The following is a 57,671-nucleotide window of genomic DNA, read 5'->3' as shown; positions in this document are numbered from 1 at the left end:
TTGATATCCGGTTCGTGATGTGCTTTCCAGATGTTTACGAGATAGGAATGTCACACCTTGGTATCCAGATCTTATATGATATGTTAAATAAAAGGGAGGATGTCTGGTGTGAGCGTGTATATTCTCCGTGGCCGGATCTGCATAAAATTTTAAAGGATGAGAAGATTCCACTGTTTTCCTTAGAATCACAGCAGCCGGTTAAAAATGCAGATTTCTTAGGAATCACGATCCAGTATGAAATGTGCTATACCAATATTTTACAGATCTTAGATTTAAGTCAGATCCCGATTGAGGCGGCAGACCGTACAGAGGATGATCCGATCGTGATCGGTGGAGGTCCATGTACTTATAATCCTGAACCGATCGCAGAATTTTTTGATCTGTTTTATATGGGAGAAGGAGAGGTTTCCTATGACACACTGCTTGATCTGTACAAAAAAAAGAAACAGAGCGGTGCTTCGCGCAAAGAGTTTTTACATGAGGCGGCAAAGATTCCTGGTATTTATGTACCATCTTTATATGAAGTAAGTTATAAGGAAGATGGCACGATCGCAGAATTTGAACCGATTTTTGAGGATATACCGCATACAGTCACAAAGCAGATCGTTACCGATATGACACAGGCTGTTTACCCGGAAAAACCGATCGTACCGTTTATCAAGGCAACACAGGATCGTGTTGTTCTTGAAATCCAAAGGGGATGTATCCGTGGCTGCCGTTTCTGTCAGGCTGGTATGGTTTACCGTCCGACACGTGAAAAGGATGTGGAACGTTTAAAGAAACTTGCGTACAAGATGTTAAAGTCAACCGGACATGAAGAGATTTCTTTAAGTTCTTTAAGTTCCTCTGATTATTCACAGCTGCAGGAACTTGTTACATTTCTGATTGAAGAATTTAAAGGAAAGGGAGTTAATATTTCACTTCCATCTTTGCGTATCGACGCATTTTCATTAGATGTTATGGGAAAAGTACAGGATATCAAAAAAAGCAGCCTGACATTTGCCCCGGAAGCTGGTTCCCAGCGGCTTAGAGATGTTATCAATAAAGGACTTACAAAAGAGGTTATCTTAGAAGGTGCCGGTATGGCATTCGAGGGTGGCTGGAATAAGGTAAAACTTTACTTTATGTTAGGACTTCCGACAGAAACAGAAGAAGACATGAAAGCAATACCGGAACTGGCAAATGATATTGCGGTGCGGTATTATGAGATCCCGAAGGACAGGCGGAATGGTAAATGCCAGATCACAATTTCAACATCATTTTTCGTGCCAAAGCCTTTTACGCCGTTCCAGTGGGCATCCATGCATGATCCGGAAGATTATATTGCACGTGCGAAGGTTGTAAATGATACGGTAAAGGAACAGTTAAACCGTAAAAGTATCAAATATAACTGGCATGAAGCAGACGTGACAGTATTAGAGGGTGTATTAGCACGTGGTGACCGTAAAGTTGGAAGTGTGATCCGTACTGTTTATGAGCATGACGGCATATTTGACGCGTGGTCCGAATATTTTGATTATCAGAGATGGTTAGATGCATTTGATGAATGCGGTGTAGATATGGACTTTTACACCAAGAGAGAACGTTCCCTCGACGAAGTATTTCCATGGGATTTTATTGATACGGGTGTGACAAAAGAATTCTTAAAACGTGAATGGCAAAATGCTATGGGAGAGAATGTAACTCCAAACTGCAGGATGCGCTGTTCCGGATGTGGTGCAGCCCGGTTTAAAACTGGAGTTTGTATGGCAGAGCGTTAAGAACAGATACTTAATGTTTTACATGAGATACTTAATGTAAAAGAAGAAAGGGTTAATGTAAGGTTGACATTATGATAAAAATAAGGATTAAATTCCGTAAATACGGAGTAATGCGTTTTATCGGACATCTGGATATTATGCGTTATTTTCAGAAAGCAATGCGCAGGGCAGAAATTGATATCTGTTATTCAGAAGGTTTTTCCCCGCACCAGATCATGTCTTTTGCGGCACCGCTTGGTGTCGGAATCACCAGTGATGGGGAGTATCTTGATATTGAAGTAAATTCTACCAGATCAAGTGAAGCATCGATCAAGGCGCTGAACGATACTATGGTGGAAGGTGTGGAAGTTACTGAATATGTAAAACTGCCGGACAACGCCAAAACAGCAATGTCCATGGTAGCTGCTGCAGATTATGACCTTTACTTTAAAGATGGTTATGAACCGGCTGCAGATGTTCCTGCTTTTGCAGATGGTATCCGCAGATATTTTACAGAAAAAGAAGAATTTCTGGTCACGAAACAGACAAAAAAGAGCGAGAAAGTCATGGACTTAAAGCAGCTTGTATATGCATTTGACGTATCAGAAAGAGAAGGCAGACCAGTGTTTTATTTAAAGGTATCCACCGGAAGTACTGATAACTTAAAACCGGAACTTGTACTTGAAGCAATGTTTCAGGCGATGGGTTATACTTATGACCAGAATGCGATCCAGATTCACCGCAGGGATGTGTATGCAATAGATCCTGCAGGTGATGGATTTATCTCCCTTGGAAAAATGGGTGAAGTGATCCGATGAACCGTTTTATCATTACAACGACAGAAATAGAAAAAAAAGAATACCGCATTGCAGCTCTCTGTGATGACAGGAAAAAATTAATAGAAGTGGTGCCGGAATCTCTGACAGGGACGTCTTTACTTGGAAATATTTATATCGGCAGGGTGGAAAATGTTGTAAAGAATCTGAATGCCGCATTTGTCCGTATTGCTCCGGGACAAAACTGTTATCTTCCGTTACAGGAATTGAAAAATCCGGTTTTTACCAAGAAGCAGTCCGAAAAAAAGGCGATATGTGCAGGAGATGAACTTCTTGTCCAGGTAGTAAAAGAAGCGTTAAAGACAAAGGATCCTTCCGTAAGCACAAACCTTACTTTCACTGGAAAATATGTGATCCTTACGACTGGAAAACGAAAGATCGGTGTCTCTTCTAAACTTGGAAATGAAAAAAGAGAAGAACTGTTAAACACTGTGAAAAGTTTTCTGCCAAAGGAAGATCAGTTAAAATGTGGTGTGATCATCCGTACGAATGCAGCGCAGGCATCAAAAGATGAACTGCTTTTTGAATTAATTCAGCTTGAAAAAGAGGTCGAAAGAAGTATTTCAGGTTCAAAACATTTAAACTGCTATTCTCTTGTTCATAAAGAGGATCAGCCGTGGAAGAAGATGTTAAACGGGCTTTATGAAACAGATCTGGAAGAAGTTGTGACAGATGACCGGACAATTTATGAATCAATCTGTGGCATGTATGGCATTGGCACAGAGCAGCTTGTGACCGGAGGCAGTATTAAATCGAGAGTAGATGAAGTACTTACCGGGCATGGATTAAAAATCCGTTATTATAATGACGAAATGATTTCGTTAGCTGCCCTTAGTGGAATTGCTTCGCAGCTTCATGATGCATTGAGGGAGCGGGTATGGCTAAAGTCTGGAGCGTACCTTGTCATCCAGCCGACAGAAGCATTGACGGTGATCGATGTAAACACCGGAAAGAATATTGCAAAAAAAGAAATGCAGGAAAATTTCCTTAAAGTGAATATAGAAGCTGCAGAAGAAATTGCACGGCAGATAAGGCTCCGCAATATTTCGGGAATTGTGATCGTTGATTTTATTAATCTGGAATCAAAGAAGGCAGAAATGGAACTTTTGAATGCTTTTGGAGCGGCATTGAAAAAAGATCCGGTACCAACGCAGATTGTCGAGATGACAAAACTCGGTCTGGTAGAGGTTACCAGAAAAAAAATAAAAAAATCATTGCGGGAGAGTTTATCCTGACAGGAATGGAGTGTAAAATGGATTTTAGTTTTATTGAGATTTTAAAAGTAATTTTTCTTGGAATCGTGGAGGGAATTACAGAATGGCTGCCGATCAGCAGCACCGGACATATGCTTTTAGTTGATGAATTTCTGCAGTTAAACGCAAGCGATTCTTTCAAAGAAATGTTTTTTATTATTATCCAGCTCGGTGCGATCCTTGCAGTCGTTGTTCTTTATTGGAACCGGATGTTTCCGTTTCAGTTTAAAGATAAAACAAAGCCGGTAATAAGAAAAGATATATTTTCTTTATGGTTTAAGGTAGTTGTAGCATGCATTCCGGGAGCGGCTGTTACGATTTTATTTGATGATTATATTGAAGCACATCTTTATACTCCGGTCGTAATTGCCATTGCACTGATCTTTTATGGTGTAGCTTTTATTCTGATCGAAAACTGGAATAAGACAAGAGAACCGAAGATCAGGACACTGGCTGATATTTCTTATCAGACAGCGTTTATGATCGGATTATTTCAGGTGCTTTCCATAATTCCGGGAACTTCTCGTTCCGGTGCAACGATCATCGGTGGACTGATCATCGGTGTTTCACGTGTTGCCGTTGCAGAATTTACATTTTATCTTGCAGTTCCGGTTATGCTTGGCATGAGTCTGTTAAAACTCTTAAAGTTCGGATTCGCATTTACTGGAGCAGAGTTTATCATTTTAGGAGTTGGAACAGTGGTGGCATTCCTTGTTTCAATTATTGTGATCCGTTTCCTGATGTCCTATATCAGAAAACATGACTTTAAAGTATTTGGCTGGTACAGGATTGTGCTTGGAGCATTAGTTTTAATATATTTTGCTTTTATTTAAAAATATTTTTGAAATATGAAAAAAACAGTTGACGTAATAAAAAAAATATGCTAAAGTAACGAAGTATGCCGCACAGTGAGGTCTAAAAGTCCGTCTATTCTGTATTAAAACCAGATAGAAGGCACCATAACTGGCGAGTAATGATAATAGGAGGTGCCATATGTACGCAATTATAGCAACAGGTGGTAAACAGTACAAAGTATCCGAAGGCGATATCATTACCATTGAAAAGCTCGGAAAAGAAGCTGGTGAGAAAGTAACTTTTGATCAGGTTTTAGCTGTATCTGACAACGGTATCAAAGTTGGCTCTGATGTAGCAAACGCTTCTGTTGAGGCTTCTGTCGTAAAAGAGGGCAGAGGTAAAAAAGTTATCGTTTACAAGTACAAGAGAAAGACTGGCTATCACAAGAAAAACGGTCACAGACAGGCGTTTACACAGGTTAAGATTGAAAAGATCAACGCGTAATCGACAGGGAAAGTTGTTATGACAAAGATAACGATTTTCAGAAACCGTGACAACGAGTTTTTAGGCTTTGAATGTCTTGGACATGCCGGATATGCAGAGGAAGGCGAAGATATTGTGTGTGCAGGGATTTCCGCATTGGTCATCAATACGGTAAACAGTCTCGGCTTATATACGAAAGATGCCTTTTCTACTGATTCGGATGAGGAGACAGGAAAGATAAGCTTATCGTTTTCTTCCCCGGCAGGACATGATGCCGATCTACTTATGAGGTCATTGGTTTTAGGTTTGCAGGGAATACAAAACACTTATGGAAATGATTATATCATTCTAAAATTCAGGGAGGTGTAAGACATGTTAAATATGAACCTTCAGTTTTTTGCTCATAAAAAGGGAGTTGGTTCTACAAAGAACGGTCGTGATTCCGAATCTAAGAGATTAGGAGCAAAAAGAGCAGACGGACAGTTTGTAAAAGCTGGAAACATTTTATACAGACAGCGTGGAACAAAGATTCATCCAGGCGTTAATGTAGGTATCGGTGGAGATGATACATTATTTGCTTTAACAGATGGTATCTTAAGATTCGAAAGAAAAGGAAGAGATAAAAAACAGGCTTCCGTTTATCCAGTAGCTGAATAAGATGTACTGTGGACCCGACTATGAACACCCATCACAGATGGCACATCCATCGCAGATGGATGTAATAGCCGGGTTCTATTTGTATTAAGAATGTGACAGATAATTTACATGTACCAGAGGTTATGATGATAACGGCTTTATGTACATGTTTTTGTTAAATTTGAGGTAGAAAAATATGTTTGCAGACAGAGCAACAATTATTATAAAATCAGGAAAAGGCGGAGACGGTCATGTTAGTTTCCGCAGGGAAAAATATGTACCGGATGGTGGTCCGGATGGCGGAGACGGCGGACGCGGCGGTGATATTGTATTCGTGGTTGACGACGGATTAAATACACTTACTGATTACCGTCACAGAAGAAAATTTGCCGCACAGCCTGGAGAAGAGGGCGGAAAACGTAACTGCCATGGTAAGAATGGTGAGGATCTGATCTTAAAAGTTCCTGCTGGAACGGTAATTAAAGATGCAGAATCCGGAAAAGTGATCGCTGATATGTCCGGCGATAACCGCAGGCAGGTAATTTTAAAAGGTGGCCGTGGCGGTCTTGGAAACCAGCATTTTGCAACATCTACCATGCAGGCACCGAAGTATGCGCAGCCTGGTGGAGATGCGATCGAACTTGAAGTAAAGCTGGAGTTAAAGGTAATCGCAGATGTCGGGCTGGTCGGATTTCCAAATGTCGGAAAATCAACGTTATTATCAAGGGTGACAAATGCACAGCCAAAGATTGCCAATTATCATTTTACGACATTGCAGCCAAATCTTGGAGTTGTAGATTTAGATGGTGCAAAGGGCTTTGTGATTGCAGATATTCCTGGACTGATTGAGGGTGCATCGGAAGGTATCGGACTTGGACTTGAGTTTTTACGCCATATTGAGCGTACAAAAGTTATGATCCATGTGGTTGATGCAGCCGGAACGGAAGGACGTGACCCGATTGCAGATATCCGTGCCATCATGAAAGAGTTAGAGGCATATGATCCAAAACTTTTAGACAAGCCACAGGTAATTGCAGCAAACAAGATGGATGCCGTGTACGGTGATGAGAATGAGATCGTCCAGTCTTTAAGACAGGAGTTTGAAAAAGACGGAATCCGTGTGTTCCCAATCTCGGCAGTCAGTGGAAAGGGCTTAAAAGAGTTACTGTATCACGTACAGGAATTGCTTGATCACTGCAGCAGTGAACCGGTGATCTATGAACCTGAGTTTGATCCGGCATTACGATTCTTTAAGGATGAGCCTTACACGATTTCACAGGCGGCAGACGGAGCATTTGAGATTGAGGGACCAAAGATTGAAAAAATGCTTGGTTATACCAATATCGATTCCGAAAAAGGATTTTTATTCTTCCAGAAATTTATGAAAGAACAGGGAATCTTAAAGGAGTTAGAAACCCAGGGAATCGAGGACGGTGATACTGTCCGGATGTATGGATTTGAATTTGATTATTATAAATAATAAGTGACTGATGTTATATTAATTGCACCGGAAAGAGGTGCGGAAATGAGGAACGTTATGGCATTAACAAGTAAACAGCGCGCATACCTTGGTGGGTGTGCAAGTACAATGGATCCGATTTTTCATATCGGAAAAGCAAGCCTTACGCCGGAGATCATCACGGCGTTGGATGAAGCCTTAGAAAAGAGAGAACTCATCAAAGTAGCTGTATTAAAAAACTGTATCGATGATCCGAGGGAAATCGCTGCAATGACAGCAGAACGAACACATTCTGATGTTGTAAAAGTAATTGGAAAGAAAATCATTTTATTCCGTCAGGCAAAGAAAAATACCAAGTACGAGCTGCCAGGCTGATATGTTAGAAGCAGAGTGCAGGGTCGGACAAAAGCACTTAAAGAAAATTGGTATCTTAGGCGGTTCTTTTGATCCGATTCATAAGGGACATTTAAATATTGCACAGAGTGCATATGAGGAATTTGCATTAGATGAGGTATGGTTTATTCCGGCAGGTCATTCACCAAATAAAGATGAAAATAAAATGACAGCCGCAGACATCCGGGCAGAAATGACAGAGCTGGCTATCTGCGATATCCCATATTTTAAACTTTCGCGAATTGAAGTCGATGCGGAAGGGACAAGTTATACTTATCTGACGCTCACAAAATTAGAAGAAATATATCCGGATATGAAATTTTTCTTTATTATGGGTGCAGATTCACTTGATTATCTTGAAAAATGGTATCATCCAGAGATTATTTGCGAAAAGGCAGTTATTCTGGCTGCGGTACGTGATGATATGAATTTGTCGGAAGTTGAGGAAAAGATTTCTGCCCTGAAAAAATTGTTTCCGGCTGAAATTTATCCAATTACAGGTGGAAAAACAGATATTTCATCGAGTGAGATCCGGGCAGCTTTAAAATGTGGAAAGACAGATATATCCCTGATTCCTTCTAAAGTAATGACATATATTAAGAAACGCCATTTATATGAAGAAAAATAGAGGATAAGGCACACAGGATTTATGCCATGTCACAGACCTGTGATGAAAATGGTATTTTCATTGTGAAACGGGCAGGAATGGAGGGCATCATGGAACTTATTGAAATTCGAAAAAAACTAAAAAAAGAACTGGATAAAGGACGTTACGAACATACAAAAGGTGTTATGTATACGGCAGGATGTCTTGCCATGGCACATGAGTATTCCATGGAAAAGGCAATGCTTGCAGGGTTACTTCATGATTGTGCAAAATGCATCCCGAATGACCAGAAAATAGAAATGTGTGAGCAAAATCATATTCTGATCAATCCGGTAGAATACAAAAGCCCATATCTGTTACATGCAAAATTAGGAGCCTTTTTGGCTGAAACTGTGTACGAGGTGTCTGATCCGCAGATTTTGCATGCGATCAAAGTTCATACGACAGGTGAGCCAGATATGAGCCTTTTAGATAAGATCATCTATATTGCAGATTATATTGAGCCTGGGCGCGATAAGGCTGAGAATCTTCCTTATATAAGAAAGATTGCCTTCGAGGATTTAGATGCCTGTATGGCGGAAATACTGCATGACACGCTTGCTTATTTGTCCAGCCGGGGTGGAAGCATTGATGCAACGACAAAGATGACGTATGATTTTTACCGGCAGTACAGGAAAAATCATAATTAATATTTTGAAACTTAAATCTATTCCTGGCTGTGAATGAACAGTACCGGAAAATCTACAGAATAATAGGAGAGTAAATTTATGACTTCAGCAGAATATTGTAAAATAGCAGTAAAAGCACTGGAAGATAAAAAAGCAGAGGATGTCAAAGTAATTGATATCCGTGAGATTTCACCGATCGCAGATTTTTTTATCATTGCAGATGGAATGAATCAGAACCAGATCCAGGCAATGCGCGATGCAGTCGATGAGGCTTTGTATAAAGCAGATCTTAAAGTACGACAGGTAGAAGGTAACCAGTCATCTACATGGATTCTGATGGATTATAATGATATCATTATTCATATTTTTTCAAAGGAAGACAGACTGTTTTATGATCTGGAACGTATCTGGAAAGATGGTAAAGAAATCAGTGTGGATGAACTGTAAGGGATAAAATTTTATAAAGGTAATCAGATATTATAAATAGAAACTATTTTTGCATATATAAATCTCATATGAAGAAAAAATCACCAGATCATAATGAAAAGCTGGTGATTTTTTCTTTTTCTCTTTAATTTAAAAATCGCATAATACCGAATACTTTTCCAAGGATCGAACATTCGTTTACAATAATTGGATCCATGGTGTCATTTTCCGGCTGCAGGCGATAGTGACCACTTTCTTTATAAAAAGTCTTTACTGTTGCAGAATCATCTACAAGAGCAACAACAATATCTCCATTCTGTGCGTCAGACTGTTTCTGTACAAGAATCTTATCACCATTAAATATTCCTGCATTGATCATACTGTCACCTTTTACCTTTAGCATAAATGTCTCTGCATTCGGCATAAACTCAGTAGGAATCGGAAAGTAATTTTCGATATTTTCAACAGCAAGTAACGGCTGACCGGCAGCTACCTGACCGAGGATAGGAACATTAACAACTTCACGTCTGGTTAAATTAAAATTGTCATCAATAATCTCGATTGCACGTGGTTTTGTAGGGTCTCTTCGGATATAGCCATTCTTCTCAAGTGTCTCAAGGTGTGAATGAACAGAAGAGGTTGACTTCAGATGAACTGCTTCACAGATCTCGCGAACAGCAGGAGGATAACCCTTGTTTAAAATTTCCTGCTTGATATATTCTAATATTTCTTGCTGCTTACTGCTGATTTTGCCATATGCCATAAAGTGCCTCCTGTTATACGATAAAATATATTTCATCAATTTGTAAAGGGATTATTCTGCCCTGTGTTTATTATTTATTCTATCATATTACAAACAGAAATGCAAACATATATTCCGAAAATTTGTTCGATTTTATTATTGACAAACAAATGTTCGCGTATTATGATACAGATATACAAACAGTTGTTCGCAACAGATGTTCGCATTAGATGGAGGTTATTTATGAGAAGCATAAGAGAGAATAGGAAGAATCAGAAACCAGTTTTTTTGATCGCATTATCAATGGTATTATTTGGAATTATCTGCTTTACATGTTTTGGTACTATCCGTGCGCAGGCAGCCGGTGAATCGAGTACTACTTATAAATATTACACCAGCATACAGATCATACCGGGACAGACATTGAGTGACATTGCGGGGATATATATGACAGATGATTATAAAGATACTTCAGAGTATATAGAAGAAGTATGTACGATCAATCATGTTTTCCCGGATGACATCCATGAGGGGGAATATCTGACGGTACCATATTATTCAGCAGAATACTTAAAATAGACCTTGACGGAGCCATATGTAAGAATGTTGTATTTTTCTTCAAAATAGGCTATAATAGTTACATTCGGCAAAAAAGCATCACTGGGTAGAATGAATTTTTCAGGATGTTTCTGTGTCAGGTACGGAGGATAGCATTGAAGTTATGTTAAAGTTTATTTATGTAATTCTTATGAATCTTTTCAGGGCACCATATATGATTCCAAAGATGCGAAAGGAAGCGGATCATCCTGAAAAATATTCAGAAGAAGAGCGATATGAGCTTGCGCGCCACGTGATCCGCCTTATGAAAACGACTGGTGGAATTAAAACAAAAGCATATGGATTGGAGAATCTCCCATCTGAGGGGGGTTATATGATGTATCCGAATCATCAGGGAAAATATGATGCACTTGGTATTATCTATACACATAAAAATCCGTGTTCCATTGTTATGGATCGCGCAAAGTCCAATACAATTCTTGTCCGGGAATTTGTTGATCTGCTGCAGGGAAAACGTCTTGATAAAAAAGATGTAAGACAGGCACTTACGATCATCAATGAAGTTTCAGAAGATGTCAAACAGGGCAAACGTTATATTCTTTTCCCGGAAGGGGGATATGATTTTAATAATCGTAATAATGTATGTGATTTTAAAGCAGGAAGTTTTAAAATTGCTTTAAAGACAAAAGCACCGATCATACCGGTTGCTCTGATCGATTCCTATAAGGTTTTTAACAGTTTTAATCTGGGACCTGTTACAACACAGGTACATTATCTGAAACCTATTTTATTTGACGAATACGGTTCTTTGAAAACACATGAGATTGCAGAACTGGTGCAGCACAGGATTCAAGAAAAAATCAACAGTATTCTGTTGCCGGAGATGTAAAATTCTGGACATTGTACAAAAGTGTTATATAGTTCTTGAACGGATAACACTTTTGTATCATATCATTTCAATAATAATCGCGTTACAAAATGTCTTTCGTATTTATTCTCATGATTTATCTATATACTTGTATATTCTATCAGTTAAACTTCCCTTAACTTGACATACTTAGCAGCACTTCTTCGCCTTTCATCATCAAGAGCAGCATAGTGTTTGCGGGTAGTATTGACGTCTTTATGGCCAAGAACATCCGCAACCAGATAAATATCACCGGTTTCCCGATAGAGTGACGTACCATAGGTACTGCGGAGTTTATGCGGTGTAATATGTTTTAAGGTTGTTACCAGTTTGGAGTATTTTTTTACCATATTTTCAACAGTTCGCACACTCATGCGTTTATTCTGAAGCGATAAAAAGAGGGCATTAATACTTCCGTCAGCTGCAGTAACTTTCTGACGTTCCACAAAGTAATCCATAAGTGCTTTGCGAACCTCATCTCCGAAATATACAACAACCTCTGCGCCACCTTTGCGGTGAATCTTAATACCATTATTTTTAAAATCAACATCTTCCATATCAAGACCAACACATTCTGAAACACGGATACCTGTTCCAAGCAGAAGTGTCATCATTGCAAGATCCCGTACTTTTGTTTTTTCGTGATATTGTTGCTGCTTTGCAGTAAGATTTTCACCGGATTCTACTTCATCAAGAAGTTTTGCAACCTCATCAACATCCAGACGGATGATATTCTTTTCATGTATTTTAGGCATGTCTACTTTAACTGTAGGATCATCTTCAATCAGTCCATTTTTATAATAGTAATGATAAAAGGAGCGTAAAGAAGAAAGTTTTCGTTTTAGTCCAACCTCATCATTTGTATGTTCCGTTCCGTCTTTTTCGTAATATTTCAGATAAGAGAGATATTCTTCAATATCCATTGGTGTAATCTCATTTAAAATAGATATGGGAAACTCAGTAATATTCATTTTGGCACAGATCGGATTTGTTGTATGCAGGTAATCAAAGAAACAGCCGATATCGTAAGCATATGCAATTTTTGTCCTGGAGGAGCTGGTTGCTTCGATGCCGATAAAAAATTGTTTGCAAAAAGGGGGTAATGCCTCTAATAGTTTTCGTAATTTTACTTCATTCTTTACATTTATTGTTTCATAATATGCTTTTTCTTTCATAGCAGGTCTCCATTCTACGCACTTTACAGTAAAAATTTTATTTTCATAATAAGTATGAGAGTAAAGAATACAACTTTGTATAAAGTTTAATTTTGTTCGTTGTTTATAATTGACCATCCAGGTATATTTCCGGTTAAGATAGCATGAAAAAGTTTGGTTTTTACACCTGGATTGTCCAAATTAAGCTGTCTTATAAGCTGTTTTACATATTCACGTCTGGTATTACCATCCATTGGACAGGGATTTTTTACGACTGGAAGATGATATTTATTTCGGAATCCTTTTACCTCTGCTTCAGATACATAGATCAGAGGACGGATTATCGTAAGATCAGAATCAGCCATATAAGTTTTTGGAGGAAATACATAAAAACGTCCTTCATAAATCATGGATAAAAATGCTGTTTCGATCACATCATCCATATGATGTGCATATGCCACTTTATTGCAGCCTAGTTCCTTAATAGCCTGATTTAATGCTCCTTTGCGCATTTTCGCACATAAGGAGCAGGAAGGCTTTTCATCACGTTCTTCGAAGATGATTTTAGCTATTTCTGTGTTAACGATATGATATGGAACATCAAGTTCACGACATAGGTCTGATACGGCAGTGAGGTCGAAATCTTCATAACCGAGATTTACTGACACAGCTAACAAGTCAAACTTTTTGGGATAAAATCGGCGCAAACCACTCAATGCATATAAAAGTGTGAGAGAATCTTTACCTCCGGAAATACCAATGGCAATTCTGTCGCCGGATTCGATCATTTGATATTCATCAATTGCTTTTCTGGTATAGCTGTATAATTGCTGTAATTTCATATGTAAGCCTCCTGAACTTTCTTTATTATACAATATTTTTATTAAAAATGCAGATGAGAAATGTTGCCGACACAGCGTACATTGAGTTGACAAACTGTATCATCTGATTCCAAACACAACTATTCGTTAAACTTGTGTTTTGCGAATATATAAAGTTATCAATACATAAAACATTGATACTATGCTACATACGAAATTTGTGTCTGATACAATAAATCTTTATCCAATGATTTCATCAGAATCAAGAATGATTGTAAAAGGTCCATCATTTACAAGAGAAATTTTCATGTCTGCCCCAAAAATTCCCTGTTCTACAATTGGTACCTGTTTCTTACAATTATCAATAATGTAGTTATAAAGTTCCTTTGCCATATCTGGTTTGCCAGCACCTATAAAAGACGGTCTGTTTCCTTTTCTGCAATTTGCATATAAAGTAAACTGTGATATTAATAACAGGCTTCCTGCAACATCCTGCAATGATAAATTTGTCTTTCCTTCAGAATCTTCAAAAATACGAAGTCCAATTAGTTTTTTTATCATTTTATCTGCAATCTCTTTTGTGTCAGAATCAGATATACCAATTAACACCATAAAACCTTTCTGAATAGTTCCTGTTATCCGGTCATCTACCTGACATGTAGCTGTGCTTACACGCTGTATTATGAGTCTCATAATCTGTAGTTACTCCCTTTTCTTCGTTTTTATAAAAAAATTCTATTAAAAATTTAACATATTTCGGATGATCTGCTTACACTTTTCTACATTAAAAAATCAAATATCCTCATCAAAGTAAAAAGGCTTTGATGAGGATAAAATTATATTAAGCATATTCTTTTTCGTATTTTATTTCTGTGCATCCATAATTTCACGGAATTTTAAAATCATATCGACACATCCATCAATACCAAGTTTTCCTGCATCAAGAGTCAAATGATAGCTGTTGGAATCGCCCCAGCGTTTGCTGGAATAATAATTGTAATAGCTGGCACGCTGTTTATCCTTTTTCTGGATCAGATCTTTCGCCTTGTTCTCTGTGATATTCAGACGTTTGCTGACAGCTTTGATACGTTTCTCCATATCTGCATGAATAAAAATGTTGATGCAGTCTGTATAATCTGCCAATGCATAATCCGCACATCTGCCGACAATGACGCAGGATTCACGATCTGCAATCTTTTTGATCGTTTCAAACTGTGCAAGGAATACTTTATGGTTCAATGGCATATCCAAAAATGGTGAAGAATTATAACTTCCAACGGAATATGTATCCATAACCAGTGAATATAAAAAACTGCTGGTTGGTTTTTCATCATGATTTTCAAAAATTTCTTCGCAAAAACCACTGTCTTTTGCCGCCTGCTGTAATAATTCTTTATCGTATAATTCGATACCAAGTCTGTCAGCAAGCGCCTCACCGACTGCTTTACCTCCGCTTCCAAATTCACGTCCAATGGTATATATCTTATTTGACATAAAAATCCCCCACTTTCTTTTGCATCAGATTGTCATTACATATTACGAAAGATTTGTATGATATATACAAAATATTTGAATTTAATATGGAGACATCTGTTTCTTTTGTATAATTATACTACACTTTCTCGAAAAATAAAACAATTTTTCGAAATTTAATGTAAACTTTTCAATATTTTCAAAAAATATTCTGGAAGTGGTGCTGATATCTCCATATATTCCTTAGTACGTGGGTGAATAAAACCAATCGTCATGGCATGTAGTGTCTGTCCTTGTGTTTTAAATGGACTTCTTCCGCTGGAATATACAGTATCGCCAAGTAACGGATGACCGATACTTGCCATATGAACGCGGATCTGATGTGTTCTGCCCGTCTCTAATTTAAATTCCATATAGGTGTAATTGGAAAAGCGTTCCAGTACCTTATAATGCGTAATCGCTGGTTTTCCATTTTTTTCATTGATCGCCATCTTTTTTCGGTTGGTCGGATGTCTGCCGATGGGTGCATTGATGGTTCCTTCATCGTCCTTTACAACGCCATATACAATACCGCGGTATCTGCGGTTAACACTATGCGCTTTGATCTGTTCTGCAATTTTAACGTGGCTTTCATCGTTTTTACATACGATTAAAGAGCCGGTTGTGTCCATATCGATCCGGTGCACGATCCCTGGTCGTATTTCACCGTTAATGCCGGAAAGACTATCCTTGCAGTGAAACATGATCGCATTGACCAAAGTGCCTGAATAATGACCGGCAGATGGATGTACAACCATTCCTTTCGGTTTATTGACAACGAGAAGATCATCATCTTCATATAAAATATCAAGAGGAATATTTTCCGGGAGGATCGGTGTTTCTACAGCATCGGGAATTTCTACACATACAAGATCATCCATATGCAGACGATAATTTGCCTTTTCCTGGGAATCATTTACTGTTACATGTCCATCTTTGATTAATTTTTGAAAAAAAGAACGTGAAGGTGCATTTGAAGTACTCTCAGACTGCTCAAAAATAACGCTTAGATATTTATCTAAGCGTTCTCCTTCATATTCTGCCTCTATTTCGAAAGTTTCCTGTTTCATAAATACTCCATTCTTGTCTGATACGGTATTTCTGGCATGCAGATATTGTTATTTTTTCTTTTTTGCCGGAAGAATACGTTCAAAATCTTCTTCTTTATAAAATAACAGACATAATATTAAAAGTATTGCAGCCACAGTCACGTATATATCTGCAACGTTGAATACAGGGAAATCGATCAGCCTGAAATAGAAAAAATCAACAACATATCCCTGCATGACCCGGTCAATAAAGTTACCGATCGCACCGCCAAAAAACAGAATGGCGATTACATTGAGTAATCCGAAATGCTTTTCGGATGGAATACGCATCAGATATAAATATATGATAATCATTAAAACAATCACTGTGAAAATGATAAGTGGCCACTGTTTTCCCTGAAGGATACCAAAAGCTGCACCACGGTTCTCTAAATAACTGAGTTCAAAAACATTTTTCCATAAAACAACAGGCATCTGATCTTTCAGGTGCTTTACTGCAAGATGTTTTGTAAACTGGTCTAACAATATCAGAATAACTGAACATAAAATACCAATAATAGCTTTTTTTAAAATAGTTTTGGATTGCTGATTCATTGAGTCCTCGTTTCTTTGAAAATAATTTTATTCATGACAGACATAACGGATACCGTCAAGAATCTGTTCATCGCTTAGTTCCCGATAAATATAAGCGTTTCCAATTTCTTTTAACAGAATAAATTTAACCTGGTTTCCAACCATTTTTTTATCAGATTTTGTTGCCAAAAGGACTTCTCTGGCATCAAATCCATCAATCTGCAACGGCAGTTCAAAGAGTGATAACGCATTTTTAATCCGGGCAAAGTCTTCTGCAGAGATATGACCAAGCTGCATGGATAAATAGGATGCAGCAACAATACCAAGTCCTACACATTCTCCGTGATAAAGTGTAAAATCAGAAAGTTTTTCAATGGAATGACCAATCGTGTGTCCCAAATTAAGAAGTGCACGCTCTCCCTGTTCTTTTGGATCACGTTCGACTACATCACGTTTAATATTACAACTTATATAGATCATTTCTTCTAAAATTTGCGGATCTAATGCCCAGATATCCTTTTCATGTGCGATAAGCCATTCAAAATAGGCAGCATCTTTGATCAATCCGTGTTTGATAATCTCTCCCATTCCGGAAACAATCTGTTTCCTTGGAAGAGAATGCAGTACGGAAAGGTTCATATAGACCAGTTTAGGCTGATAAAATGCTCCAACCATATTTTTATACTGCATAAAATCAACACCTGTTTTACCGCCAATACTGCTATCCACCTGCGAAAGCAATGTGGTTGGAATCTGGATAAAATCTATTCCTCGTAAGTAAGTTGCTGCTGTAAAACCGGTCAGATCACCGACTACACCACCACCAAGCGCTAACAGAATATCTTTTCTGTCAAAGTGATTTTCTATCAGAAATTGATATAATGTACCGACTGTATCTGTGTTTTTGCTTGCCTCACCAGCAGGAAAAATATGTACAAATATATTTGAAAATGACGTAGACAGCTGTTTTTTTACTTCTTCTGCATATAGAGGAGCTACGTTAGAATCAGTGACAATACAAAGTTTTCGGTCAGAATCTATTCCAAGCCGGGACAGTTTTTTACAAAGATCCTTAAAATCATTTGTTAATTCGATGGTATAAATCACATTTGTTCCATCTGTAACCGGTATGCTTTTTGACATAATAATCTCCATTTCTGCCCATATCTAATGAGCACATCACAGTAATTCCCATTCCTATACGTTTGTTTATGAGTTTTATTAACTTTGGTATAGCTGATATTTGATTTTCAGACGACCCTTATTAGTTTCTCCTGAGATGGAAATAAAATGGAACCGTCCGTGACCACGCACAGAAATAATATCATCAGGTTTGCAGATATAGGTCGGTGTCTGAATGATTTTTCCATTTGCAAATACACGTTCTGCGTGAATCAATTCCTGGGACTGGCTTCTGGATAAACGGTATACACAGGCAATGACGGCGTCAAGTCTGTTTGAGGTGATAACGCCGTCTTTATCAATTAATTCCTGATGAAAATTGATTTCGTCTGCATCTGCAATACTTAAATGAACAAGTGTGTGGCGAACCTTTGTGAGCTGTTCCATAAAATATGGGGCAACATTTTCCTCACATAAAATATAATAACAGCCATCACCCATAAGGATATCACCAATCTTCGCGCGGTCTATACCGAGTGTCATGATAGATCCCAGCAGATCGCGGTGTCCTAATTCTTCTGCAAATTTTGGATATGCCGGTTCTACTTTTAATACCGCAATCGGATATGTCCACTCATAATAAAGAGCATCAGGAATAAAAGCAATTATCTGACGCTCTGCATAAGGTATACCGCCATAGCTTTCCGTCCTTGTTACAAATTCTGATTGGCACTGGTGGTAAATATTCATTTCATTTAAATTAAGGAAATCGCTGAATAAAACGATTCCCTTCCGATCAGCCTGTCTTGAAAGATCTAACAGGCGTTTTTTACAAAGATCCTGCTCATTCATAATTAAAAATCAGTCTGAATACCCCTTGTCTCAAATGAATCCATTAAACTTAAAAAATCCCCGGAAATATCTACGGATGCCGGTGTGATAATGAAGATATAATTTGAAATCTTCTGCAGATTACCACTGATCGCAAAACATGAACCGGATGTAAAATCAATAATACGCTGTGCAATTTCAACGTCAAGACCTTCTACATTGAGCACGACAGTACGGTTTTCCAGTAAAGTCTCTGTAATCTCCCTTGCATCCTCCACGGAAGTAGGCTTGATCACACATACTTTCATACCGCCAGGACCGGCTTGCTTTTTCGCTGGCCGGATCGGCGTAACCTTTGAGGTGGATTTTGTTGAAGTGTCTTTTGAACGTTCCGAATCATAATCTTTTTCTACAGCATCACGTTTTTTTTCACGATGAAATGTCTGTTTTGGCTCGTCCTCTGTATAATCGTCATCATAATCATAGTCTTCGTTGTAAAAATCGTCATCATCATCCGGATTCAGACGCATTGCATTTAAAAATTTATCAAGAACTCCCATGTTCTCACTCCTGTTTATAATTTCTTTCACCGAAAATTCCGGTTCCAACACGCACCATGGTAGCACCCTCTTCGATTGCAACCATGTAATCGCCTGTCATTCCCATAGACAGAATTTCCATAGATACATTATCTATGTTTTTATTTGTTATGTCAACAGATAATTGTTTTATTTTTCTGAAATATAGGCGATTATCCTCTGGGTTCTCAACATAAGGTGCAATCGTCATAAGTCCTTTGATACGAATGTTTTCAAGCCTGGAAATCTCTTCCACAAGAAGGATGGCATCTTCTGCGGAAATACCAAATTTAGACTCTTCATGCGCGATATTGACTTCGACAAGAATCGGGACGATCACATTCTGTTTTTTTGCCTGAATATTAATCTCTTCTGCAAGGCGGTATGTATCTACGGAATGAATCAGTTCAACTTTTCCGACGATATATTTTACCTTGTTGCGCTGAAGATGCCCAATCATATGCCAGCGGATATCCGATGGAAGCTGTTCCATTTTACTGCAGAGCTCCTGGACTTTATTTTCACCAAAATCACGGATATTTTCATCATAGATTTCCTGTAACATCTCGACAGGCTTTGTTTTGCTTACTGCGATCAGGGTTACTTCATTACGGTTTCGACCGGCATTTTTACAAGCCTGTTCAATATTTTTCTCTACATTTGCAAGATTTTCTTTTAACATTAATTTTTCCTCCATTATTTTAACAAATCATTTTCATTGATCTTCGCTCCGTCTAAGGCTATATGGTCGTAAAGAGAAATTCCATAGGAAGTTCCTGTTTTTACGATGGTATATTCTTTACTCTGATAGAGTATATCAATCTGTTTGAAAACAGCGTAACCTTTATTGACATTATAGACACCTTTTAGTGTTGCAGTGTCTGATCCGACCCGGTAAGTTTCATTTGAATCCGGTTTTACCAGAATGTCTCCGGCAGTGACATTTTCACTGTCTATATAGTAATAATCATCCGTTGTATAATAGACGGTTGGGGAAACAAATTCAGTCGTTGTTTTTCCATTTTTATTTGTGGACGAAACAAGCAGTCCATCGGCATCAGAATCTCCACCTTTCATAAAGTAGCTGATCGGTATGGTGTAGAATTCTTTTTCGGTAATAGCAGAATTTGGAATTTTAAGTCCGGTCTGTTCGGTAAGCAGCAGCTCAATTTCCAGAAAACGATCCTTTGCATAACGTACCAGAGAATTGCGAAGTGTTAAAATCAGATATTTTTCACCACCCTTTTCTGTGATCACATAGGTAGCGTATGCTGTTTTTCCGTCCTTTATAAACTTAAGTTTCAGAGTATTATCATCCTGAAGTTCATTTGCAAGCGTATCTGCAATGGGAACGATAATCTGCCATTCTTCGTTACTGATCAGTTTATATAAAGCATCTCCGGTGGTAACGGATGTATTCTGTTTTAAATTATTTCGCTGATAAGCAGCTTCATCAAACTGTTCTTTTGAAAAATTATCTGTCGTTGTGTTTTCAAATCCGTCCGTATAATAAGCAAGGATTCCGGGGGTATCAGTTGTGACTGTATGAAAGGAAGAACCACCACCGGCAGATGTATAGTCAGCCAATCCGTTTAAAGCCTCCAGACTTAATGCTTCATTCAGTGCAGAATCAATATTTTCTTTAAATGAATAAGTATTATAAAATGTCTGTGACTGATAGGAATTTTCATAATCGGAAATATCATTTTCAATTTCTAAGAGTCCCTCGGCATCCAGATTAGAAGCATCTGTACTGACATCATTGATCTTTTGGGAAACACTTCCACTTTCATCAACGGAACAGATCAGATCGCCGTATCCGACTCTCGAAGATTCCCGTACATAATAATTCAGCGAACCGGTATATTGTGATGTAACAATTGTTTCATCGCGAAGAACCAGACCACGGTAAACATTATTTTCTGCCATGGTTCCCTGTTCCACTTCATAAACGGAAATGTGTGTTGTTGTAATGTAAGAAAAGACATTAAAAACCAGATATATGAAAATAATAATAAAAATGATTACGCCAATATTTATGTTGAACGGTTTGCGATATTTTACTATTTTTTTATGTTCATTCAAAAATTTACTCACCTCTTAAAATTTTCAACATTTCTATTCTAACATTTTATTCAATAGAAAACAACGTGGATCAAAAAGTTTTGTATGAATAAAAATTTTTTTAATGTGCATACTATCTGCAAAAGGAGGCTAAAAAATGAATACAAACTGGCTTGATTACACATTGCTTACATTGGTTATTATCGGTGCAATTAACTGGGGACTGATCGGTTTTTTCAGATTTGATCTGGTGGCATTTCTTTTCGGGGACATGTCATGGCTTACAAGAATAATTTATGCACTTGTGGGAATTGGTGGATTATATCTGATCAGTCTGTTCGGAAGAATCCGTTCTGTAGGTGAATCTTAAACAACAGAATGCATACTATGCAGATATTCTATTGTTATGAAAAATATGCGGCATGGATAAAGAACTTTCCATACCGCATATTCATTCATAACAAAAGATATGTTCATATTGTGCACTACCGATATTACATATTCATTATTATAGGGAAATGACAATTTTTGCTTTTGCAATATCTGTCAGTTTAGATTCATCTTTCGATACGCTTAAGATGAATTTTACATTGTATTTTTCACTGATCACGTCGAGCTTTTGAATCGCATGATTTAAAAGCTCATCAGAATCAATTGATGCAATGGTAAGAAAACTGTCAAGATACATTTCTTCGAGGTCGTGATCCTGTGATATCACACCACAGATAAAACCGAGGAACTCATCACAGTTATCAATCAGAAAGTCATTTACATTGATCAAGCGTATTTTATTATTCAGCTCATACATGTGTTTCTGACTCTTATCCAGATATACAATATTGCCAGTTGCAGATGTGATCGATGTATTGACCTTGTTAAGCAGTTCCTTTGTCTTTCCTTTTCCCTTTTCACCTGAAATAATCTCTATCATGGTCATTTCCCTCCTGATCCTTCGATGCAACGTCCATATTCGTGAAAATGAATAAAAACGGTTCGTTTTATAAATTAATTATAGTATATAAATACAAAAAACACAATGATATTTTCAATTAATTTGCAAAACCGGATAACATTTCATTCATTAACAGATAAAGGTTTGTTTTTGCGTCTGCTTTCAGAACAATAGAAATAATTGGCTGGGATTGTTCATTCATAGAATAAAGGACAAGACAGTATCCTGCATCACCGGTTGTACCTGTTTTTCCACCGATTATGGTAAAACCGTCCGGAGCTTTTGCATGACCGCTCAGATATTGGTTTGTATTTTCCCATGTATGCTCTTCTGTTGTACCATCTGCCGCCTGATAAGTTACATCATAAGATGTTGTGCCTATAATCTGGACAAATGTTTCGTTCTGCAATGCAGCACGGAAAATCAGATACAGATCATATACGGAGGTATAATGATTTTCATCCGGAAGACCGTTTGGATTGACAAAATGAGACTGTGTTGCACCAAGTGCTGCCGCTTCCTGGTTCATCAGCGTTGCAAATTCTTCTACACTGCCTGAAATCGACTCAGCTATCGCAATTGCAGCATCATTACCACTTCGCAGCATCATACCATATAAAAGATCATCCATGCGGATCACATCTCCTGCATGAAGTCCGCAGACAGAGGAATCGGAAGCCTGATTTGCGGCATTTTCGCTGATCGTGACCGTCTGACTTAAATCTGTGCAGTACTTTAAAGCAATGTATGCAGTTAGGATCTTTGTTGTGCTTGCCGGATAAAGTCTCTCATAGATATTTTTGGCATAAACAACTTCATTTGTTGCCAGATTAAAAGTACCGGCTCCTTCTGCAACCTGGGAATCAGTTGTATCCGTTCCAAGAGGAAAATCATCTGCAACACAGAGATCATTTGAAAAGTATTCCTGTGCACCGGCGGAAACTGTTGATCCAAGACCAAGGCTTCCAGTTGTCTCGTAAATATCATAAGGTTGTTCCAAGGTGACTTTTTCTTCCCCGCAGCCTGTGATACTGCCAAGTAAAAGTGTTGTCACACATACAACAGCTAGCAATCGTTTCATGTTAAAAATCCTTTCACAAAATACGCAGGATACACCAGTCAAAGGTATATCCTGCGTACATATTTTTCATTTGTTTTCATTATTTGTACATTTCACGCCACTCTAAATCGCCTCTGTCTAAGGATTTGATCAGAAGCTCGGCTGTAGCAAGATTTGTAGCAAGTGGTATGTTGTGCGTATCACAGATCTTTACGACATTGTTGACATCCGGTTCATGTGACTTTGGTGTTAACGGATCACGAAGAAAAATAACAAGGTCTATTTCGTTATGTTCAATCTGAGCTCCTAACTGCTGAGCACCACCCAAATGCCCTGCCAGATATTTATGAACGTTTAAATTTGTAACTTCTTCAATCAGTCTGCCAGTTGTTCCTGTTGCGTAAAGCTCATTTTTGCAAAGTATACCCCGATAAGCGATACAGAAATTCTGCATCAGTTTCTTTTTTGAATCGTGTGCTATTAATCCAATGTTCATGTTGTAGGACCCCCTGTTGTTAATATTTTTTCGGCTGAAGCCCGACATTTAAGACAAGCCCGATACCTATATACAAAGACCATAATGATGTAAGACCATAACTGACAAACGGAAGAGTTACACCTGTATTTGGCAGAAGTCCGCTTGCCACACTGATATTAACAAAACTTTGAAATCCGACCAGTGCGCCTACACCACAACAGATCAGTCTGCCTGCTGTGTCTTTTGCTTTTCTAGCAATAAATATACACTCAATCGTGATGAAAAGCAAGAGAATTATGATCACTGCACTGCCCACAAATCCAAGTTCCTCCCCTGCAACTGCAAAAATAAAGTCATTTTGTGGTTCCAGAATAAAGTTACCATTTTTAACAGATGTAGGATCTGTATTATTAAGTCCTTTTCCCCATAAAAGACCGGAACCAATAGCCATGATGGAATTCTGCTGCTGGTAAGCAAGATCAGGATAATCATTCGGATAAAGCCATGCCATAATACGTCCAAGCTGATAAGCATGAATAAACGGAATCTTATCCTGGATGATCAGTGTCATACCGATCAGTCCGACCGGAATACAGATAATAAGAACACCGACCACCAGTTTATAATTTAAGCCTGCCATAAACAATAATGCGGCAAAAACTAAAGTAATCACGATCATAGTCGATAGATTTGGCTGTTTATAAATTAAAAACAGAGGGATTGCAAGTAATACAAAGGAAGAAACGATTACCTTTACGGAATTGATCTTTTCTTCGTGTTTCATAAAATAATATGAAAAAAATATGATCAAAAGTATTTTTACAAGCTCAGATGGCTGAAAACGGAAACCGCCGATCTCAAACCAGCGCTGTGCGCCTTTTGAAGAATCACCTGCAACAAGTACCAGCGCTAAAAGTCCGACAGCAGACAGATATATGATCCAGGAAAAACGGAGAATAAAACTGTAATCGATCAGAGATAAAATCACCATGATAATAATACCACTTACCATACCGATGATCTGTTTTTTCTGATCCCCGGGGCTTGCACTTCCAACCAGAAAGACCCCCAGGGTATTTAAAATCAGAACATACATTACCAGTATGAATTTATAATTCTTTAGTTTATAAAGTTTAGACATTATCCTACTCTCTTTTCTTGTAATCCTTTAACATTACTTTGATCTCAATGTTTTCCGGCTCAATGACAACATATTTCGTGATGACACAGCCTATTTCCTGGCGAATAAGTTCCATAGTAGCCTCATCGAGTTTGTGATGATCGGCATTCATCATCAGCTTTAAGCGCTCTTTTGCAACATTTCCGGAATGAGTCTTAAACATTCAATGCTCCTTTCACAGGTTTCTTTTTAAATAATATTTTTGAAAAAATACTGCCCTGTTTTATGTAATTTAACAGAGGCACTTCCTCACCTGTGATCCGCCGTGCAATATTGTTATAGCAGAGTTCAGAAAGTAAAGCATTCTTTTTATTTCCATCCGGATGCAGTAATGGTTCTCCGTGGTTTTGTGCTATGATGATCTGTTCATCTTCTGGAATGACACCGAGTAACGGCACATCTAAAAGTTCGCAGATATCACCGATATTTAACATATCCCCATCTTTTACCATATGTTTCCGGAAACCATTGATCAGAAGTTCTGTTTTTACTGTATAATGTTTTTTTAAAATCTGAAGTACACAGTCAGCATCGTGAATTGCAGCGATCTGAGGTGTTGTGACTACTACAATTCTGTCAGCTCCCGTAATGGCAAGTAAAAAACCCTGATCGATACCTGCGGGACTGTCAACTAATATATAATCAAAATCCTGTCTTAAATCATCAAACAGATGTTTCATCTGTCCGGGATCAGGAAGACATTTTTCTTTTGTACATGATGACGGTATCACAGACAGATTCGGGAATCGTTTATCACGTATGATTGCCTGTTTTACCCGGCATCTGCCAGTTAACACATCCACCAGATTATAAAGTATCCGGTTTTCAAGTCCCATGACAACATCAAGATTTCGTAAGCCAATATCAGTATCTACCAATACAACTTTTTTATCTAACAGTGAAAGTCCTGCGCCAACGTTAGCTGTGGTTGTTGTCTTGCCAACGCCGCCTTTTCCTGAGGTAAAAGTAATCACTTCACCCATAAGGGGAACCTCCTGTTTTGATTTATTAATAAAACCCGTTGAAATAGCGGGAATTATCCATATACTAATCATTTACGCCATTTGAGATGGCATTGATATTTTCAGCCTGTCCACTTAACAGAGAATCAGCATCTTCAACTTTGAAATAGTATGCAAGGATCTTTTTGGAAACTTCTGCTGCATTATGGGAAGTATATCCATTTGCAATACGTGTTGCAATAGATATTTCCGGATTGCTGTATGGAGCATAACCGACAAATAATGCATGGTTTGGTCTGGTCAGATCTTCCTGCGCGGTACCTGTTTTTCCGGCAGCCTCTATTGGAAATCCGTCAAACTCTTTCGTATTTTCCACCACCATGCGCATACCTGTATGAATGGCATCCCAGTCGCCGCTGCTTAAAACATCAATCGTGTTACGGACTGCAGGCTCATATTGTTTTAAAGTATTTCCATCAGAATCTGTTACTTTATTTAAAAGTGTATAATTATATACGGTACCACCATTTGCAACAGCGGTAACATATCTTGCAAGCTGTATCGTGGAGTAGTTGTTATTACTCTGACCAATAGCAGCCATGACAGGGAAGCTGTCTGCAACCTGAGGTTTGCTCTCTTCAATCTCCACTCCCGTCGTTTCGTTTAAACCATAAAGAGAAGCATATTTCTGGATTTTTTCAATACCATTTTCCGCAGCATCGTTGTTATAACTCATAGCGTAATTATTGGTACTGAGACGATAGCCGACTTCATAGAAAAAGTAGTTACAGGAATCCCTGAGTGCCTCGGATACATTAATAAGACCGTGTGATCCATGGGATGAACGGTAGATCCAGCATTCCGGTTCATTACTTACATTTTTATATACACCAAGATCCTGGATCTGTTCGGTTGTGCTGATCACATGTTCTGCAAGGCCGGCTGTAGCAGATACCATTTTAAAGGTGGAACCCGGTGCCGTTCGCTGCTGGGTAGCATAATTATATAAAGGTCTTGCATTATTCTCCTGCAGACTGTTGAAATAATCAGCATCAACTGTATTTGCAAGCCGGTTTCCGTCATATCCAGGATAACTTACCAATGCGAGTACCTCACCTGTCTGTGTGTCTGTGATGACACAGGACCCGGCACATGGATCTAATGCAAGCTGGGCCGGTGTAATATCAAGATTCTGGATTTTTTCCTTGATAAAGGCAGCAGGTGCAAGTGTACCACCTGATAAGCCTGCAATATCATCTTCATCAAATGCAAGAACATTCTGATCAAACAGGATCAGGCAAAGCTGTCTTCCTGTAATTGCATCTGTCTGGATCAGGTATTCATATATGATTTTGGCGAAATCTGAATCTGTACTGATATCATTCAGAATATAATCACACAGCGCATCATATATTTCTGTTGAATCGGAATATTTCTCACTTACAGAAAATTTTGTAATATCGATCCATCCTTTGGCGATCGCATGGTTTAAATATTCCTGTGGGCCGATGGTTCCGTTCTGCCACTGAAGATAAACTTCATCCGTGGTATCAATATTTTTTCTTAACAAAATACCATTTTCACGGAGCATTTTTAAAATATAAGTAAAATAATCCTGATACTCTTCTGTCATGGATGCAAATGGTGTCGGGGCATTTCCCGTCAGTTCGGTATGGATCTGATCTGTTACGGCATTCTGTCTGGCAGAAAAAATCTGCTGTACTTCCTTTTCCGTAGCAGATGCATTTTCTTCGGAAAAATGTGAGAAATCAATCACATTATTGTTGATCAGTGCAAAATAAACATCTGCGATCGGAATGTTGATATCAGATCCCGGATTATCGATGTTAGAATATACGATTCCTGCAATTTCCTGCTCTAAAAGATTGTATACAGCAATCTGCAGATCCCGGTCAATGGACAGATATACATCATTTCCGGCCTGTGGTTCTTCGTGTTCGATAACTTCTACTGCTTTTCCAAGATAATCCACATAGAGCTTTTCATGCCCCTTTTCCCCTTTTAAATCGCTGTCCATATATTGTTCGATACCAAGTTTACCGACAACATCATTTAGTGTATAAGAATTATCTGTTTCTGAAAGTTTATTATATTCATCCGTGGATATTTTTCCGGTATAACCGATGATGGAAGAAAAATATTCACTGTCGTTATATTTTCGAATGGTATCTTCTAATACTTCCACACCCTGTAATTCGGCTGCGTGCTCGCTGATATAAGCGACTGATTCTTCAGATACATTCGTTGCAATCGTGGTTGCAATATATTTCTGATAGGCATTCTGTGCCATGGAAAAACGAACAACAGTAATCTTGTATGTCATTGCCTCATCATATTCGCTTCCAATGGCATAGCGGTTGCCGCTTGTCAGATACTGCATAACCTGTGCAGCAGTTGCTTCCGTTGGTTTAAAATCAAGTTTATTGCGGGAAATGATATCAGACTCATCTTCCTGCATGTTTTCAAAGGAAGTTTCTCCAAATACATCCGCCAAAAAACGTTTCCAGGTTGCACCGGATTCTTCTACATTGTAGCTGTAATTGCCATTGTCATCCATAGATATTTTAAAATCGTTGACAATGGAGTCGCCATTGGCTTCAAGTGCAGTCACAACCTGCGCGATCTCCTCATTGAGGGCAGTGTTTTTTGCTTTATTAGAACTGTAAGTACCATTGTCCTCGATTGTAATGGAATATGCCAGTTCATTGTAGGCAAGCAGATTGCCATTACGGTCATATATATTTCCACGTGTACTGTTTAAGGTACGCTCTTTGACGATTTTTAACGTGTAATTATCCTGATATTCTTTTCCGTTTACGATCTGAAGAGAAAAAACACGCCAGAGAAGAATGGAAAACAACAGGATCATTACAACTGTTGCCACAACAAGCCGTGATTTAAAAAACATACGGCATGCTTCTTTTATATTATCAAACAAATTTGCTTGCACTCCTTTTCTCGATAGCTTCCAGTTTCTGGTTGATCTTTAAAATTACAAAATACAAAAAAATTGTTATAACCATGGTATAAACCAACTCTGGTATCATTAATTGTAAAAAATAGTAGTTAAAGTCGTATCTGTTTCGAAAAAGAAACATAATAAAGTAAATCAGAAGGTTGCAGCTCAAATCACTGCCGGCGATCAGAACGAGTGGCAGTTTGATATCTTCCGGGTAAAAAAGTTTGCGGAACATTCCATTGATATAACCGATATACATATATAGAAGGCTGTAAAATCCAAGAACACCTCCACCGAAAATATCTAAGATCAGTCCGCAGAAAAAGCCGATAAAAAGCCCTTCTTTGCGTCCACGCATAAAACCAAAGGACGATGTCACAATGATCAGAAGATTTGGTGATATGGATGCAAAGGAAAGGGTATCAAAAAGTGTCGTTTGCAGCAGATAGCAGACGGCAATAATAATAAATACGGTAATCTTTCTTCTCATAAATAACCTCTGTTTCTAAGATTCTGCTGTCTGTTTCTTATTTAAAATGACAAGAACTTCTTCGATATGCTCAAAATCGACTGCCGGTGTGATGGTACCCGACTTTGTAAGATTATTAGAATCCATGCTAAGTGTACTGATATAACCGATCAGAATACCCTGCTGATAACGGTTTGATACATAAGAGGTAACGACAGGATCACCGATAGCAACTTCATTATTCTTATCGTTGAGATTGGAAAATTCAATGACCATATTTTCATTCATATCCTGTAAACTGCCATTTACGATCAGATTGTCGGATGTGGTCGACACCATACCACTGACTTTCATGGTATCATTGATGATCGAAGATACTTTTGCATAATTAGGTCCTACATCAGTAACAATTCCCACAAGACCACTTCCTGCAATCACATTCATATCCACTTCAATTCCATCGTTTGATCCCTTGTCGATCGTAAAATTGGTAAACCAGTTGCCACCGTCTTTTCCGATAACATTTGCAGCAACTTTGTCATAACTTGGGTATTTCTGATCCAGATTTAAGAGTTCTCTTAAGTTCTCAAGCTCATATTGTTCTAACTTGATTGTATTTAATTCGGTTGTCAGATCATCTACCTGATGTTTCAGGTCTTCGTTTTCAGCCATGACGTCATTTAATTTTTTTAGATTGTCTGCTTTTTCGCCAATCCAGGTGCCAACGGAATTAATACCGCGCTGCATTGGAATAAATACATATCCGGCGACAGTATTTAATGGTCCGCCGGATATGCCAAGTGTAAAACTGAGTAATATTGCCACAATACATACACCGCTTAAGATAAGCAGTATATATTTTGTGGGAAGAACAAATTTTGGTTTTCGTCTCATACTATCCCCTAAATCAAGATCTTACTTTTCATGCTGAATGCCAGATGTTTGTATTTGCTGTCAGATACAATTTTTACAAGACCACGTACAACACACTCTTCCGGTTCTTCACAGGTATTGATATCAATGCCTGTGATATCTGCAAATAATTTATCCAGATCGTGAATCTGGGAACTTCCGCCTGTGATATAGATTCCGGAATGGATAATGTCTTTTGCAAGTTCCGGTGGTGTTTTCTCTAAGATCATTTTGATGGAATTACAGATACTTTCAAGGTTATCTTTGATGGCTTCATATACTACAGTACCGGACATTTCCATTTCAATCGGAAGACCACTTACGACATCTCTTCCGACAACGATCATCGTGTCTTCATTGCCCGGGATACCGGAACCTAAGCGTTCTTTCATGCTCTGGGCAGTTTTCTGTCCGATGACCAGATTGTAATTGCGTTTTACATAGGTAATGATGGATTCATCAATCTTATTTCCACCAAAATGAAGCAGATCACTAAGTACAAGTCCGCCAAGTGAAATAACGGAGATCTCCGTTGTATCTGCACCGATGTCTACAACCATGATACCGGTCGGTTCATTGACATCTAATCCCAACCCAACGGCATCAGCGATCGGTTTTTCACATAAAAGTACACTCTTTGGTTTCATCTTGCTCTTATAGAACATGTCAAAGAACGCTTTTTTCTCCACTTCCGTGATACTTGTTGGTACTGCGACGATAAATTCTGCACCCTTCAGGCTCCCTTTAACATGCGTTTCTAAGAAGAGCTGTATCATGGACTGAAGATTGTTGAAATCTGCGATGACACCTGTTGTAACAGGGAATGTCACATGGATAGACTCCGGAGCCTTTTCATACATTGCGTATGCCGAGTTACCATAAGCGTAGATCTCATCTTTATTTTTTAATGCGATCGTGTTTTTTTCATTTAAGATCTTGTTGGAAGATTTGCAGTAAATCTTCATATTGCATGTTCCAAGATCAATACCGTATACGTTGTTTGTCATTGTTCTCTCCCTTTGGAACGCGGTTTATACCACGATCCTGTTATTTTCTCTGTAACTAAAGTAAGAATGATCCCCGATAATAACATGGTCGGAAAGCGGAATGCCCATCAGTTGTCCACAGTTTAAAATGCGTTTTGTGACAATATCATCTGCATGGGACGGTTCTGGTATACCACTTGGATGATTATGGACTAAGATAAGATGTGCTGCATGACAATTGATTGCTGTCTCGAAAACTTCGCGTGGTGAAACAATTGTTTCATTTGCGCTGCCGATAGAAAGCAGTTTATCACCTTTCATGTGACATTTATTGTCGAACATACAGATAATCAGATGTTCTTTGCTTTCATGACGCAGATGTTCCATATAGTAATCTGCGATTGTTTTTGGGTTCGTCATACAGATATCAGGAGCTGACCGTGTCTGCGCAATCCGTTTTGATAATTCTGCAATGCATTTTAACTGGATTGCCTTTACCGGGCCAATTCCACGTATTTTCTGCATCTTTTCAAATGGAATATCATAGAGATTTAATAAATTGCGCTGACCATCATTTAGCAGATTCTGCGCGACTTCCACAGACTTTAGACCACTTGTCCCTGAACGGATGATCACTGCTAAAAGCTCCGCATCACTTAGGTATTCCGGTCCATATGTAAGAAACTTTTCATATGGTTTTTCCGAATCCGGCAATTCTTTTACCGTAGTATTTTTGTTCATGAATGCTCCCTTTCTACTCTCCCGGGAAGCATAAAGATCTATTACCATAAACAACAGCCTGTACGCATTGTATGGGCAAACTTGCTGTTATGAATAAATCACATTATATTTTATCATAACAAGTCAAGGTCGACAAGTTTTCGTTCCTTAAGTTTTTGTAAAGATTTCAGAATACCCAGTTTTGCATGGTACCAGGTCAGTCCGCCCTGAAAATAAACGGCATATGGAGGCTTGATCGGACCATCTGCACTCAGCTCAATGGAGGATCCCTGAACAAAAGCACCTGCAGCCATAATAACATCACTGTCATATCCAGGCATTGCCCATGGTTCCGGTGTTACATAGCTGTCAACCGGAGCAGCCGCCTGAATCCCTTCGCAAAAAGCGATCAGTGCATCCGGATTGTGGAATGAAACTGCCTGAATGATATCGTGGCGGCTTTCACTGCCGTTTGGAATAACTTCGAATCCAAGTTTTTCATAGATATTTGCTGCAAAGATCGCTCCCTTTAATGCACCACTTACTACAGTAGGTGCAAGGAAAAATCCCTGATAGAAAGACTGGATAACGCCTAATGATGCACCGACTTCTTTTCCGAGTCCCGGAGAAGTCAGGCGATAAGCCGCATTTTCAACACATTCTTTTTTTCCAACGATATAACCGCCGATCGGTGCAAGACCGCCGCCCGGATTTTTGATCAGGGAACCTACGATCATATCTGCTCCGACCTCAAGAGGCTCACGTTCTTCCACAAATTCACCGTAACAGTTATCTACCATACAGATGACGTCTGGCTTAATTTTTTTGATAAACGAGATCAATTCTCCAATACGTGCCACAGAAAGTGTTGGTCTTGTCGCGTATCCTTTGGATCGCTGGATCGTTACGAGTTTTGTGCGCTCATTAATCGCTTCTTTGATGTGGTCATAATCGAAACTTCCGTCCGGCAGAAGATCTACCTGACGATAGGATACGCCGTATTCTGCCAGCGATCCCTTAGATGGGCGGATACCGATCACTTCCTCTAACGTGTCATATGGTTTTCCGACCGGGGACAACAGTTCGTCTCCCGGACGAAGGTTAGACATTAAAGCAAGTGCCAGTGCATGTGTGCCGCAGGTGATCTGCGGGCGTACTAAAGCATCTTCTCCTTTAAAGCAGGATGCATATACTTTTTCTAATGTATCACGTCCGAGATCATTATAACCGTATCCGGAGGACATGTTAAAGCATTCTGCACTTACACGGTTATCCTGCATAGCTTTGATCACTTTTAACTGATTATATTCAGCCGTTGCATCAATCGCTTCAAAACGCTCTTTTAAGGAGGCTTCGATCTTTTCTCCAAATTCATATACTTCTCTTGAAATACCAAGAGCTTCATACTGTTCTTCCATCCATTTATTCATGACTGATTATTTCCTTTTCCTGTAAAATTGATATCATATCTGTTAAAATTGCTGCATCATCATAGCCAAATGTCTGCTTGTCGAGCCAGATCACATCGCGTTCTCTTTTAAACCACGTTAACTGGCGTTTGGCAAAATGACGGGTTTCCCGTTTGATGATATAGACGGCTTCCTCTAAGGTATATTCGCCGTCTAAATATGCAAGTATCTCCTTATAGCCGAGTCCCTGCATGGAAACCATTTCCCGGCTGCACCCCATATCTTTTAATTTTTGAACTTCATTTACCAGTCCTGCTGCTATCATCGCATCTACACGTTTGTCAATGCGCTCATACAATTTTGCGCGTTCATCGTTAAGAACAAAATAGGCAAAATTATAAGGAGATTGTTTTTGACGCTCCGTTTCATTGTGTTCAGATATTTTCTGACCGGATAAATGATAAAATTCTAAAGCCCGGATCACACGTTTGACATTATTGGCATGAATCGCCTCCGCAGATGCAGGGTCGACTTTGCGCAGCATTTCATGCAGATATCCGGCTCCGTGTTCTTTTGCCTGTTCCTCTAATTGTCTGCGGTATGCCTCATCACACTGCTGCTCTGTAAAATCAATATCGTACAAAAGTGCCTGAATATAAAATCCGGTGCCGCCGGCTATGATCGGGATTTTCCCCGCCGCATAGATTTCTTTTAAATATTCTTTTGCCATCGTTGTAAAACGCACAACATGAAATTCTTCGTCAGGTTCTAATTCATCGATCATATAATGCGTAATTCCCTGCATTTCCTCCGGCATAACCTTGGCAGAGCCGATATCCATATGGCGGTAGACCTGCATGGAGTCTGCAGAGATGACCGCTCCGTTTATTTTTTTCGCAAGTTCTACCGAGAGGGCACTTTTTCCCACCGCGGTAGGACCGGTCAGAATAATCATTGGTTTTTGTTTCATATCAGACAATCCTTTTAAATTTCTTTTCGATTTCATATTTTGTCATGGAAATGATCGTCGGGCGTCCATGTGGGCAGTTATATGGATTTTCCAGTTCTAACAGTTCATCAATGAGCCGCTCCGCCTCTGGTCTGCTGATGTGCTGGTTTCCCTTGATTGCAGCCTTACAGGACATAGAAGCAACTTTCTCCATAATAGCATTGGGAGAATCATTTCCGTTAATATTTGCAAAATCATCTAACATTTCAAGAAACATTGTTTTTGTGTCGATTCCTGTAAAATCAGCCGGAATGGCAGTTATTGCATATTCTTTTCCGCCAAACGGCTCGATCTCATACCCGAATGTATCAATCTGTGCCTTATATTTTTCAAGCATTTCAATTTCTTCAAGGCTTAATGTTAAAATGATCGGCGGACTTAACGTCTGTGATGAAAATGTTTTTTCATGCACTTTTTTCATTGTTTTCTCATAAAGTACTTTTTCATGTGCCGCATGCTGATCAATGATGAACAGCTTATCCTCATATTCCACCATCCAGTAGGTGTCGAAGAGCTGTCCGATGATCTTATGGCGCTTTTTGGCATCTTTAGTCAGAAAACCTTCGGAGACTGCTGCAAGTTCCTGCTGCTCGTAAGTGACTGTTGACTCTGGGGAAGGTGCCGGTGTCTTTTCTGGCAGGCTTTTGGCTGGTTTATCTGTTGGCATTAGCTGCGGTACTGGTTTGGAAACGGTGTATGTATTAGTTTCCGATACCCGGTCTGCGGACTGCCCTGCATCAGTCTCATGCGCAAGGTTATGTTCTGTACTTGCAGAAGGTCGTTTTAGCTGCATATCGGACGAATTATCAGAACCGGCCGGTTCTTTCTTTGGAAGCAGAGAATTAAAAATCGAAAGATTTTCCGGCGGTGCTGATTCCTTCTGAGGTATTGCATTTTGCGCTGAAACTGCTGCCTGCGATCGGACTGGCTCATTCTGCGGCACAGTTCCTTTGCGTGGCATTCCCGCCTGCCCCTGCGCATACACATCCTGCGGCTGGAACCTATGCCCGCTCCGTACTGTCTCAACACCTCGCCGCTCAAATGGCTCCGGCAGTGGTGCTTTGATGTTTTCCCGTTTTTGTACCTTTTCTTCCTGCACCGGCACTTCCGGGATAAAATCTTTGTGTGTCAATGTTCCCCGGATGATTTCAAACAGTGTTTTATAAATCGCTTCATTGTTTGAAAAACGAAGTTCCATCTTTGTCGGGTGTACGTTGACATCCAACAGATCCGTATCCATCGTAAAGTACAGAACACAAAACGGATACTGGTGCTGCATCAGAAATCCCTTATATGCTTCTTCAATCGACTTTGAGAGCAGTGAACTCTTTATATAACGTCCATTGATAAAATAATTTTCAAAATTACGGTTTCCACGGGAAATTATGGGTTTCCCGATAAATCCTTTGAGATGAAAATATTCGTTTTTATGATCGATTTCCAAAAGACCGGAGGTGATATCCCTGCCATAGATATGATAGATCATATCTTTTTCCCTGGAATTGCCGGAAGTATGCATTTTTGTCTGCCCGTTATTGATAAATTTAAAGGAAACATCCGGATGTGACAGAGCAAGCCGTTCCATCAGATCGTTGATGTAATTGCCCTCTGTCTGTGCGGTCTTTAAAAATTTACGTCTTGCCGGGGTATTATAAAAAAGGTTACGTACGATAAAGGTGGTTCCCTCCGGTGCACCGATCTCTTCATTTTCCTTTTCTTTTGATCCCTCAATGACATAGCGGGTACCTGTCAGTTCGCCATAGGTCTTTGTGATTAGTTCGACCTGCGATACTGCGGCGATACTGGAAAGTGCCTCACCGCGGAATCCTAAAGAAGTGATGCTCATTAGATCTTCCACGCTTTTGATCTTACTGGTCGAATGTCGCAAAAACGCAACCGGTACCTGTGCACGCTCAATACCACAGCCATTGTCAGTGATGCGGATAAATGAGATACCGCCCTCTTTGACCTCAACAGTAATGGCAGTCGCTTTTGCATCAATGGCATTTTCTACCAGTTCCTTTACCACAGAGGAAGGGCGTTCTACTACTTCCCCTGCAGCAATCTTATCAATTGTCTCCTGACTGAGCAGTGTAATTTCCGGCATACAGATTCACCTCGTTGTATCAATCGTTTCTGTTGTGTTTTTTGCAGATGTGCTTATGGTCTCGGCATTTTCGGAACACCGGATACCGGTTTGCCGCACGGTCTTGTCTCGGAACAGTATCCGAAATAATCGCATTTTGGCATAAATAAATTCTCGGTGATCCAGCGCCATTCCTCGGAATACTCAGAAAGTGCTTTTATGATATCACCGAACAGCTGACGGAATTCCCAGTATGCGCGGTTACACATTCTCTGATGACTCATCTCCGCTAAACTGCGCAGATTTCTCTTATCTACGATAGATGCTGTCATACCAAGCGGCAGTCCGTTTGCAACATCTTCCTTTGGAATACCGTAATCTTCCTGAAGAGAACGGCATTCTTCATTGATATGAGCCATCAATGCCTGATATTTTTTCAATGCTTCTTCGTTGTTTTTGATTGACGGCGGGATGATGTAGTCAAATCCGCGTCCGGCATAATTGATGTAGCGTGTGCTTGACTGTAAACGTGTTGGTGAACCGCCGATATGTGTATACCATTCACGCTCTACTCTTGCTGAATAACCGGAAATGATCATTTCTACATTTACATATTCCATGACCCTTCCATGTCCGGAAATGATACAGTCCATACCTCTCTTATAATTCTTTGCCGGATCTTCTATATTTCCTCCCCAGCAGACGCCGGCACGCTGTCCCATCAGTGTGATCGGGTTTTTCGTGGTTTCCGGTAAAATTGTAATTGTGCCCATAAATTTTATTCTCCATTTCTACCATCGGTTTTTTATTTTATTCTGTAATTCATAAAGTTTGTTTAACGCCTCGATCGGTGTTAGGTTTCCAACATCGATCGTCTTTAATTCTTCTAAGATATCGTCGTCTTTTACGGTATCAAATAAAGACATCTGTGTCAAATCAACTTCGTCAAGACGCTCTTTTTTCTTTTTATTTCCTGATGCTGCAGGTGTGATGTTTTTCGTGACGGATGTGATATCGTTTGCGCTTAACTCTTCCACGATCTCCTTCGCACGTTCAATGACAGAATCCGGAACACCGGCAAGTTTTGCAACCTGGATACCATAACTCTTGTCTGCACCGCCCTGCACAATCTTACGTAAGAATACAATGTCATCACCTTTTTCTTTTACGGCAATGCAGTAGTTGTGCACATTGTTCAGTTTCCCTTCCAGCTCGGTCAGCTCGTGATAATGTGTTGCAAACAGTGTTTTTGCGCCGAGCAGGCGTGGATTGCTGATATGTTCGACCACGGCCCATGCAATACTTAAACCGTCAAAAGTACTTGTTCCTCGTCCGATCTCATCGAGTACCAGAAGAGAGTTTGATGTCGCATTACGCAGAATATTGGCGACTTCATTCATCTCCACCATAAAAGTGCTCTGGCCGCTCGCTAAGTCGTCTGACGCGCCGACACGTGTAAAGATACGGTCAACAATGCCGATCTTAGCAGATGAAGCAGGAACAAAACTTCCGATCTGTGCCATCAGAACGATCAGTGCTGCCTGTCTCATATAGGTGGATTTACCAGCCATGTTCGGTCCGGTTATGATGGCTATCCGGTTATTTCCGTTGTCTAAATATGTATCGTTATCGATAAACATATCATTGGTGATCATTTTTTCGACAACCGGATGTCTGCCGCCTTTGATATCGATCACACCACTGCCTGTCATCTTTGGTCTGCAGTAATTATTCTGATCGGCAACAACTGCAAGTGAAACAAAAACATCCAGGTTTGCGATCGCTTTTGCTGTGCGCTGGATACGGACAACTTCTTCTGCAATTTTGTTGCGGACCTCACAGAACAGATCATATTCTAAGCTGACAAGTTTGTCCTCCGCACCTAAGATCATATCTTCTAATTCTTTTAATTCCGGTGTAATGTAGCGCTCTGCATTGGCAAGTGTCTGCTTCCTTGTAAAGTAATCCGGTACCAGATCTTTGTAAGAATTGGTTACTTCCAGATAATAACCGAACACTTTGTTGTATTTGATCTTTAAATTTTTGATTCCTGTTTTTTCACGTTCTTTTGCTTCTAATTCTGCAAGCCAGGTCTTGCCTTCTGTTTTTGCATTGCGGTATTTATCGACATCTTCGTTATAGCCTTCTTTGATCAGACCACCCTCACGCACAGATATAGGAGGCTCTTCCATGATCGAATTATCAATGAGTGAACACAGTTCCTCCATGGAATCAATATCATTCTGGATATTTTTTAACAATGCACCGTCAAACTCATCAAGCAGAGATTTGATCGGAGGAAGCATACTGATTGAATTTTTAAATGCGATCAGGTCACGCGGGTTGGCTGTCCGGTAAGTCACACGGGTGATCAGACGTTCGAGATCGTAGATAGGATTTAAGTATTCGCGTAATTCCTCTCTTGTGATCACATGATCATTTAATTCACCGATAGCTTCCTGACGCAGTTCGATCTCTGCCTTATCGATCAGTGGCTGCTCTACATAAGCGCGGAGTGTTCTCGCACCCATTGCAGTTTTGGTCTTGTCTAATACCCATAACAGTGAACCACGTTTTTGTTTCTCCCGCAGCGTCTCTACCAGTTCTAAGTTGCGTCTGGTCGAACTGTCAATGATCATATATTTTCCGGTTGAATACGGATGAATGGAAGAAAGATTACCAAGGTCATTTTTCTGTGTTTCATACAGATAACGGAGCAATGCGCCTGCTGCGATCGTACCGCATGCATAATCAGATAAGCCTAATCCTTCAAGACTCTGTACTTTAAAATGTTCTTTTAAGGTATTCTCTGCTGTCTCATCACTGAAATACCAGGATTCCAGTGAATAAACTGCGATACCGAGACGGTGTTTCATATCAGAAAGATCGACTCCGCTCATGTAAAAACTTTCGTTGCAGATGATTTCTGACGGTGCAAATTTATTGATCTCATCAATGAGCTTGCGTTCGGAATCTACCTCTGTGACGAAATAGTCTCCAGTTGAAATATCAGCCAGAGAAATACCGTATTTATCCGCAAGATAAACGATACACATGATGTAATTATTCTTAGATTCATCGAGAGCCTGCATGTCTGTGTTTGTTCCAGGTGTAACGATGCGGATCACTTCCCGTTTTACTAATCCTTTTGCGAGTTTCGGATCTTCCACCTGCTCACAGATCGCAACTTTATGACCGTTTGCAACCAGTTTATTCAAGTACCCTTCCACTGCATGATAAGGTACTCCACACATCGGCGCACGCTCCTCGGTACCGCAGCTTTTACCGGTCAATGTCAGTTCAAGTTCTTTCGATACAACGATCGCATCATCAAAAAACATCTCATAAAAATCACCGAGTCTGTAAAATAAAATGCAATCTTTATATTCTTCTTTGGTTTTTAAATATTGCTGCATCATAGGTGTATATTCTGCCACGTTCTTAACCTCTGTTCTTCCTTTTATTAAATCATTGTGAATTATTTATTTTATGTTTGAGTCATTGTTTACCGATCGCCTCGGCAACTTTTAATCCGTCCATCGCTGCAGACATGATACCACCCGCATATCCCGCACCTTCCCCACATGGGTAAATGCCACGGATATTTGACTGAAAAGTTTCATCGCGTACGATACGTACCGGTGAGGATGTACGGCTTTCCACCCCGGAAAGAATCGCATCGTCACGGTCAAATTTCGGGATGGCATGGGAAAAATGGTGCATTCCTTCTATGAAAGACTCCTCTAATTCTTCCGGCAGGAGGCCTCTTAAATTATCAAGTACTGCTTCTCCTTTTGTCGTGCTCTCAAATGCGCCATAAGAAACAGAGGCACGGTTTTTACAATAATCTCCAAATAACTGCTGTGGAATTTTTCCATTTCCGATCTGCCATGCACGTGCCTCTAAACGCTCCTGAAAACGTACACCAGATAAGGCATCTTCCATATCAGCCGCATCCTGTGGCAGTTCACCATGGCGTACTGCATCTGCTTTGAAATCTTCCGGTGTGACAGAGACAATGATCGCACTGTTTGCATTGCTGCCGGCACGGTCAGAATAGCTCATACCGTTGACAGCAATGCGGCGTTCTTCTGAGGAAGCGTTTACAACATAGCCTCCAGGACACATGCAAAAGGAATACACACCACGTCCAGATGAAAGATTTGCCGTCACTTTATAAGGTGCCGCCGGAAGTCTGCCGGCATATAAACTTCCATACTGTGTCAGATTAACTTCGCTCTGCGGATGCTCAACACGGAATCCGACTGCAAAAGATTTTGCCTGCATATCAAGCCCTTTTTCATGTAACAATGAAAACGTATCTCTTGCACTGTGCCCGACCGCAAGAACCATACAGCCGGTATTGATCTGTCTGGAGTGATTTAATTCAACGGATTTTAAATTGCCGTCTTTATCGGTGGAAAAACCGGTTACACAGGTTTCAAATAAAAACTCCACACCATTTTCTGACATAAAAGTACGCATCCGTTTTATTACATCCGCAAGAATATCGGTGCCAATATGCGGCTTATTTTCATATAAAATATGTTCCGGTGCGCCAAATTTTACAAATGTTTCAAGGACAAAACGGTTACGCCCGATGGGATCTTTAACTAATGTATTTAATTTTCCATCAGAAAATGTTCCTGCACCGCCTTCACCAAACTGGACATTAGAAGCTGTGTTTAAAATACCGGTTTCCCAGAACTTTTGCACATCAGCAGTCCTTTCATCGATTTTTTTCCCGCGCTCTGCAACAACCGGTCTGAAACCTTCTAACATTAATGCATAGGCACAAAATAGTCCTGCAGGACCAGCCCCCGCGATCACAGGTGTGAGGGAGGGATTTTTTACTTCTGGAAGAACATATTTTTTAACTTTAGTTAACATAATGTTATTATCGTTAACCTTTTTGACGATTTTTTGTTCATTTGGTATTTCAACATCTACAGAGTACACATAAAACAGATCCGGTTTCTTTCGTGCATCGATGGATTTTTTGACAATCTGGTATTTAAATGGCGTATCTGCTGTAAATTTCAGTGCTTTTCTGATCTTTTGCTCTAACTGTGCCGTGTCGTGTGTTACCGGCAGCTTGATCTGGTTAATACGAATCATTACTTCCTCATTTCTTTTTTGTGTACTTTTTTCCCACGTCGTGCATATTCCGCTGCATGGATTCCTGCCACATATCCGCTTGACCATGCCCATTGCAGATTATATCCGCCGCAGGTACCGTCAATATCAACGACTTCTCCTGCGAAAAACAAGCCGGAAACTAATTTTGACATCATACTTTCTGCATCAATTTCATGAGTATCTACTCCACCTGCACATACCTGTGCCTGCGCGATATCTTTGCTTCCGGTAATGTCGACATGAAGTCCTTTTAACAGCTTAGTAAGGCGCGTGAACTGTTTTTCGGATACTTTTTCTGCCGGAATGTGAAGATCAATCCCCGCTTCTTTCAAAAGCACTTCTACGAGTTTTTTATTGCAAAGCCCGATCATTGCCTGGGCGGCATCTTTTCCATGTGCTCGTTTTAAAAATCGCAGTTTTAAAAGACTGGTAATTTCATCAAAAGACCTGTCAGGCATAAAATCAATTATCACATAGACCTGTTTCTTTTGCTTTAATGCTTTGGTTGCAAACCGGCTGATCTGGAAAACCGGAATCCCGGATATCCCATAATCTGTCAACTGTAATTCACCGCGTTCTGTGGTTGTTTCTGCACCGTTTATGTATAATTTTATCAAAGTTTCTGCACGGATTCCTGCAAGCATTTTAAAGAATGACTGTTTGCCCTGCAGCGGAACTAAAGCCGGTACAATATCTATGATATGGTGGCCAAAATGTTCTATATATGGAAGCGCACTGCCATCACTTCCGCTTTTTGGTGAAGCGAAAAGGCCAGTTGCAAAAATGATCGATTTTGCACGAAAATCGCCTCTGCCTGTCTGAATCAGGAAGAAGTCTCCCTGTTTTCTGATGGCTTTGATCTCGCAGGAGACAAATTCCTTTACACCTGTATATGCTGCTTCCATGCGCAGTACGTCTAAAACGGAAGCTGCCTGTTCACTTGCCGGATAATAATAACCGTTTTTTATTTTAGGTTCAATGCCGATCCGGCGAAAAAAAACCACTGTTTTTTTCTGATCAAACTGCTTCATTACCGGCACAGTAAAAGCAGGGTCTTCGCCTCTGTAACACGACAATCCCTGCACTTCGTTTGTATAATTACATTTTCCATTTCCTGTGGCGAGTATTTTTTTTCCTACCCGATCCATATGTTCTAAAATGATCGTATCTGCGCCCGTCGATGCGGACATAATGGAAGCCATCAGCCCGGATGCCCCGCCGCCAATGACTGCAACTTCTGTTTCTGTCATATATTTCAAACCTTTTTTAGATATTTTTCCAAACAAACCATAGCATATTTTAGCATACAAAAAACAAACATTCAATCCGTGAAAATCATTGTTATTGCTGGTAATTCATCAATACTATGATACAAGGGAAATATCAGCTTGAATAACTTTCCAGAAAATCATATAATTCCCGGTCATCCGAAAAAAAGATACCGTTTTCTATTTTTTCTACCATATCTGCATCCAGATCACGTATGCGGATATTTGTTTCAAAAAACTCTGTAACACCATCACTCTGGTATACAACTAACACCCCGTTTTTCTGTTTAATTACATATGTGTATGGTTCACAGATAGCAATAATTTCTGTTGACCGGACAATTTGTTCCGTGTCATTTTCATCTGATATTTTCTCGGTTGAAGCAGTCAGATTTTCTTTTCCTATTCCTGTATTTTGCTGTATAGATAATAAATATACTACCAGGATCAGCAGAAGAAAGATCATGCCGGTAAAAAGGCAAATACCCGTCGTTTTTTTCATTTCATCACCCCATATTACGGTTTTTACGATAAGTATTTGCCATATTTTACTTTTTATTCATTTGTAAGAACTATTTATCTTAATAGATGAAGTTTTTTGGCTATGTCTGCCAACATGCGTCCTTTCGGGAAACGCAGGATCTCCTGTTCATTTAATCCTTTTAATAACAGCAGTAATACAGCATATACTGCTGCTCCGGCTACAATTGACAGAACCGTTGCAATCGCATTGATACGCAGTACATATAAGATACCGTGATAGATGAGCCATACAACGACACCCATTCCAGTCGCCGCAATAGCAGGAACAAAAAACGTTTTCCGGACTTCCTGGCGGTATCCGCTGTATCGCCGGATCGATCTTGCATTTAAGATACACATGATAAGACCGAATGCAGCATTTGCAATAACAACCGCAAAAATATTTAAATCAAACAGGAACATAAGTGCTGCCAACAGTCCCAAATGCAGTACCAGTGCAATAATCGCATTTTTGATCGGTTCTTTCATACGCCCCATTCCCTGTAAAAGCCCATTCGAAAGCGTTGACAGGGAGAAAAATAAAATTGTAACGGCTCCGACCTGCAGCATATGTGCGGCGGTCTCGGATGAATCACGGAACAAAAGCTGTAAGATCGGAGATGCAAGCACACCCATGCCAACTGCACAAGGAAATGCGATCACCATGATAAAACGTGTTGCGACACTAATCTGCCGCTTTGCCTCACCTTTTTTTCCGGCTGCATAGGCAGCGGTAAGTGCAGGAACAGAGGATGCAGCCATTGCTGATGCAATGGAAATCGGGACATTGATCAAAACCGTATATTTTCCTGTATAAATACCATTCCAGGAGCCATACTGGCTTGCTGTATAACCTTGAAATGCTGCGATGTGTTTATACACCGCCTGGTCTATAACTGCATTACAGTTATAAATGGTACTGCTCAGTAAAACAGGAATGATCGTTACGATCAATAAATGAAATATAGATGCATAAGAGTCTACATTATTTCTGCGTTCTCTGTGCAGGCTGCGTTTAAATACACGGAGATATACAACCAGTACGAAGGTACAGAATAATAATGCGACTAATGCACCTATAGCGGTGCCAAGTGTTCCTCCGGCAGCCCCATATGCAGCAGAATAATTATCTGCATCACCAAGCAGTGCACCTGCTTTCGCACCATAATCAGCCAGCACATACGCAGCCCATACGCTGACGATCGCATTTGCGATCTGCTCTAAAATCTGGGAGGTTGCACTTGGCATCATTGTTCCAAGTCCCTGGAAGAAGCCTCGCATAACACCAAGCACGGCAACGATCAAAAGCACCGGAATCAGTACCCGTACTGCAAAAATACTCATCGGTGTTTTCATCAGTGTTCCTGTGATAAACTCTGCTCCAAATAACAGGATCAGTGCCGCGATTGTACCAGTACATGCACCAAAAACCAGCGCACATTTTAGAATGCGGTATACATTGTGTCTTCTGCCCTGTGAATAGTTTGCGGATACCAGCTTTGAAACTGCAAGTGGCAGACTGTAAGATGAAATGATCAATAAAATATTATAAATCTGAAAAGCAGTTCCATAGTAATCATTTCCTGTATCACCAATAATATTTGTCAGTGGGATACGGTAGATCAGACCAATAATACGACTGACAATAGATGCGATGGCAAGAATAGAACCCTGCACAAGGAAACTTGTACTGCTTTTTTTACTTTGTTTGCCCATGTGACTTAATCCTCGTTATCTTAAAATGTTCATTTCGTTTAAGATCTCAGTTTGTTTTCCTTCCATAACGGCAGCTTCTTCCGGCGTCATATGGTCATATCCAAATAAGTGAAGCATACTGTGCAGGATCAGAAACGCATATTCACGTTTTTCACTGTGTCCATAACTTTTCGCCTGTTCTTTTACTTTGTCAACGGAAATAATAATATCCCCAAGCATGATCTCCCCTGTGTCAGGGTTGAAATTATCATCATAATCATCTTCTAACTTCGAAAAATCTCCTGCACTCTCATAAGAAAGCATTGGAAATGACAGAACATCTGTCGGCGCATCTATATCACGGTATTCTTTATTGATGGCGTGGATTCCATCATTATCTGTGAGTGTCAGATTGATCTCCGCTTCAAAGGGAAATCCCTCATGCTCGATCGCATAATCTGTCACTTCTTTTGCAAGTGTCTCCTCATCAAATGAAAAATCTGTTTCCGTTTCTTTTTCTATAAAAAGACTCATAAATTTCCTCATTTCTGTGCCTTACCGGCAATTTTTATATCTTTTGTTTTTCATGTAATTTTTAAAAGAAGAAATTCTCCTCATTTACAAGATATTCCCTGATCTTCAAAAACATATTCATGCCAAGTCCTGACTGGTCGTAAATTCCGCTGGCGGAATACTCGTTTAATGTCTGGTAAATGACCATATCCTGGTTCCATTCGCTTGCCATTGTATAACTGTCAAACACCTCTATCTTTTTTACCAGACCGTTTACCATATGTACGATTGCTGACTCTATGGATGAAGGCGGTGCTGTCTCTCCATCGTACTCACTGATGATACGGATGACATCTTCCGGAAAACAGTGTTCCTGCACAATACGGATCCCGCTCTGTGTCAGAGGTTCTCCCTCCATAATACCGATCCGGTAATAAAATCCTGCTGCTGCGCATGTCTTTTCATCGGCACCGGCAACTTTTGCACATTTTGCGGCAAGTTCTGAAACTCTGCGTGCATGCTGATATTCCTGTTTCGAGAAACTGGAAAGCTCACGGACAAGCGGATACGTATCATCTATGATATCTGTCAGAATATCATTTACCTCCTGCTCTCTTAAACGGGAAAAATGACGAAAGCCAAACTGCATCCATAAAACACTGATGGCACCTTCAAAAAGTCCCCATAATAAAAGTTTAAAATGGACTTCCTGATAAGTCAGATAATAAAAAGTTATTGGAAGCATAATGGAAAGACAGAATAACAGTACTTCATACCATATAAGTGTCTTCTCACGTTTCACTGCCTCTTCAGCCGTTCCAGCAAGTATTGCTCCAAAAATCGTCATCAGACAGTACAGTACTAATTCCTGTGAATGCAGCCCTAACACGAGACATAGCATTGCATCCCAGAAAATTCCGGTAATAAGTGCAAGACGTTCGGAACCAAAGGCAACGATAAGAAGCGGCACAAGCATCAGAGGTTTTACAAATTCAGGAAAATATGCAGCCAAAAAGACTACTATTGCTGCTGATGTGTAACCATATAATATTTTTCTAAAATCTGTTTCACGGTTATGACAGATCAGTCCTTCTGCACGGTCGTGCTCTATGAGAAAAAGAAATAACACAAACCATATCACAGCAATACAGACAATCCCCAAAAACTGATCCAGCAAAATCTGTCGTTTTGCACATAACAAAAGTGTCACCATGATGGTAACGATAAACATACAGACATGGTTCCATACTCTTTTGATTACAAGGCGGTCATTCATCGCTGGCGAGTCTCCTGTCTTCTTTTTGATGTACTCTTATTGCGGTTTTCATAATCTTCGTAAGCCTTGACAATTTTTTGTACGACCGGATGACGAACTACATCTTTACTGGTCAGCTCACAAATTCCAATCTCATCCACTTTTTTTAATACTTTTAATGCGACATCAAGACCGGATGCTGTGCCCGGTGCAAGATCTTTCTGGGTAGCATCACCCGTGATCACTGCTTTAGAACCAAAACCAATTCGGGTAAGGAACATTTTCATCTGCGCCGGTGTCGTATTCTGTGCTTCATCTAATATGATAAATGCATTGTCAAGTGTACGTCCTCGCATGTATGCAAGCGGTGCGACCTCGATCAACCCCTTTTCCATATTTTTCTGGAAGCTTTCTGCCCCCATGATCTGATATAATGCATCATAAAGTGGTCTTAAATAGGGGTCAACTTTGCTTTGCAGATCTCCCGGCAGAAATCCTAATTTTTCTCCGGCTTCGATTGCCGGACGTGTCAGGATGATCCTTCCTACTTCTTCGTTTTTAAATGCAGTAATTGCCATTGCCATCGCAAGATATGTTTTACCGGTCCCGGCAGGACCCATTCCAAACACGATCATTTTCTGGCGGATCGCATCTACATATGCTTTCTGACCAAGTGTCTTTGGTTTTACCGGTTTGCCGTTGATCGTATGACAGATACAATCTTTATCAATTTCAACGATCGCGGATTCTTTTTCCTCCTCCGAAAGCGCAAGAGCATAATTGACATTCTGTTCCGTGATAATATTTCCTCTTTTGGATAACTCGATCAGTTGTAAAAACACCTGTTCTGCTTTTTTTAAATTATGTTCTTCTCCAAGCAGCTTCATATTTTCACCGCGTAACACTACAGTGACATTTAACGTACGCTCAATCTTTTTGATGTACGCATCAAATTGACCAAATACATTTGCGACATGATCAGTTGGTATATTTAATGATAGTTCAGTCAGACTCATCTGTCGGTTGCCTCTCTTCACTCGATTGTTCGATGATTTTTGTCGGCTGATAGGAAACAATGGATTTTAAAGTTTCTATCGTCCCTTTCACCACATATTTTTTCTTTGTTCTTTCTATAATAACATTTTTTTCTGTAATTTGAATACCTTTTTCTTCCAAATCGTCAATATATTTCTTAAGATTCCGGGAAGCTATTTGTTTTGCCTCTTTTTCTGTATATATATTTTTTTCATTTTTATAGCCGGAATAAGTCTGTCTGACCAGATAAACCGGCAGATAAAAGTTGTCTGTGAAATGAAACTGTGACACATCCGATATGACATCATACGGTTCTTCCACCGGTGAAAAGAAGGGATTTTTGAACAGGTGCTCTAAAATCCTGATCTGATACGTTATTTTTTCGTCACCGGTCGGTATTTTTTTTATATATTCAGCAGGTATCTCGTCATGATAGGAATATGTAACTTTTGCCGTAATATCCGCATCTGCAGTACGGTAAAGATATTTTTTTGTATCGCCATCATCATTCAGGATCTCAATACTTCCATTGACCAGTATATCCCCTTTTTTGACTGCCATGCCCGTGGTCACAACAGGAGTACCGCTTCTTGTGATCATATCTGAGATAACGCCATCATCTGATGCAATAATATCACGTGCAGTGTTATCTTTATCATTCTTATAATTTTCTTCGGGAAGCAGATTTTCCTGAATGTCTACCGTCATTTTTGTTCCATAGATCTTAATGGAAGTCCAGATAACTTCCGGATATCGGCTTCTTAACGTTTCTTCTAAAGCTGCACAGTCAATGTTTTTTTTCTTTGCACCAAAAGAAGCATGTTCCCCTGAAAGGAAACAGAGTACGACTTCTTCGGACAGATAAGAATTGCCATTGACCTCAATATTCCAGATAAAACCGGAAAGGTAATAAAGCAGCCCTGCAAAAAGGATCATCCCCATGGCAAACATTTTTCGTTTACGGTAATGATACAATTCAAACGGCATGCCGTATTTTTTTATGATCCGTATATGTGTTCTTGTTTTTTTTAAGATCGGACGTAATTGCTTAAAGCCTGCTACACTGATACAGAATTCATATCCATCTGCAATAGATTTTAAATTCCAGATCAGAATGTCACGGCTTCCACATAAATTAAGGAAACGTTCCGGCGCATAACCGCTTAGACGGACATACACGTACCCCTTAAAATATTTAATTACCGAGAGCAGCATCTGTCAGTTCTCGTATTGGATCGTATCTAAAAAACCGGTAATTTTCATTTCCTCATTCGTATAATAATCGATTGCAAGATGTGAGCCGGAAATCAGTATCCTGCAGTTTTTTGTCTGTATTTTGATAAAGGAATCCTCATATTCCAGGATTCCTTTATAATTAGAAATCAGAACCTCATGCCGCCCGGTTGCAGTCACGATCGCCGCACCAAGCATCAGATCCTTCGGCAGTTCTAAACTGTTTATTATTTTTTCTTTCTGATTTTTCTTCATATATGATTGTATGAAGGAAAAAAAGATCTTATTCTCATTCGTAAATATATTCTTTTACAACTGGCTGCATTTCTTTTGGTTCATTTGAAATTTCATATGCGTGCAGTACTTTTTCGGCAGCAGTATTCATTTTTGCACGGTCATTCGCACAGATAACAGCCAGAGTATCACCGGTATTTACCTGATCGCCATTTTTCTTTTTTAAATAAATACCGACGGAAAGATCTATCTTACTGTCCTTTGTCTCACGTCCGCCACCGAGAGTCATACAGGCAATACCGATATTCTCTGCCAGAATACGGTGCACATATCCGCTGCATTCTGCTTTGACGTCGATCGAATATGCCGTTTCCGGAAATTTTGTGGTATCGTAAACATAAGATACATCACCGCCCTGGGCTTTTACAAACTCAGCCAGTTTATCAAGTGCGGCTCCGCTGTCAATGCTGTCTTGCATGAGTTTTACAGCCTCCTCATGGGAACCGGCACGCTCTGCAAAAAGCAGCATCTGCGCTCCAAGTGCAAAGACTACTTCTTTAAAATCGGAAGGTCCATGGCCTTTTAAAGTATCGATCGCCTCGATCACTTCGATGGCATTTCCGATAGCGTTTCCAAGTGGCTGATCCATATCAGTAATGACTGCTGCTGTCTTTTTTCCTGCCATTGTTCCGATTGATACCATCTCTTTTGCAAGTGCAACGGAATCTTCATATTTCTTCATGAATGCACCATTGCCGGTCTTAACATCAAGTACGATCGCATCACTGCCGGAGGCTAATTTTTTACTCATAATGGAACTTGCGATCAGTGACATCTGATCGACGGTAGCTGTGACATCCCGCAATGCGTACAACTTTTTATCTGCCGGTGCAAGGTTTGCAGTCTGGCCTGCGATCGCAATACCGATCTCACGGACATTTTTAAAAAAAGTTTCTTCCGGGAGCGCAGTCGTAAATCCCGGAAAACTCTCAAGTTTGTCAATCGTTCCGCCGGTATGGCCAAGCCCTCTTCCGGACATTTTTGCAACCGGAACTCCAAGTGATGCAACGATCGGTGTCAGGGCAAGCGATGTTTTATCGCCCACACCGCCGGTACTGTGTTTGTCAACTTTGATACCAGGAATAGAGGAAAGATCAAGTACATCCCCGCTGTCACGCATAGCAAGCGTCAGATCAACTGTTTCACGTTTACTCATTCCCTGAAAACAGATTGCCATTGTCATTGCAGACATCTGATAATCGGGAATTGTACCATCTGTAAATCCCTCTATCATAAAACGGATCTCTTCTGTGGTCAGTTCCATACCAAGTTTTTTCTTTTCAATCAGGTCATACATTCTCATGTGCATAATCCTCCCTTGTATCAATATCAACAAAAAATTCCGGCATTTCAACCGGATAAGTGAAAACATCGTCCGGATGGGAACGGATGATCTTTTTACCACCACATTCTCCGGTCAGCCTAAGCAGCTCTGCACGGTAGTTTTCAGCAAAAAGATTCGGACTTCGTAAAATGCCCTCACAGGATAATGCTCCGATTCCTTTTTTACTTTCTATAAAATCATTTAGAAAATCAAGCAGTATTTCAGCCTTTACATAAGGCTGATCTGCCTGAAAAAACATATCATAAGAAAATGAATCGCCCTCGTTTATCATAGGAGAATCTATCGCTGCCTTTACCCCTTTTCGGATGCTTGAGGCAATCCCATCATTTTCTTCTCCCTGGTTGCGTACAATTATATAATCTTTTGGTATATTCTGACCATGTACAGTATGCTCTTTTTTTGTCAAATGATCCTGTTCGTCTTTAGTATTTTTTCTTCTGTTTCCCAATATTTCCTTACACAGTTCCTCAATCCTGTCATATGCAGTCACAACAATGAGCCTGCATGGATAACTACACATTTTCTGCAGACGAACCAGTTCCGTCAGTCCATGCAAAAACAATGGTTTCCCATGAAATTCCGTGAGCAGTTTATTGCTGCCGAAACGTCTCGCATATCCGGCAGCAAGATAGATCAGATTTATCTGTTCCGTATCAGATCACCTGCATTCCTTTTAAGATTTTCTCCGGAGTGATCGGCAGCTCATTGATCCAGACGCCGGTTGCGTTATAAACTGCATCTGCGATCGCCGGGGCCGGTGTATTGATGACGATCTCACCGATGGATTTTGCACCAAAAGGACCAGTCGGTTCATAGCTGCTGTCAAATTCCACACGGATACGGTCTGTATCCAGACGGCTTGGTACTTTATACTGCATAAAGGAATTGGAAAGATTTTTCCCGCGTTCATCGTACCAGATATCCTCGTACAGTGTCATGCCGATTCCCTGCAAAAGTCCTCCTTCTGTCTGTACCCTTGCAAGATTGGTATTTACGACAGTTCCACAGTCAACACAGGCGGTATAGTCTAACAACTCAATCGCGCCTGTTTCCGGGTCAACCTCGACTTCGGCGCAGGCTGCCATAAATGGTGGCGGTGATACCGGGGAGCTGTGTGAATAAGTAACCTCCATTGATATCTCATTATTGCACATGGACGCGGTTGCAATGTCAAAAAGGCTCATTTTAGAACCGTCTGATTCATCGATGACATTTTCTCCATCAAAAGTAAGTGCAGAAGCATCTTTATTCATACGGGCTGCTGCAAGTGCAATAATGTGTTCTCTCAACTGTTCACATGCCTTTACTGCTGCCATTCCGGTCAGATAAGTTGTACTGGATGCATAAGAACCGGAATCATATGGGGAAATATCAGTATCTACGCCGTAGACAGATATATTATCGATCGTTGTTTCTAACACATCTGCCGCAAACTGGGCAATGATCGTATCACATCCGGTACCCATATCAGTACAGCCGACTGTAATATGATACGTTCCCTCATCGCTTAATTTTACCGTGACAGAACCTACATCACAGTTTGAAATGGAAGATCCCTGCATCGCCATTGCAACTCCGCGTGCCCGGATCTTTCCATCCGGCATCACAGTACGCATGCCTTTTTCTTTCCATCCGATCATATCGGACGCTTTTAACAGACATTCTTCTAAACGGCAGCTATTTGCGGTCTCACCATAATATGCAGGCATTATATCCCCTTCATGGATCATGTTTTTCTGACGAAGTACGATTGGGTCCATAGAAAGTTTATCGGCTAATTTATTGACCGTGGACTCGACTGCAAAAATACCCTGTGTTGCACCGTAACCACGATAAGCTCCTGCAGACATGCGGTTCGTATAGACAACCTCATATTGGAAACGGAATGCTTCTGTATGATACATTGGAATGGATTTATGTCCGCTTAATCCTACGGTAGTCGGACCATGTTCACCAAATGCTCCGGTATTAGACAGTGTATGCATATCAATGGCACGGATCGTTCCATCGGACATTGCACCCAGACGAACTCTTACTTCCATCTCATGACGCGGTGAAGATGCGATCATGGATTCTTCTCTGGTGTAGATCATTTTTGCCGGTTTGCCGGTCTTTAAGGTTACGATCGCCGGATATACTTCTGTGACAACCGTCTGTTTTGCACCAAAACCTCCACCGATACGAGGTTTGATGACACGGACTTTTGCCTTGGAAATATCAAGTGCATTTGCAACGATCCTTCTTACATGGAAAGGAATCTGTGTGGAACTGAGCACGATCAGACGTCCATAGGTATCCATATATGTACAGGTACGGAAAGTTTCCATCATACTCTGCTGCATGGCTTTGACATGATAAGTTTCGTCTAACACAATATCACAGTCTGCAATGACAGCATCCACATCTCCTTCACCATCTACGCCGGATGCGCAGAGATTTCGTTTGTTGTCAGCACCAACCGGACAGAGTGACTTCCAGTCATCCTCCGGATGAACTAAAATAGGATTATCCATTGCCGTATGGAAATCTAAAACAGCATCTAAAACCTCATAGGTCACTTTGATCCGCTTTAATGCCATATCAACCGCTTTTTCTGTTTCTCCGGCAACGATCGCAACCGGATCACCAACAAAACGGACACGTTCTTCTAATATGTATCTGTCATATGGACTTGGTTCCGGATATGTCTGCCCTGCCATGGTAAAACGACGTTTTGGAACATCCTTGTAGGTCAGCACACAGACGATACCGTCTATTTTTTCAGCAAGATCTGTGCGGATTTCTTTGATCAGTGCGTGGGCATGCGGACTTCTGAGTACCTTTACGATCAGACAGTCTTTTGGCGCCACATCATCCATATAAACTGGTTTTCCGGTCACAAGCGCCATTGCATCTTTTTTCATTACGGGAGCATTGACAAATTTTCCCGGTTTTCTTAAATTCGTACTGCTATTCATGCCATTTCCCCCATTTTAAATTTCAGGTATTCTTTAACTGCACGAAGCTGGCTCTCGTATCCGCTGCATCTGCAGAGATTTCCGGCAAGGTATTCTTTCATATCCTCCTCAGTCGGATTGTCTAACTCGTCCTCCATCGCAAGTACATTCATGATAAATCCCGGATTACAGAAACCACACTGTTCTCCACCCTGTTTTGCAAGGTAAGTACCAAATTCTCTTGCGCGTTCTTCCACACCTTCTAAGGTGGTGATATGTGTACCGTCTGCCCTTGCTGCCAATACGGAACAGGAAAGCACCGGTTTGTGGTCAATCCATACGGTACACAGACCACAGTTAGATGTTTCACAGCCTCTTTTTACGCTGTAACAGCCCTCAGACCGGACAAATTCCAAAAGCGGCAGATCTGCTGCGATCTCACGCGTGATCTCACGCTCATTCAACCATACATGTATTTTCATCTTATTATTTGTTCTCCATTTCTGATATTATCTTTTTATCATCAAAGACTTTCATACCTTTTTGACACCAGAGCCTGTCTTTATTTTCCAAAAGAACAGATTGCTCTGCGGATCAGCACACCTGCAACATGTTTCCTGTAATCGGCACCGGCTCTGCGGTTGTTCCCATAGGTAAACTGATCTGCGCACCAGATGGCAAGTTCTTTGACCAGTGTCTCATCTTTTTCAAATCCCTTCGGAAACTGTTTTCCAAAACCATCCGGTTTCGCGGAGCTAAGTGGCAGTTCTATCAATCCGGCATGAACCGGTCTTGCCCCGATACTCACATGCAGACTGTCATCATATTCAGACACCGCACATGCAATCACCGGGAAATCAGTAGCTGTATTACGCTGGCTTAAATAGGCGATACGGATCGGCTTTTTTGCCACATGAAGTGCAATTAAAATATCGTTGTCATATGGCATATCAACAAAATCTTTTAAGGGAACCATACCTGCATGATACAGTTCGACCTGCGTATCCATTGCAAGAAATACAGTCAGCACATCGGAAAAGCCGAAACGCCCGAAAATACTGCCTCCAACCGTTGCACAGTTGCGGAACTGTACGCCGACAATATGGCGGACACTCTCACGAATCGCTCCGTTGGTATATGCGGCAAGTCCCACATGTTTTTCTATTTCACGTAAGGATGTCATGGCACCGATGACAAACTCTGTTTCCGTCTCAGTGATCTTATCAAGTCCAAGTCCCGACAGATCGATCGCTGTTGAAATCCTGCGGTCACCGATCTTCATCCAGACACCACCGGCGATAATCTTATTATTTTTTTTCTGATTCAGCTCATATGCTTCTTCTAAACTTTCTACCTTACGGTATTCATTGATCGTTAACATTGATTCCTCCTATGTGTACGCATAAAAAAGCGCTACCTATATTATACTGTACGGAAGTACCTGCGTCAAACAGGAATACGGGATTACAACAAAATAATGAGGTACTGAAATATCCAGTACCTCATCAATCATTCTTTTAATAAGTAAACAGTTGCGTCCAGTAAGGTGTTCCCTGCCCATTGGTACGGTAGCCGACACCAAGTTTTTTAAAGTTCGGGTTTAAAATATTTGCGCGGTGCCCCTCACTGTTCATCCATGCATTCATAACAGTTTCCGGTGTTTTTTGTCCCCATGCGATATTTTCTCCGGCTCCGCGGTAGGTAATGCCAAGATCTGTGATCGCTGTTCCAAAAGTTCTTCCATCCGGTCTTGTGTGGGAAAATGATTTTTCAATCTCTATGGAACGTGTTGCTGCGGCTGCTGCTACCGTATCATCCCAGATCAGTTCATTTAGTCCGGCTTTTTTCCGCTCTGCATTGACCAGCTTTAAAACCTGTTTTATGTAAGAAATTTCCGCAAGATCCTCTTTTGGCTGTTCATCGCCGGATGTGTTGCCACCCGGCTGATTTTCTTCAGGTTTCTCCGGCGTATCCGGCTTTTCTGGTGTACCAGGTGTCTGATCGTCTTTGTCGTCTTCTGGTATTTCCGGTGTACATTCTCCCGGCAGGACGATTGCCGGAAATCGGTCGCATATTTTTTTTAATAAGTCATTGACAGAATCTGCCTCAAAAGAATTCCACTGATCAGCAGCACAGTCTTTTTCAAAAACCGAGATATTCACACGGTTTGCGGATGCTGCTTCTACCGGTGCAGACACACTCAGTGTAATTCCAAGTGCTGCTGTAAATGCCAATAGTATCTGTTTCTTCATGATAATCCTCCATTTTGCTGTCATTTCATAAATGTAATGTAACAGTTTGATATGTTACGTATTTGTTTTAAAACTATTACATTTTTGTTACAAACAGAAGAATATCATAATTCATAACTGCATCCAACCGGTAACATCTGGCATTTCTGGTAATTTTTACTCGACTCCCGCCTTTTTGCAGATATCATTCAGGCAGCAACGGTCACAAAATGGTTTTGTCCGTGCTGTACATACCTCACGTCCATGATATACAAAGCGGTGGCACAGATCACTGCCCTCCTCCGGCGGAATGATCTTCCAGAGTTCCATCTCTACTTTTTTCGGTTCTTTGATGCCATCCACAAGACCGATGCGGTTTGAAAGACGGATACAGTGCGTGTCAGTTACGATCGCAGGTTTTCCGAATACATCTCCCATGATCAGGTTTGCACTCTTTCTTCCCACACCTGGAAGTTTTAAAAGTGCGTCAAAATCATCTGGTACATTTCCACCATACTGCTCCCATAAAATCTTCATACAGGCACTGATATCTTTTGCCTTGCTCTTTCCGAGACCGCAGGGTCTTACAATTTCTTCGATCTCTTCCACCGGTGCATCGGCAAGTGCTTTTACATCCGGAAATTTTTCATATAATTTTTCCACGACGACATTTACTCTTGCGTCGGTACACTGTGCCGCTAAACGGACACTGACTAAAAGTTTCCACGCCTGATCATAGGTAAGACTGCATCCGGCATCCGGGTATTCTTTTTTCAGACGTTCGATCACTTCTTTGGCAAGTTCTTTTTTTCTCATGATGCTCCTCACTTTTATCGTTAAAACTTCTTTTATTTTACCATAAAACACTGCATTTAAACAACTTTATCCATTCACTTCCTGCGCCCCGTAAATAGACTTATTTCCATTTACCAGATATGCAATCATACACACGATAAAAAATGGAATCATATCATTGCTTCCAAACACTTCGAGTCCGATCAGAACCGGCGCAAAAAGTGTGTTTGTTGCACCCGCAAATACCGCTGCATATCCAAGCGCTGCGCAATGAACCTGAGAAAGTCCAAGGATTTCTCCCAAAACGATACCAAGGGATGCACCGATAGAAAATAAAGGTGTGACTTCCCCTCCCTGAAATCCGATTGCAAGAGTTAAGACCGTGAGAAGCAATTTTAAGATCCAGTCATAAGTATAAATATTCCCATCTGAAAATGCAGCAGAGATCAGATTTGTCCCCAGTCCGCTGTATCTCCCATTGTAAAGCAATAGCAAAATCAATGCTAACGGAATCGATATCACACCGATCCTGACATATGGATTCTTCAGATTTTCTCCAAAAAATTTTTTTAACTGTGCAAGAAGAAACGAAAATAACCTGCCTGTCAGTCCGAAAATAATTCCAAGTACAACAAGCCGGACTGCGATACTGCCATCTGATATTTTAACCGCGTCCTGAAGTGGTACATAAAATTTTTCCAGTCCCAGCATATGCGAAGTAAATGCTGCTGTGTAAGATGCTATCAGTGCCGGCAGCAGTGCATGATACTGCATTTTTCCTGCAACGATCACTTCCATGGAAAAGAATACTGCGGCAAACGGCGTCTGAAATAAACCGCCAAAGCCTGCCGCCATACCTGTGATCAGCATAATCCGGCTGTCTTTCGGAAGATGAAATCTGTGCCCCAGTGCATGTGATAACGTTGCACCGATCTGTACAGCGACACCCTCGCGGCCGGCACTTCCTCCAAATAAATGTGTGATCCACGTTCCAGACATGA

At 40.2% G+C, this 57,671-nt stretch carries 60 protein-coding genes (2 of these 60 cut by a window edge); 15 read left to right on the top strand and 45 right to left on the bottom strand.

The window, feature by feature from the left end; all coding sequences use genetic code 11:
* The 12 genes from H8S51_RS10275 to rsfS all read left to right on the top strand — a co-directional run.
* Nucleotides 1-1,760, top strand: the 3' portion of a protein-coding gene (locus H8S51_RS10275; RefSeq protein ID WP_117922161.1) for a TIGR03960 family B12-binding radical SAM protein. The gene continues 103 nt to the left of window position 1, outside the view; only the last 1,760 of its 1,863 coding nucleotides appear in the window; its start codon lies beyond the left edge, outside the window; it ends in the stop codon at nt 1,758-1,760.
* Between the two features lie 71 nt (nt 1,761-1,831).
* A complete protein-coding gene (locus H8S51_RS10270; protein WP_117922160.1) occupies nt 1,832-2,557 on the top strand; it encodes a TIGR03936 family radical SAM-associated protein in 726 nt (241 codons plus the stop codon).
* Nucleotides 2,554-3,810, top strand: coding sequence for a ribonuclease E/G (locus H8S51_RS10265; protein WP_117922159.1), 1,257 nt, complete (start codon nt 2,554-2,556; stop codon nt 3,808-3,810). The genes H8S51_RS10270 and H8S51_RS10265 overlap by 4 nt, the downstream gene beginning before the upstream one ends.
* 17 nt (nt 3,811-3,827) lie before the next feature.
* A complete protein-coding gene (locus H8S51_RS10260; RefSeq protein ID WP_186898765.1) occupies nt 3,828-4,661 on the top strand; it encodes an undecaprenyl-diphosphate phosphatase in 834 nt (277 codons plus the stop codon).
* Between the two features lie 160 nt (nt 4,662-4,821).
* On the top strand, nt 4,822-5,127 hold the full coding sequence (gene rplU / locus H8S51_RS10255) for a 50S ribosomal protein L21 (RefSeq protein WP_006856084.1): 306 nt from the start codon (nt 4,822-4,824) through the stop codon (nt 5,125-5,127).
* An 18-nt stretch (nt 5,128-5,145) separates the two neighbouring features.
* Nucleotides 5,146-5,475 (top strand): ribosomal-processing cysteine protease Prp, encoded by a 330-nt coding sequence (locus H8S51_RS10250; protein ID WP_117922158.1) that lies wholly within the window; start codon nt 5,146-5,148, stop codon nt 5,473-5,475.
* Nucleotides 5,476-5,478: 3 nt separating this feature from the next.
* Complete coding sequence (gene rpmA / locus H8S51_RS10245) at nt 5,479-5,763, top strand: 50S ribosomal protein L27 (RefSeq protein ID WP_006856086.1); 285 nt, start codon at nt 5,479-5,481, stop codon at nt 5,761-5,763.
* Nucleotides 5,764-5,938: 175 nt separating this feature from the next.
* A complete protein-coding gene (gene obgE, locus H8S51_RS10240) occupies nt 5,939-7,222 on the top strand; it encodes a GTPase ObgE (RefSeq protein WP_186898766.1) in 1,284 nt (427 codons plus the stop codon).
* A gap of 57 nt (nt 7,223-7,279) precedes the next feature.
* Nucleotides 7,280-7,576 carry a ribosome assembly RNA-binding protein YhbY gene (gene yhbY, locus H8S51_RS10235; RefSeq protein WP_117922156.1) on the top strand — a complete coding sequence of 99 codons (297 nt, stop codon included), beginning with the start codon at nt 7,280-7,282 and terminating at the stop codon, nt 7,574-7,576.
* A gap of 1 nt (nt 7,577) precedes the next feature.
* Nucleotides 7,578-8,222 (top strand): nicotinate-nucleotide adenylyltransferase, encoded by a 645-nt coding sequence (gene nadD, locus H8S51_RS10230; RefSeq protein WP_186898767.1) that lies wholly within the window; start codon nt 7,578-7,580, stop codon nt 8,220-8,222.
* An 89-nt stretch (nt 8,223-8,311) separates the two neighbouring features.
* Nucleotides 8,312-8,890: a bis(5'-nucleosyl)-tetraphosphatase (symmetrical) YqeK gene (gene yqeK, locus H8S51_RS10225; RefSeq protein ID WP_186898768.1), complete on the top strand. Its 579-nt coding sequence runs from the start codon at nt 8,312-8,314 to the stop codon at nt 8,888-8,890.
* Nucleotides 8,891-8,968: 78 nt separating this feature from the next.
* Entirely contained in the window at nt 8,969-9,316 is a 348-nt protein-coding gene (rsfS, locus tag H8S51_RS10220) for a ribosome silencing factor (protein WP_006856091.1), read from the top strand.
* A gap of 124 nt (nt 9,317-9,440) precedes the next feature.
* On the opposite strand, the gene lexA is transcribed toward rsfS, so the two are convergent.
* Nucleotides 9,441-10,058: a transcriptional repressor LexA gene (gene lexA, locus H8S51_RS10215; protein ID WP_186898769.1), complete on the bottom strand. Its 618-nt coding sequence runs from the start codon at nt 10,056-10,058 to the stop codon at nt 9,441-9,443.
* Nucleotides 10,059-10,280: 222 nt separating this feature from the next.
* Between lexA and H8S51_RS10210 the strand changes: the two genes are divergently transcribed.
* Nucleotides 10,281-10,616: a hypothetical protein gene (locus tag H8S51_RS10210; protein WP_117922153.1), complete on the top strand. Its 336-nt coding sequence runs from the start codon at nt 10,281-10,283 to the stop codon at nt 10,614-10,616.
* Nucleotides 10,617-10,758: 142 nt separating this feature from the next.
* Complete coding sequence (locus tag H8S51_RS10205) at nt 10,759-11,484, top strand: lysophospholipid acyltransferase family protein (RefSeq protein ID WP_117922152.1); 726 nt, start codon at nt 10,759-10,761, stop codon at nt 11,482-11,484.
* 143 nt (nt 11,485-11,627) lie between these two features.
* Here the strand turns inward: H8S51_RS10205 and H8S51_RS10200 are convergent, their stop codons facing one another.
* The 11 genes from H8S51_RS10200 to H8S51_RS10150 form a co-directional block, all read right to left on the bottom strand.
* On the bottom strand, nt 11,628-12,677 hold the full coding sequence (locus tag H8S51_RS10200) for a tyrosine-type recombinase/integrase (RefSeq protein ID WP_117922151.1): 1,050 nt from the start codon (nt 12,675-12,677) through the stop codon (nt 11,628-11,630).
* 86 nt (nt 12,678-12,763) lie between these two features.
* Nucleotides 12,764-13,498, bottom strand: coding sequence for a tRNA 2-thiocytidine biosynthesis TtcA family protein (locus H8S51_RS10195; RefSeq protein WP_118208838.1), 735 nt, complete (start codon nt 13,496-13,498; stop codon nt 12,764-12,766).
* A gap of 219 nt (nt 13,499-13,717) precedes the next feature.
* Entirely contained in the window at nt 13,718-14,170 is a 453-nt protein-coding gene (gene dtd / locus H8S51_RS10190) for a D-aminoacyl-tRNA deacylase (RefSeq protein ID WP_186898770.1), read from the bottom strand.
* Between the two features lie 171 nt (nt 14,171-14,341).
* Entirely contained in the window at nt 14,342-14,971 is a 630-nt protein-coding gene (locus H8S51_RS10185; protein WP_117922140.1) for a cytidylate kinase-like family protein, read from the bottom strand.
* A gap of 155 nt (nt 14,972-15,126) precedes the next feature.
* Complete coding sequence (locus H8S51_RS10180; RefSeq protein WP_186898771.1) at nt 15,127-16,059, bottom strand: RluA family pseudouridine synthase; 933 nt, start codon at nt 16,057-16,059, stop codon at nt 15,127-15,129.
* A 48-nt stretch (nt 16,060-16,107) separates the two neighbouring features.
* The gene (lspA, locus tag H8S51_RS10175; protein WP_117922138.1) at nt 16,108-16,632 is read right to left on the bottom strand and encodes a signal peptidase II; all 525 of its coding nucleotides are present in this window, start codon (nt 16,630-16,632) and stop codon (nt 16,108-16,110) included.
* 27 nt (nt 16,633-16,659) lie between these two features.
* Nucleotides 16,660-17,754, bottom strand: a complete 1,095-nt coding sequence (gene aroB / locus H8S51_RS10170) for a 3-dehydroquinate synthase (RefSeq protein WP_186898772.1) — start codon at nt 17,752-17,754, stop codon at nt 16,660-16,662.
* A gap of 78 nt (nt 17,755-17,832) precedes the next feature.
* Nucleotides 17,833-18,585, bottom strand: coding sequence for a YlmH family RNA-binding protein (locus tag H8S51_RS10165; RefSeq protein ID WP_186898773.1), 753 nt, complete (start codon nt 18,583-18,585; stop codon nt 17,833-17,835).
* A gap of 2 nt (nt 18,586-18,587) precedes the next feature.
* Nucleotides 18,588-19,124: a cell division protein SepF gene (locus tag H8S51_RS10160; RefSeq protein WP_117921475.1), complete on the bottom strand. Its 537-nt coding sequence runs from the start codon at nt 19,122-19,124 to the stop codon at nt 18,588-18,590.
* 4 nt (nt 19,125-19,128) lie between these two features.
* Entirely contained in the window at nt 19,129-19,824 is a 696-nt protein-coding gene (locus H8S51_RS10155; RefSeq protein WP_117921473.1) for a YggS family pyridoxal phosphate-dependent enzyme, read from the bottom strand.
* A gap of 14 nt (nt 19,825-19,838) precedes the next feature.
* Nucleotides 19,839-21,239 (bottom strand): HlyD family efflux transporter periplasmic adaptor subunit, encoded by a 1,401-nt coding sequence (locus tag H8S51_RS10150; RefSeq protein ID WP_117921471.1) that lies wholly within the window; start codon nt 21,237-21,239, stop codon nt 19,839-19,841.
* A 124-nt stretch (nt 21,240-21,363) separates the two neighbouring features.
* Here H8S51_RS10150 and H8S51_RS10145 point away from each other — a divergent pair, with 124 nt between their 5' ends.
* Entirely contained in the window at nt 21,364-21,576 is a 213-nt protein-coding gene (locus H8S51_RS10145; RefSeq protein WP_117921469.1) for a DUF378 domain-containing protein, read from the top strand.
* A gap of 138 nt (nt 21,577-21,714) precedes the next feature.
* Here H8S51_RS10145 and H8S51_RS10140 read toward each other — a convergent pair whose 3' ends face one another.
* The 33 genes from H8S51_RS10140 to H8S51_RS09980 form a co-directional block, all read right to left on the bottom strand.
* The gene (locus H8S51_RS10140) at nt 21,715-22,137 is read right to left on the bottom strand and encodes a hypothetical protein (protein WP_015560543.1); all 423 of its coding nucleotides are present in this window, start codon (nt 22,135-22,137) and stop codon (nt 21,715-21,717) included.
* 118 nt (nt 22,138-22,255) lie between these two features.
* On the bottom strand, nt 22,256-23,239 hold the full coding sequence (locus H8S51_RS10135; protein WP_117921490.1) for a D-alanyl-D-alanine carboxypeptidase family protein: 984 nt from the start codon (nt 23,237-23,239) through the stop codon (nt 22,256-22,258).
* A gap of 79 nt (nt 23,240-23,318) precedes the next feature.
* Nucleotides 23,319-23,714 carry a methylglyoxal synthase gene (locus H8S51_RS10130; RefSeq protein WP_006858330.1) on the bottom strand — a complete coding sequence of 132 codons (396 nt, stop codon included), beginning with the start codon at nt 23,712-23,714 and terminating at the stop codon, nt 23,319-23,321.
* Between the two features lie 19 nt (nt 23,715-23,733).
* Nucleotides 23,734-24,837: an FtsW/RodA/SpoVE family cell cycle protein gene (locus H8S51_RS10125; RefSeq protein ID WP_117921467.1), complete on the bottom strand. Its 1,104-nt coding sequence runs from the start codon at nt 24,835-24,837 to the stop codon at nt 23,734-23,736.
* 4 nt (nt 24,838-24,841) lie between these two features.
* Complete coding sequence (locus H8S51_RS10120; protein WP_117921465.1) at nt 24,842-25,039, bottom strand: cell division topological specificity factor MinE; 198 nt, start codon at nt 25,037-25,039, stop codon at nt 24,842-24,844.
* Nucleotides 25,032-25,859: a septum site-determining protein MinD gene (gene minD / locus H8S51_RS10115; RefSeq protein WP_117921463.1), complete on the bottom strand. Its 828-nt coding sequence runs from the start codon at nt 25,857-25,859 to the stop codon at nt 25,032-25,034. Before minD ends, H8S51_RS10120 begins: the two co-directional genes overlap by 8 nt.
* A gap of 64 nt (nt 25,860-25,923) precedes the next feature.
* Complete coding sequence (locus H8S51_RS10110; RefSeq protein WP_330646578.1) at nt 25,924-28,797, bottom strand: penicillin-binding transpeptidase domain-containing protein; 2,874 nt, start codon at nt 28,795-28,797, stop codon at nt 25,924-25,926.
* Nucleotides 28,790-29,308 carry a rod shape-determining protein MreD gene (gene mreD / locus H8S51_RS10105; protein ID WP_118208844.1) on the bottom strand — a complete coding sequence of 173 codons (519 nt, stop codon included), beginning with the start codon at nt 29,306-29,308 and terminating at the stop codon, nt 28,790-28,792. Before mreD ends, H8S51_RS10110 begins: the two co-directional genes overlap by 8 nt.
* A gap of 15 nt (nt 29,309-29,323) precedes the next feature.
* A complete protein-coding gene (gene mreC / locus H8S51_RS10100; RefSeq protein WP_186898775.1) occupies nt 29,324-30,181 on the bottom strand; it encodes a rod shape-determining protein MreC in 858 nt (285 codons plus the stop codon).
* 8 nt (nt 30,182-30,189) lie between these two features.
* A complete protein-coding gene (locus H8S51_RS10095; protein WP_117921455.1) occupies nt 30,190-31,206 on the bottom strand; it encodes a rod shape-determining protein in 1,017 nt (338 codons plus the stop codon).
* Between the two features lie 24 nt (nt 31,207-31,230).
* Complete coding sequence (radC, locus tag H8S51_RS10090) at nt 31,231-31,926, bottom strand: RadC family protein (protein WP_186898776.1); 696 nt, start codon at nt 31,924-31,926, stop codon at nt 31,231-31,233.
* A 113-nt stretch (nt 31,927-32,039) separates the two neighbouring features.
* Nucleotides 32,040-33,335 carry a methionine gamma-lyase family protein gene (locus tag H8S51_RS10085; RefSeq protein WP_186898777.1) on the bottom strand — a complete coding sequence of 432 codons (1,296 nt, stop codon included), beginning with the start codon at nt 33,333-33,335 and terminating at the stop codon, nt 32,040-32,042.
* Complete coding sequence (gene miaA, locus H8S51_RS10080; protein ID WP_117921449.1) at nt 33,328-34,284, bottom strand: tRNA (adenosine(37)-N6)-dimethylallyltransferase MiaA; 957 nt, start codon at nt 34,282-34,284, stop codon at nt 33,328-33,330. The genes H8S51_RS10085 and miaA overlap by 8 nt, the downstream gene beginning before the upstream one ends.
* A gap of 1 nt (nt 34,285) precedes the next feature.
* Complete coding sequence (mutL, locus tag H8S51_RS10075; RefSeq protein WP_186898778.1) at nt 34,286-36,430, bottom strand: DNA mismatch repair endonuclease MutL; 2,145 nt, start codon at nt 36,428-36,430, stop codon at nt 34,286-34,288.
* Nucleotides 36,431-36,483: 53 nt separating this feature from the next.
* Complete coding sequence (locus H8S51_RS10070) at nt 36,484-37,182, bottom strand: FAD-dependent thymidylate synthase (RefSeq protein WP_186898779.1); 699 nt, start codon at nt 37,180-37,182, stop codon at nt 36,484-36,486.
* A gap of 18 nt (nt 37,183-37,200) precedes the next feature.
* Nucleotides 37,201-39,828 (bottom strand): DNA mismatch repair protein MutS, encoded by a 2,628-nt coding sequence (mutS, locus tag H8S51_RS10065; protein ID WP_117921488.1) that lies wholly within the window; start codon nt 39,826-39,828, stop codon nt 37,201-37,203.
* Nucleotides 39,829-39,907: 79 nt separating this feature from the next.
* Nucleotides 39,908-41,527, bottom strand: coding sequence for an NAD(P)/FAD-dependent oxidoreductase (locus H8S51_RS10060; protein WP_186898780.1), 1,620 nt, complete (start codon nt 41,525-41,527; stop codon nt 39,908-39,910).
* Nucleotides 41,527-42,798 carry a BaiN/RdsA family NAD(P)/FAD-dependent oxidoreductase gene (locus H8S51_RS10055; RefSeq protein WP_186898781.1) on the bottom strand — a complete coding sequence of 424 codons (1,272 nt, stop codon included), beginning with the start codon at nt 42,796-42,798 and terminating at the stop codon, nt 41,527-41,529. Before H8S51_RS10055 ends, H8S51_RS10060 begins: the two co-directional genes overlap by 1 nt.
* 133 nt (nt 42,799-42,931) lie before the next feature.
* Nucleotides 42,932-43,318: a hypothetical protein gene (locus H8S51_RS10050; RefSeq protein WP_186898782.1), complete on the bottom strand. Its 387-nt coding sequence runs from the start codon at nt 43,316-43,318 to the stop codon at nt 42,932-42,934.
* A gap of 74 nt (nt 43,319-43,392) precedes the next feature.
* Nucleotides 43,393-45,054 (bottom strand): putative polysaccharide biosynthesis protein, encoded by a 1,662-nt coding sequence (locus H8S51_RS10045; RefSeq protein ID WP_118208852.1) that lies wholly within the window; start codon nt 45,052-45,054, stop codon nt 43,393-43,395.
* Nucleotides 45,055-45,069: 15 nt separating this feature from the next.
* Nucleotides 45,070-45,567 (bottom strand): rRNA maturation RNase YbeY, encoded by a 498-nt coding sequence (gene ybeY / locus H8S51_RS10040; RefSeq protein ID WP_186898783.1) that lies wholly within the window; start codon nt 45,565-45,567, stop codon nt 45,070-45,072.
* Nucleotides 45,568-45,628: 61 nt separating this feature from the next.
* Nucleotides 45,629-46,822 carry an HD domain-containing protein gene (locus H8S51_RS10035; protein ID WP_186898784.1) on the bottom strand — a complete coding sequence of 398 codons (1,194 nt, stop codon included), beginning with the start codon at nt 46,820-46,822 and terminating at the stop codon, nt 45,629-45,631.
* Nucleotides 46,819-47,817: a PhoH family protein gene (locus H8S51_RS10030; protein WP_117921431.1), complete on the bottom strand. Its 999-nt coding sequence runs from the start codon at nt 47,815-47,817 to the stop codon at nt 46,819-46,821. Before H8S51_RS10030 ends, H8S51_RS10035 begins: the two co-directional genes overlap by 4 nt.
* Nucleotides 47,804-49,051, bottom strand: a complete 1,248-nt coding sequence (locus H8S51_RS10025; RefSeq protein ID WP_118208855.1) for a sporulation protein YqfD — start codon at nt 49,049-49,051, stop codon at nt 47,804-47,806. The genes H8S51_RS10030 and H8S51_RS10025 overlap by 14 nt, the downstream gene beginning before the upstream one ends.
* A 3-nt stretch (nt 49,052-49,054) precedes the next feature.
* Nucleotides 49,055-49,324 (bottom strand): YabP/YqfC family sporulation protein, encoded by a 270-nt coding sequence (locus tag H8S51_RS10020; RefSeq protein ID WP_006858311.1) that lies wholly within the window; start codon nt 49,322-49,324, stop codon nt 49,055-49,057.
* A 34-nt stretch (nt 49,325-49,358) separates the two neighbouring features.
* The gene (locus H8S51_RS10015; protein ID WP_186898785.1) at nt 49,359-50,666 is read right to left on the bottom strand and encodes a pyrimidine-nucleoside phosphorylase; all 1,308 of its coding nucleotides are present in this window, start codon (nt 50,664-50,666) and stop codon (nt 49,359-49,361) included.
* Nucleotides 50,653-51,342, bottom strand: coding sequence for a nucleotidyltransferase family protein (locus H8S51_RS10010; protein WP_256451920.1), 690 nt, complete (start codon nt 51,340-51,342; stop codon nt 50,653-50,655). The genes H8S51_RS10015 and H8S51_RS10010 overlap by 14 nt, the downstream gene beginning before the upstream one ends.
* 19 nt (nt 51,343-51,361) lie before the next feature.
* Nucleotides 51,362-53,665, bottom strand: a complete 2,304-nt coding sequence (locus H8S51_RS10005; RefSeq protein ID WP_186898786.1) for a xanthine dehydrogenase family protein molybdopterin-binding subunit — start codon at nt 53,663-53,665, stop codon at nt 51,362-51,364.
* Entirely contained in the window at nt 53,662-54,126 is a 465-nt protein-coding gene (locus H8S51_RS10000; RefSeq protein ID WP_186898787.1) for a (2Fe-2S)-binding protein, read from the bottom strand. The genes H8S51_RS10005 and H8S51_RS10000 overlap by 4 nt, the downstream gene beginning before the upstream one ends.
* 80 nt (nt 54,127-54,206) lie before the next feature.
* A complete protein-coding gene (locus H8S51_RS09995; protein WP_186898788.1) occupies nt 54,207-55,025 on the bottom strand; it encodes an FAD binding domain-containing protein in 819 nt (272 codons plus the stop codon).
* Nucleotides 55,026-55,161: 136 nt separating this feature from the next.
* A complete protein-coding gene (locus H8S51_RS09990; RefSeq protein ID WP_186898789.1) occupies nt 55,162-55,896 on the bottom strand; it encodes a CAP domain-containing protein in 735 nt (244 codons plus the stop codon).
* 156 nt (nt 55,897-56,052) lie between these two features.
* A complete protein-coding gene (locus H8S51_RS09985) occupies nt 56,053-56,691 on the bottom strand; it encodes an endonuclease III domain-containing protein (protein WP_118208861.1) in 639 nt (212 codons plus the stop codon).
* Nucleotides 56,692-56,757: 66 nt separating this feature from the next.
* On the bottom strand, nt 56,758-57,671 hold the 3' portion of the coding sequence (locus tag H8S51_RS09980; protein WP_186898790.1) for a chloride channel protein. It continues 292 nt past the right edge of the window; 914 of the gene's 1,206 nt are visible here — the last part of the coding sequence; the start codon falls outside the window, past its right edge; it ends in the stop codon at nt 56,758-56,760.

The sequence above is a fragment of the Roseburia rectibacter genome (assembly GCF_014287515.2).
In the GTDB taxonomy this organism is placed as follows: Bacteria; Bacillota; Clostridia; order Lachnospirales; family Lachnospiraceae; genus Roseburia; species Roseburia rectibacter.
This window is presented reverse-complemented; position numbering and strand designations above follow the sequence as displayed.

What these genes read in the sequence shown, in the direction of transcription:
- H8S51_RS10270 (WP_117922160.1), top strand. Translation starts at nt 1,832, where the DNA reads ATGATAAAAATAAGGATTAAATTCCGTAAATACGGAGTAATGCGTTTT.
- H8S51_RS10265 (WP_117922159.1), top strand. Translation starts at nt 2,554, where the DNA reads ATGAACCGTTTTATCATTACAACGACAGAAATAGAAAAAAAAGAATAC.
- H8S51_RS10260 (WP_186898765.1), top strand. Translation starts at nt 3,828, where the DNA reads ATGGATTTTAGTTTTATTGAGATTTTAAAAGTAATTTTTCTTGGAATC.
- rplU (WP_006856084.1), top strand. Translation starts at nt 4,822, where the DNA reads ATGTACGCAATTATAGCAACAGGTGGTAAACAGTACAAAGTATCCGAA.
- H8S51_RS10250 (WP_117922158.1), top strand. Translation starts at nt 5,146, where the DNA reads ATGACAAAGATAACGATTTTCAGAAACCGTGACAACGAGTTTTTAGGC.
- rpmA (WP_006856086.1), top strand. Translation starts at nt 5,479, where the DNA reads ATGTTAAATATGAACCTTCAGTTTTTTGCTCATAAAAAGGGAGTTGGT.
- obgE (WP_186898766.1), top strand. Translation starts at nt 5,939, where the DNA reads ATGTTTGCAGACAGAGCAACAATTATTATAAAATCAGGAAAAGGCGGA.
- yhbY (WP_117922156.1), top strand. Translation starts at nt 7,280, where the DNA reads ATGGCATTAACAAGTAAACAGCGCGCATACCTTGGTGGGTGTGCAAGT.
- nadD (WP_186898767.1), top strand. Translation starts at nt 7,578, where the DNA reads ATGTTAGAAGCAGAGTGCAGGGTCGGACAAAAGCACTTAAAGAAAATT.
- yqeK (WP_186898768.1), top strand. Translation starts at nt 8,312, where the DNA reads ATGGAACTTATTGAAATTCGAAAAAAACTAAAAAAAGAACTGGATAAA.
- rsfS (WP_006856091.1), top strand. Translation starts at nt 8,969, where the DNA reads ATGACTTCAGCAGAATATTGTAAAATAGCAGTAAAAGCACTGGAAGAT.
- lexA (WP_186898769.1), bottom strand. Translation starts at nt 10,058, where the DNA reads ATGGCATATGGCAAAATCAGCAGTAAGCAGCAAGAAATATTAGAATAT.
- H8S51_RS10210 (WP_117922153.1), top strand. Translation starts at nt 10,281, where the DNA reads ATGAGAAGCATAAGAGAGAATAGGAAGAATCAGAAACCAGTTTTTTTG.
- H8S51_RS10205 (WP_117922152.1), top strand. Translation starts at nt 10,759, where the DNA reads ATGTTAAAGTTTATTTATGTAATTCTTATGAATCTTTTCAGGGCACCA.
- H8S51_RS10200 (WP_117922151.1), bottom strand. Translation starts at nt 12,677, where the DNA reads ATGAAAGAAAAAGCATATTATGAAACAATAAATGTAAAGAATGAAGTA.
- H8S51_RS10195 (WP_118208838.1), bottom strand. Translation starts at nt 13,498, where the DNA reads ATGAAATTACAGCAATTATACAGCTATACCAGAAAAGCAATTGATGAA.
- dtd (WP_186898770.1), bottom strand. Translation starts at nt 14,170, where the DNA reads ATGAGACTCATAATACAGCGTGTAAGCACAGCTACATGTCAGGTAGAT.
- H8S51_RS10185 (WP_117922140.1), bottom strand. Translation starts at nt 14,971, where the DNA reads ATGTCAAATAAGATATATACCATTGGACGTGAATTTGGAAGCGGAGGT.
- H8S51_RS10180 (WP_186898771.1), bottom strand. Translation starts at nt 16,059, where the DNA reads ATGAAACAGGAAACTTTCGAAATAGAGGCAGAATATGAAGGAGAACGC.
- lspA (WP_117922138.1), bottom strand. Translation starts at nt 16,632, where the DNA reads ATGAATCAGCAATCCAAAACTATTTTAAAAAAAGCTATTATTGGTATT.
- aroB (WP_186898772.1), bottom strand. Translation starts at nt 17,754, where the DNA reads ATGTCAAAAAGCATACCGGTTACAGATGGAACAAATGTGATTTATACC.
- H8S51_RS10165 (WP_186898773.1), bottom strand. Translation starts at nt 18,585, where the DNA reads ATGAATGAGCAGGATCTTTGTAAAAAACGCCTGTTAGATCTTTCAAGA.
- H8S51_RS10160 (WP_117921475.1), bottom strand. Translation starts at nt 19,124, where the DNA reads ATGGGAGTTCTTGATAAATTTTTAAATGCAATGCGTCTGAATCCGGAT.
- H8S51_RS10155 (WP_117921473.1), bottom strand. Translation starts at nt 19,824, where the DNA reads ATGTTAAAAGAAAATCTTGCAAATGTAGAGAAAAATATTGAACAGGCT.
- H8S51_RS10145 (WP_117921469.1), top strand. Translation starts at nt 21,364, where the DNA reads ATGAATACAAACTGGCTTGATTACACATTGCTTACATTGGTTATTATC.
- H8S51_RS10140 (WP_015560543.1), bottom strand. Translation starts at nt 22,137, where the DNA reads ATGATAGAGATTATTTCAGGTGAAAAGGGAAAAGGAAAGACAAAGGAA.
- H8S51_RS10135 (WP_117921490.1), bottom strand. Translation starts at nt 23,239, where the DNA reads ATGAAACGATTGCTAGCTGTTGTATGTGTGACAACACTTTTACTTGGC.
- H8S51_RS10130 (WP_006858330.1), bottom strand. Translation starts at nt 23,714, where the DNA reads ATGAACATTGGATTAATAGCACACGATTCAAAAAAGAAACTGATGCAG.
- H8S51_RS10125 (WP_117921467.1), bottom strand. Translation starts at nt 24,837, where the DNA reads ATGTCTAAACTTTATAAACTAAAGAATTATAAATTCATACTGGTAATG.
- H8S51_RS10120 (WP_117921465.1), bottom strand. Translation starts at nt 25,039, where the DNA reads ATGTTTAAGACTCATTCCGGAAATGTTGCAAAAGAGCGCTTAAAGCTG.
- minD (WP_117921463.1), bottom strand. Translation starts at nt 25,859, where the DNA reads ATGGGTGAAGTGATTACTTTTACCTCAGGAAAAGGCGGCGTTGGCAAG.
- mreD (WP_118208844.1), bottom strand. Translation starts at nt 29,308, where the DNA reads ATGAGAAGAAAGATTACCGTATTTATTATTATTGCCGTCTGCTATCTG.
- mreC (WP_186898775.1), bottom strand. Translation starts at nt 30,181, where the DNA reads ATGAGACGAAAACCAAAATTTGTTCTTCCCACAAAATATATACTGCTT.
- H8S51_RS10095 (WP_117921455.1), bottom strand. Translation starts at nt 31,206, where the DNA reads ATGACAAACAACGTATACGGTATTGATCTTGGAACATGCAATATGAAG.
- radC (WP_186898776.1), bottom strand. Translation starts at nt 31,926, where the DNA reads ATGAACAAAAATACTACGGTAAAAGAATTGCCGGATTCGGAAAAACCA.
- H8S51_RS10085 (WP_186898777.1), bottom strand. Translation starts at nt 33,335, where the DNA reads ATGAATAAATGGATGGAAGAACAGTATGAAGCTCTTGGTATTTCAAGA.
- miaA (WP_117921449.1), bottom strand. Translation starts at nt 34,284, where the DNA reads ATGAAACAAAAACCAATGATTATTCTGACCGGTCCTACCGCGGTGGGA.
- mutL (WP_186898778.1), bottom strand. Translation starts at nt 36,430, where the DNA reads ATGCCGGAAATTACACTGCTCAGTCAGGAGACAATTGATAAGATTGCT.
- H8S51_RS10070 (WP_186898779.1), bottom strand. Translation starts at nt 37,182, where the DNA reads ATGGGCACAATTACAATTTTACCGGAAACCACGAAAAACCCGATCACA.
- mutS (WP_117921488.1), bottom strand. Translation starts at nt 39,828, where the DNA reads ATGATGCAGCAATATTTAAAAACCAAAGAAGAATATAAAGATTGCATT.
- H8S51_RS10060 (WP_186898780.1), bottom strand. Translation starts at nt 41,527, where the DNA reads ATGATTCGTATTAACCAGATCAAGCTGCCGGTAACACACGACACGGCA.
- H8S51_RS10055 (WP_186898781.1), bottom strand. Translation starts at nt 42,798, where the DNA reads ATGACAGAAACAGAAGTTGCAGTCATTGGCGGCGGGGCATCCGGGCTG.
- H8S51_RS10050 (WP_186898782.1), bottom strand. Translation starts at nt 43,318, where the DNA reads ATGAAAAAAACGACGGGTATTTGCCTTTTTACCGGCATGATCTTTCTT.
- H8S51_RS10045 (WP_118208852.1), bottom strand. Translation starts at nt 45,054, where the DNA reads ATGGGCAAACAAAGTAAAAAAAGCAGTACAAGTTTCCTTGTGCAGGGT.
- ybeY (WP_186898783.1), bottom strand. Translation starts at nt 45,567, where the DNA reads ATGAGTCTTTTTATAGAAAAAGAAACGGAAACAGATTTTTCATTTGAT.
- H8S51_RS10035 (WP_186898784.1), bottom strand. Translation starts at nt 46,822, where the DNA reads ATGAATGACCGCCTTGTAATCAAAAGAGTATGGAACCATGTCTGTATG.
- H8S51_RS10030 (WP_117921431.1), bottom strand. Translation starts at nt 47,817, where the DNA reads ATGAGTCTGACTGAACTATCATTAAATATACCAACTGATCATGTCGCA.
- H8S51_RS10025 (WP_118208855.1), bottom strand. Translation starts at nt 49,051, where the DNA reads ATGCTGCTCTCGGTAATTAAATATTTTAAGGGGTACGTGTATGTCCGT.
- H8S51_RS10020 (WP_006858311.1), bottom strand. Translation starts at nt 49,324, where the DNA reads ATGAAGAAAAATCAGAAAGAAAAAATAATAAACAGTTTAGAACTGCCG.
- H8S51_RS10015 (WP_186898785.1), bottom strand. Translation starts at nt 50,666, where the DNA reads ATGAGAATGTATGACCTGATTGAAAAGAAAAAACTTGGTATGGAACTG.
- H8S51_RS10005 (WP_186898786.1), bottom strand. Translation starts at nt 53,665, where the DNA reads ATGAATAGCAGTACGAATTTAAGAAAACCGGGAAAATTTGTCAATGCT.
- H8S51_RS10000 (WP_186898787.1), bottom strand. Translation starts at nt 54,126, where the DNA reads ATGAAAATACATGTATGGTTGAATGAGCGTGAGATCACGCGTGAGATC.
- H8S51_RS09995 (WP_186898788.1), bottom strand. Translation starts at nt 55,025, where the DNA reads ATGTTAACGATCAATGAATACCGTAAGGTAGAAAGTTTAGAAGAAGCA.
- H8S51_RS09990 (WP_186898789.1), bottom strand. Translation starts at nt 55,896, where the DNA reads ATGAAGAAACAGATACTATTGGCATTTACAGCAGCACTTGGAATTACA.
- H8S51_RS09985 (WP_118208861.1), bottom strand. Translation starts at nt 56,691, where the DNA reads ATGAGAAAAAAAGAACTTGCCAAAGAAGTGATCGAACGTCTGAAAAAA.